Raw genomic sequence first — 57,452 nt, forward strand, 5'->3', positions numbered from 1 at the left:
TTATCTTAATGCGATTTTTACCTTTGTTCAGTCCCATCTCTTTTAATATTTCACGCAGATGTGTTGCTCGGTCATCTTTACCAGCTTTACCACAACGCTCATCATCACACAAAAGAAGCAGCGTTTTGTAGTGCATTATAGGGCGGTTTGGGTCATAATCTTTTGGCTTGCAGGTATATCCCTCAACCACTTCACTTCCCATCTCATTAAGACGTACTTCACCCTTTTTTACAGGGTTGCTGCCATATGTTGCGCTTGCATGTGAATTTGTCAGACTACTTGCCATTATATTTGCCTTGTCCTGTGTCAAAATCTTTTATAAGCTTATAGGCTGCGTGTAAAGAGGCAACTACCATTGTAGAAGCCCCATATCTGCCTTCCAAGATGATGCCCTCAGCCCCAAAATGCTCTAAAAACTTTTTGCCATACTCTTTAGACTCCACAACATTGACAAAGCCGACAGGAAAAAGAAGTAAAACGACATTGTCAAGGTTGATATTCTCTTTTATAAGGGTGTTAATGGCCGCATAGATAAATGTTGGTGCATTTCCACATGCAAGCACCATCGGTTCATCTTTAAACTTTTGTATTGCTAACTCTACTGCTGCATAAGAGCGTGTTGTAGAGTTTTTCTCTGCCATTTCAAATACTTCTGGTTCATTAACATAACAGATGACTTCATTTTCATATTTGTTAAGATAAAACTGACTTAAACCTGAGCGAATCATATTGGTATCAACAATTAACTTTGCCTTGTTTTGAAGTAAGTCTTTTAGCTTAATCATTGCGTTTTTACTAAAGTAAATGTTATTGATTACTTCATTAAAACAGGTTGTCGTGTGAATGAGTCTGTCTATGAGCGCTTGTTCATTTTCATCAAACTCATGATATTTAGGATATGAGACAATCTCAGACTCTATCATCTCAAAAGATTTTTCACTGATATCTGCACCTATATTACATGGGGGTTCTTCTATTTTAAAATTCATATTTTCTCTTATCTTTTTAGTAAGAGATTATAACACAGTATAATTTCGTATGAACTTTACAACAGATGATGCAGAGAAACTCTTAAAAATTATAAAAGCCAGACGTGATGTACGAGGGAATAGATTTATCTCTCAACCCATAGAAGATGAAAAACTTCAAATGATACTTGAAGCAGGTATATCTGCTCCTTCTGTAGGCTACTCACAACCTTGGAAGTTTATAGTTATTACAGATGCAAACACCAAAAATGAACTTGCACAAAATTTTGAACAAGAAAATGACAAAGCAAAAGAGATATTTCAAACAAAAGAACTCTACAAAAATCTCAAACTAGAGGGTATAAAAGAGGCACCCATAAACATCGCTGTACTTTATGAGCCAAAAGATGACGAGGTTCTTGGTATGACAAGCATGAAAAAGATGGGCGAGTACAGCGTGGTGTGTGCGGTGCAAAATATGTGGCTTATGGCAAGAGCATTAAATATCGGCATAGGCTGGGTAAGCATACTTGATGAGAAAAAAGTACTTAAGAGCTTACATGCAAAGAGAGATACACAACTTATCGCGTATCTCTGCGTGGGTTATGTAGATAAATTCTATGAAGAGAGTGAGCTTAAAACTCTTGGATGGGAGAGAGAAAAATTCTTAGAGGAGTGTGTTGTTTATCAAGATTCAAGTACAAAGGGATAAACACGCCACATCGTATGTAAATAGGTAGCAAAGATACCATTTTGTTTATACCCTCCCTCTTTGGCACTCTTTTTTGAAACTTTATAGAGCTTTATATCTGTTTTTGGTGCATCAACTATTTTTGAGTAATGAAAAGCGTGTCCTTTTATAAGCGTACCATCCAACTCACACTTGTAGTAACCAAGTCGCTCACGTTTGTTTGTTAGCTCAAATGTTATAGGTAAAATTCCACTCATCTCTTTTTCATCACATTTTTTTCCAAGGTAGATAAGCCCTGCGCATTCTGCATAGACTTTTTTTGTTTTAGCATGTTTTATAAGAGAGTCTCGAAATTTTTTGGAATTTGCAATTCTTGTATACGATTCTACTGTCTCTACATAGCCACCAGGGAGTATAACAAGCTCTGATTCATCAGGTACTATTTCATCTTTTGTAGCGTCAATAGTGACTACATTTTTATAAATCTCTTTGAGATACTCTAAATTATCATGATAGACAAAAGAGAAGTTTTTATCTTTTACGACTACACACAGCGCATCTTTTTGTACTCTTTTTTCAAAAGGATACTCACTCACACTCACATCGTCAATGCCCATAACGTCCTCTAACATCTCAAGCTCAATATGCTCTAAAACATCTTGACTTACAGCGTCCATAGCATCCCCATCAAGTTCTTTTAAATTGAGTCCCAAATGTGTACTACTTAGACTCTTTAAACCCTTTTGTATCCATCCACAAACACATATACCCGCCACCTCTTGCTCTAAATGTTTTTTTACCAACTCATAGTGCATTTTTGAAGAGACCCTGTTGAGTATCACAGCTTTGATGGTATTGTCATCTCTAAACTCTTTCATCCCCTTAAGCACTGCTGCAACAGTGATATAACTGCCACCTGCATCGAGAATGAGTAGCGACGGTAGTTTGAGTGTGCGTGCGACATCATAAGCACTTGCACCCTTGTCCATCCCATCGTAATAGCCCATGACGCCTTCAACTATTGCAACCTCTTTGTCCATATATCTATGAAATATCCATTGCAACTGCTCTTCATTCATCATATATCCATCAAGATTGACAGAGGGTGTTTGTGCAATTTTCTCATGAAACTGCGGGTCTATAAAATCGGGTCCACACTTAAAAGGGCGTACTTTAGTTTTATAATGGTGTAAAAGTGCCATACTTAGTAGGGTTTTTCCTTGATTTGATGCAATTGCAGAGACAACTAATGCTTTTTTCAACTTCTTATCCTATAATTTGTAAAAAATTAGATTGGTATTACTATGAAACGATATAGACATTATAACAAAGAGACGGCTATTATTCTCTCTTGTTTTGGTTCAGTTATAGAACAAGAAAAGTATTTAGCATTTGAGCAGTTTGTTCAAGAGAGTTTTCCACAAATTCCAGTTTTTACTGCGTTTAGCTCGAAGATGGTCATTAAAGAGCTTGCAAAAAAGGGTGAGGTCTATAAAAATCTCCCTCAAGTTATGGCAGATGTCGATATGGAGGGCTACAAACGCTACATTGTAGTAAGTGTCAATATTTTTCCGACAGATGAACATGAGGTACTTATTCGCATGGTTAAAGGCTTTCGTGAGTTCTCTTTGGCAAACATCAGATACACGGCTCCTCTGCTTTATAAAACAAAAGAGACATCAAACTATCTCAATTTTTTAGATGCAAAGATACGCCAAGAGAATGATGACATTATTAATCTCTACATTATTCATGGTGTACCTGTTTTAAATCTAGGCGGACTTGAAGCGGTAAACTACACTGCAAACTTTTTAAAGATGATAAACGAGAAAAACCTTGCTTGCTCTCTTGAGGGAGAGTTTCCATTTTTTGCCATCAAAGATGCGATTAAAAGAGATATACTCAAACTCACAAGTGGAGATAAAACGAAAAAGGTTCAAATTGTCCCTATGTTACTTGTAAGCGGTAATCATTATGACAAAGATATGAAAGAGATTTGTGAGGAAGTTGGCGAGTATTGTGATGCATCTATTGTCAAATCATTTACACAAGATAAGAAATTTAATCTTATAGAACAAGAGGAAGTAAGAGAGATTTTTAGAGCAAATATTGAAGTAGAGATAAAAAAACTGGGACTTTAAAAGTCCCTAGTTTTATTAAAGAATTTTCTTTATGCAGCGCAGAGTTTCTTGTCAAACAAGAACATACACTCATTTGTTTTACTGTAGGCTTTCACAGCTGCTAAAACTGCTACATCTACAATTGGTTCTAAGATAATTACAGACATATATGCTGCACCAAAAGTAAGTACATTGTGAATATTTTCAGCACCAAAACCTTGTCCATAAAGTGCCCAAAACGCAACCCATGCAACAATAGCGCCTTCCCAAACAACAGAGAGTTTTAAAAGCTGTGTATATGTTATATCTTTATACGCAACACCTTGAGGTATAACTTTTTTTGCTGCCATATTAAGCGCAAACATACTTGCAAGAAGTGTTGTTACATTGATGCCATATTGTGGTAAATCACTATGCTCAAAAAATAGTCCCTGTACTAACAATCCAAGAGCTAAACCAATAGACGCAGGAGCAATACCAAATACTAAAAATATAGTTGTACCTAAAATAAGATGCACTTCGCTCACACCTATTGCATAGTGAGGTAAGACCTCAAAACAGAAAAAGACTATCATCGCTGCGATAACACTTTTAAGTATCAATGATATTACACCATTCTCTTTCATATTATCATAAGCTACTTTTGCAGTAGCACCAAGGACTACAGCTGCAGTTCCATAACTTAGTATCATTTTTGCACCACTAACCACACCTGGTTCAATATGCATATATTTCCTTTTGTAAGTGAGTAATAACCCGTTACTCTACTTAAATTTTTTACTTTAAAAGATCTGGCTTACCATACTTCATAAAAAGATGGCTCACAGTTCCGGGAGAGCTCAGGATTTTCACCATGATTCTATTAAAGTTCTAAGCTAATTATAACATAAACTTTTACTGCTATAATTTTGAAAAACAGCAAAAAGGAAAAGCAGTTGGGATACACTCAATGGGTACAAAATCATGCCGAAAAACATAAAAAAATAGTAGAGAAACTCCTTGCACAAAATTATACAAAAGAGCAGATTATTGACTATTTTGATTTTGAAAATATGAAAGTTAAAGAAGAAGATTTTTGCCCACTTTACGCAAAAGATAAAAAGTGTCACGACATGGAAAAGCTAAACTGCTACCTATGCTCATGTCCCAACTTCCGTTTTAACGATGAAGGTATTAAAAAAATAGATGAGCGTACACAATTTAGCTACTGTAATATCGATTCAAAAGATGGTAGAGAGGGTGTATATGGAGACAAAATCCACCAAGACTGTTCCAGATGCAGCGTACCCCATCATGTAGAATATGTCAAAAAACATTTTGACCTTAAGTGGAGCAATATCATGCATGACTGCGCGCTCTAAATGGGTGTAAAAAGTCTGCTCTCACTTCAAGAAGCACAAGCACTTTTTCCAAATTTCTCTATAACAAACATAGAGGAGACAACACATGGTGTTATAGATACAACCTATATTACAGAGAAATATATTATTAAAAAGTATGAAAGGAGTATTGAAAAACGAGTAGAAGAAGATGCCAAACGTTTAGAACTCTTTTTTCATCATCAGCTTAATGTTCCCCGACTTCTTGCAAAGCGTAAAGATTGGTACCTCTATGAGCGTCTTGCAGGACAACCTCCAAGAAACATAAGTTACTACCATATTCAAGCCCTTGCCCGTTTTATGGCAAAACTCCACACCCTGAGTCAAACGCAGAAGAAACCCCCTAAATTTTTAGCACAGTATGACATTGAGACCTATTTACATTTTTTAAAAAAAGATTTTTTTCTCTACTACAAGATGCTTGCGCCACTTAAAACTCTTACACTCCCTTGTGAGGGCTTTATTCATGGAGATATTTTCAAAGACAATACACTCTTTAATAAAGAGAAAATAGCGGTCTTTGACTTTATTGATGGCGGTTGTGGCGCTTTTTCATTTGATGTAGCCGTTTCATTAATGGCTTTTAACTCTTACAATAAAGCATCTTTTACAAAACTTTTTTTACAAACATATAACCAACATACTCTTAAAAAAATTAAAAAACAAGAGTTACAAAAAGCACTCCATATAGCAACAAAATTCTATATGCTTCTACGCATTACAAACGAGAAAAAAACACGAAATGCACAAATGCTTTTAAAGCCATATATTAAATAATGGTATAATCACTCTATAAAAGTAGGAGTAGATTATGCAAAAAATATCAAGACGCGGATTTTTAAAAGGGGCGGTTGCAGCAGCAACACTGCCACTTGCGCTAAACGCAGCCAACAAGCAAAACGATACACTCAAGTTCATACATGTGACGGATTCACATATGGATTTAAGCAACCCTGATTCTGTAGAAGCAGTGGAGATTATGCGAGATTACATCAACACTAATCATAAAGATTTAGACTTTGTACTCTTTGGCGGTGACAACTTTAACAACAATGTCGCAGGCGATAAAGACGCAGTCAAATTCAAGACAATTGCAGATGGTCTTCATTGTCCCTACTTTAGCGTACGCGGCAACAAAGAATCCTCTCCAAAAGGTGATGATGAGATAAACCTTGCAGAGTTTCAAAAGATGTTCTGCTCAAACGTAGCACTCAAACTTCATGGCAAAGATTGGCTCTTAGAAGCAAAAGGGTACAACATTTTAGGGCTTGACAGTTGTATCGAGCATCAAAACAACGGTCGCTACACAGAGAAAACACTTGCCTTTGCAGAAGATGTGCTTAAATCAAACAAACCGACACTTATTCTCAACCATCACCCATACACAAACTACTGGGGTGGTACAGAAGAGAAAGATATTCACAAGTATGTACTCAACAACACCAAAGAGGCACAAAAACGTCTTTTCAAATATGACAATCTGTTGCTCACGCTCTCAGGACATAAGCACATTGATTCTGTTTCAGAGATTCAAGGCACAAAGGTCATTGTGACACGCGGTTTTATACGTCCAAAAGATCTAGATATGTATCCAATGCGTTATGTAGAAATCTCAAAGAATAACATTACAGAGAAACTTATATATACAGCATGAAAATAACAATCAACGACTACAATATGCAAAACCTCGAAGCCTTTAGTGAGCTGAAAAAAACTGACATCAGCACACTCATCAATGATGCGCTTGAGGAGTATTTTGCAAATGAACAGAAAAAACTGCTTGAGAAGAATCTCGCAGATGAAAATGCCATGACAAATCTCGACTTCAACGAATTTTGGGATGATGTGGAGATAGACGAATGATGCTCCACGGTGCAAACATCTACAAATACGCAAGAGAGCTAGACTGCGAACCAGAGGAGATACTCGACTTCTCCTCAAACATCAACTGCTACCAGCCAGAACAAGAACTCAATGTTCCAAACGCAGCAATAGTCAAATATGCCGACACAAACTACACAGCACTCAAAAACACCATCGCAAAAGAGTACCAAATAGATGTAAAATCCATAGCTCTTTACAACGGTGCAACTGCCGCCATCTATGCTCTGATGGATTCGCTCAAAGCAAAAAGTGTCTATCTCTACGCACCGCTTTATGGAGAGTACCAAAAAGCAGCGCTTAAAAGCAAAAAAGACATCTATAAAATCAACCGTATAGAGAATCTTGACGCAGAGGTAAAGGAGAAATCCATCATTGTTTTTGTCAACCCATCCACTCCAGAGGGAAGTTACTATGACCTTGATGAGCTCTTTTTGGAGTGGAAAAAGAAAAAGTGTACTATCATTTTAGATGAGAGTTTTATAGAGTTTGAAGGGCATAAATCACTGCGAAAACAGATACAAGACTACAAAAAGCTCTACATCATCCAATCTTTTTCAAAGTTCTACGCCTGTGCAGGTGTACGCATCGGTGCTGTTTTTACCAATAAAAAAAACATAGAAAAAATCACACCACCACTTTGGAATATCTCCTCACTAGATGCCGAATTTTTGCAAAAAAGGTTAAGTGATGCTGCGTTTAAACGCAGTGCATTAGAAGTGCACAAAGAGCAAAAACAGCAGCTGCAAAACATCCTCAAAAGCAGCAATATATTTGAGCAAATAGTAGAAAGTGATGCGAATTTCATCCTCGTACACACGCCAAATGCAGCAGAACTCTTTGAGCATCTCTTAGCGCATAAAATCCTTGTACGGACTTGTGGGAGTTTTGATTATTTGAGTGATGAATGGCTGCGTTTTGCTGTAAAAGATGCAGAAGCTCATAAGAAATTACAAGCTGCGTTTGAAAGCTTTACTAAGCTATAATAGTATAATTTAACTTTTTTGGACAATCGTGGAACTAATATATTTATGGGTTGAAAAGTATAAAAACATTAAAACACAAGGGTTTAATTTTTCACCTCGGTTTGAGTGTAGCTATGATGAAGCAACTCAAGAGCTGACTATTGATGAAAAAAAAGATTATGTGAATATTTTTCCTGAAAATATAAATATAACTGCTATTGTTGGGGAGAATGGGAGCGGGAAGAGTAGTATTTTAGAAGTACTAAAAAAAATATTAGATTATATTCCTTATACTGAATTGGGATATGGTTCTTCTGATAAACAAGAATATCCATTTTCTTTTATTATTGTTGTAAAGACTGGTGATAAAATTCAATATATTTCTAGTTTTTCTATTCATGCAAATATAGATAAAGCCAATATTTTAGGACATTATAATTATTATCTGTATTTAGCTGATGATCAAAAACCAATAAGTGAAGAATACAGAACAGATAAATTGACACACCATAGGTTTTCTCTTGATAATAGTGTAATAGCACAAATGCTCACAAGTCAATATGTAGCCAATATTGATTTTAAGCTAACTACATTTATGTATTTACCTACCAAGATTGAGATAAAACCAATAAAGTTGCATGAGCTCTTTGCCGAACTTATAGGGGATTATGAACAAGGGTTTGGTGTTTCAGACATTGACTTATCTCTTGATATGTCAGATAAGGAATTTGAAAGTGCTCGAAAAAATACAAGAAATCAATCATTTGCAAAAGCCGATGATTTAAATGAAATATTTATTCATACACAAGATAATTTTCATAAATATTTAATCATATGGTATATAAAAGAGTATGGGGACGATGATTATTATCAATTTGAAGATAAAGATTTTTTATCAAAAGAATACACTGCGCAAGTAAATTCAATAAATGAAAAAGAGTTTAATGAATACTTTAAAGAAAAAGAAAAAGAAATAAATACATTGACTAAAAGAGAAAAAGAAATATATTTTAATTATTGTAAAGACTTTTTTGAATTTGATTTTATAGATTTAGAAAATAGAAAATTTAATCATCTAAGTCATGGTGAACAAACTATATTTTCTCAGTTTTTAAATATATACTATTTTTCACTCTATGATAAAGAAAAAATCTTTTTATTTTTAATGGACGAACCAGATTTATCATTGCATCCCCAGTGGCAGAAGAAATATTTATTTGAATTATATAATCTATTAAATAGAATTAATTTTACTTTTAATATAATACTCACAACTCATTCTCCATTTATTCTCTCAGATTTGCCAAAAGAAAATATAAAATTTTTAAAGGGTGGCAAACAAACAGAGGTAAATATAGATACTTTTGGAGCGAATATCCATACCCTATTGTCTCATGGCTTTTTTATGCAAGATGGGCTTATGGGAGAGTTTGCGAAAGAGAAAATGAATGAAGTTATTAAAATCTTAAAACGAAAAAGAGTCTCTCAAAAAAATTTAGATTACTGTAAAAAAATTATCTCTATTATTGGAGAACCTATTTTAAAATCAACTCTTGAAAAAATGTTAGACGACAAATTACATACGAATGACACTGAACTTAAAAAACTTGAAAGAGAACAAAAAGAGATTCAAGAAAAAATAAATAAACTCAAAGACAATCAATGAAAAAAGTTGACTTGTCTAGTTTAAATTTAGAAGAGTATTTCACTTCAATCAATATTGAAAATATAAAAAATAAATTAAGTATTCCTAAATATAAAAAAATAACTGATAGATTAGAACTTTTAATAAAAGCAGATTTACCAACAATAAAAAAATATCTTAATATAGCAAATTATTACTCTTTAGAAGAAAAAAAAGAGATAGAAAAGGCTTTTAACTACTCTGCACATAGACAAAAAGAAAAGTTTATGAAGCATTTTAAAAAACTGAATCTAAAAAGTTGTCCATTTTGCAATAACAACTATATCTATTTTTATACAAAAGGCGATGGCAAGGCTAACACCTTAGCTACGCTAGAACACTATTATCCAAAAGCAAAATATCCACATCTCTCACTCTCTTTTTATAACCTCATACCCAGTTGTAGTATATGCAATAGCAAGTTTAAAGGGAACAAAGAGCAGGAAGGCAAAATTGTTCATCCATATTATGATGATTTTAATGAGAATGCAAAGTTTAGTATAAATGTAAACAGTTTAGATGTTAACAAAGATATAGAATTAGAGGTAAATTTAAACTCAATTGATGAGAAATGTAAAACTTCTATAGAGAGATTCCAATTAGAGAAAATTTACAAACAACATAATGATATAGCAAAAGAGATATGGAATAAAGCGCAAGCTTATAATGAAGATAGAATAAATGAACTTTATGAAAGTTTTTATAAAAATTTGGGGTACTCACAAGAGGATGTCAAAAACTTTGTTTTTTGTAGTTATTTGGATAAAAAAGATATACATAGGAAAAATCATACAAAACTGACACAAGATATTTTAAAACAATTTGGACTTATTACAAGGAGCTAGATTTACTATGAAAGAATTTGAACCTAAACTTTTTCCATTTTCACATACTTCTGGCTATGTTAAAAAAATACAAAACTGTTAACACAAGTACAAAAAGCAAAATAAAGAATGAAATCTTTAAGTATCTTCAGAACAAGCAGCGATTCTGGCAAATCAACACTGAGTTTTGCCATAACATACCTACTGCACAAACGCGGCATAAATGTCGCTCCCTTTAAAGCGCAAAATGTCTCGAACAACTCTCAAGTTACCGACCTAAATGCAGGGGAGATCGCCATACCTCAAGCCTTTGCGGCTGAATCAATTGGGCTTCAAACTGTTTGAAAGTTTTAACTAACTCAACACCTCATCGAGCAAACTTTTAATATAGTTCGTCTCTTGCAAAGAGAGGTGTGTGAGCTTTTCAATAAATCTGCTATTGTCAATAGAACGGATTTGTGCTATTAAGACATCAGAATCCTGCTGTAATTTATCTTGTGCTTTTACTCTATAACGCAATGGTTCTGCATCATCTATTAACTGCGTTGAAATGGGTAAAATCACAGAAGTAGGATATGCCCCTGCATTTAGCTCATCACTCTGTAAAACCAAAGCAGGACATACTTTACCTACCTCATTGTTTTTTTTTACAGGGTTGAGATTTACCAACCAAATATCTCCCCTAGAGACCATCACTCAAACCATCCTCTAACTCTTTATAGACTTTATAATCCTCTTTCATTGTTTTGCTCATTGCCTTTTGTAGGCGTGTCTTTTGATTCTTTTGCAAATCTTGGGCATAAAAGCGAATAGCCTCACGAATAACATCACTTTTCTTTTTATGAAAACGCTTAGATATGGAGTTGAGAAGCTCTTCAAGTTCATCATTAAGTCTGACTGTTGCTACCACTGGAGACTCCTTTTGTAGTTTGTATTACAGTATTATAGCATATTATATAAAGTCAGTTATAATACTCTCACATAAACTATAGGAATATTATGAACTCACTAAGTATCTTCGGCACAAGCAGCGATGCAGGGAAATCAACACTGAGTTTTGCCATTACCTACTTACTGCATGAAAGAGGCATAAAAGTTGTTCCTTTTAAGGCGCAAAATGTCTCAAACAACTCTCAAGTCACCGACCTAAACGCAGGAGAGATTGCCATCCCTCAAGCCTTTGCAGCTGAAGCGATAGGGCTGCAAACCTCGCCGCGTATGAACCCTATTTTACTCAAATCAGGCGGCAGATCAAAAGCACATCTTATCATTAATGGTAAAAGTGTTGGAGACAAAGATGTCTGGAGCTATTACCGTGACATTGACACGCTTAAACCTTTTGTAAAAGCTGCGTTTAAGCATTTGCAAAAAGAGTATGATGTTATAGTAGCTGAAGGTGCGGGAAGTCCTGTCGAATTAAACTTGATGAAAAAAGACCTCTCAAATATCTATGTTGCTAAAAAATTCAATACAAAGATAATTCTCGTAGCAGATATAGAGCGTGGTGGTGTTTTTGCCTCTATCTATGGCGTTTATAAACTCCTGCCAAAGAAACTGCGTAAAAATATCATCGGTGTCATTGTCAATAAATTTCAAGGCGATATGTCACTCTTTGATAGCGGTGTAGAAATCATTGAACAGAGGTTTGGAATAAAGGTCTTAGGAGTTGTACCATTCAAGCCCTTTAATCTCGGCTTTGAAGACAGTGCCTCACTGATGGGTTACAAACAGGATACAAAAAATGCCATCATAAAAGTTGGGGTACTAAAACTTCCCCACATTTCAAACTTTACCGACTTTGAGCCTTTGGTAGTCGATAGTGAAATAGAACTCACATTTATATCAAACGCAGTAGAAGCTGCTGCTTGTGAGATGCTTATTATTCCTGGGAGTAAACGGGTTGTAGATGATTTACTATGGCTAAAAGAGAGAGGTTTTGATGCTGTTTTATCCTCAAAAGAGAAAATGATAGTTGGTATTTGTGGTGGCTATGAGATGTTATTTGAGGAGATTTTAGACCCTCTTCACATTGAAAGCGAACAAGGAATGGTAGCCGGTCTTGGTAGATTTAAAGGAAGTGTTACCTTTCAAAAAGAGAAAATTGTCAAAAAAGGGTGCTACAATATATGGGGAACAATGGCAGAGGGGTATGAGATACATAACGCCATTGCAAAGAAAAATGCCAAACACAAACGCAATCTTTATGCTACATTTGTGCATGGTATCTTTGAAAATGACGCACTGCGTTTGAAACTTTTTTCTAAAATCAATGCCAACTACAAAGGCTACAATTTCAAAGAGTTTAAAGCTGGGGCGATTAAAGAGTTTGCAAATCATATAGACAAACACGTAGATATGGGCTTTATTGAAGCGAGTTTGTGTGAGTAATATTATTGTCGCTGTTTTAGCCTATTTGCTAGACAAAAAATTTGGAGAGTTCTCATTTATCAAGCATCCTATCATTGTTATAGGGGAGCTTATTAGCTTTTTTGAGAAATTACTCTACAAAAAAAGCATCTTTCGTGGTTTGTTACTTGTTTTAGCTGTTTTGAGTGTTGTTAGTTTTTTTGCTATCGCTTTAGAGAGATATTTCACCCTCTTTTTACCATCTTTTTTAAACATCATTTTTACTGCGTTTATAGCCTCTATGTTCATCGCTCACAAAATGCTTCGTGACTCAGTGGAGGGTGTGCTAAACGCAGAGAACAAACGAGAAGCTATTTCTATGTTAGTCTCGCGTGATACAAAAGAGCTGAGTGAAAGTGACATCTACAAAGCCGCCATAGAGACCTATGCGGAGAACTTAAGTGACGGAGTTGTCGCACCTCTTTTTTACCTGCTGCTTTTTGGGCTCCCCGGCATCGTCATCTACAAAACCATCAACACAATGGACTCAATGATAGGCTATAAAAATGAAAGGTATGAAAAGTTCGGCAAAGTAGCTGCACGGCTTGATGACATCGCAAATTACATCCCCTCACGGCTCACTGCCCTGCTCATCATGAGTGTTGCAAAACAAAAAAATCTCTTTGCCTTTTATAAAGATGGCAAAAAACATGACTCTCCAAACGCAGGACATCCCATAACTGCTATGGCCTTAGCTATTGGTGTGAAACTCGGAGGCGATACATCATACTTTGGAATGATTAAGAAAAAAGCAACTTTTGGTAAAGGGAAAAAGCAGATAAGTAGTGAAGATGTACAAAAAGCACTTAAGCTATTGTAGTTTCATAATTATCTGCTAGAATATCAACTAAAAAAAGAGCAAATATGAACACATACAATATTCTTACAAACGAACACACACAACTTCCAGAAGGAAAAGCTGACTTCCTCCTTGCAGCTAGTGTGACAAGAACCTGTGAAATCGAAGGTATCACTCAAGCGGGCATTCCGGGGATGATTCCTCTTACACCGACTCTCGATGCAGAGTACATTACAAACGAAAAAGTTTTCTCTCTTGGTGAACTTGCAGAAACTCCTACAGGAGTTCCTACTCCTGCACTTATTACCCGTGCTACGCATAATCTTGCAGCATTTTCAAGTATAGAGATTTTAGACTTAGGTCTGCAAACCCAACCGCAAAACTGTAAAATCTATAACTTTGACATCACACCTTCAAACTCTATTGACAAAGGTGCAAATATTAACGCACAGGAGATATTTGCCAAAGGGATGGAGTTTGGTAAAAAGTATGAGCTTAAAGGAAATTACCTTATTTTAGGTGAAAGCACACCTGCTGGGACAACTACAGCAGCTGCTTCTGCTCTAGCTTTAGGCTATGATGTTGCAAACGACTTCTCTTCAAGCTTTTTAAATGTACCAAATGACATCAAAACAAAGACCATAAACGCAGCTCTTTCTTTAGTCAATGAAGATATGTCAAACTTTGAAAAACTCGGCATCGTCAGTGACAATATGCTTCTCTTTTGTGCAGGATTTTTAGTAGAAGCTTCCAAAAGATTTCAAATAGTCTTAGCAGGCGGCACACAAATGGCAGCTTGCTTACTCATAGCAGACAAGCTGCGTGAAGATATTTTAATGCGCATCAAACATGACAATGTTATGCTCGCAACTACAAAATGGGTAGCAAAAGATGAAAACTCTAACATCGCTCATATCTTAGAACAACTCAGCTACACATCAAACGCAGCCTACACAACCTTTAGCTTTGCAAACGCAGAGATTGAAATACTCAAAAAGTATGATGAGGGCGAAGCGAAAGAGGGTGTAGGCGCAGGTGCCGCACTTGCCTATGCAAAGCAAAACAATATAACCAATGAAGCACTTCTCAAGCAAATTGAAATGCAAATATATATGCTATAGCTTTCTTTTATGCTATAATTATCTCTATTTATAATTTTTTAAGGATACCAATATGTTTTCAACAGTCAAGTCAAAGGTTATTGTTTCGCTACTCACTATTAGTATTTTTGGGCTTATTGGTATGTCATACTACCTCTCTTCTACCCTGCATCAACTCTCAAACTCAAGTGAAAAACACTCGCTAAATATGCTTAGCCAATCAATTTTCCAGACAATGACAACAAGTATGATGATGGGTGATCCAGCTGTTGTGCAAAAAGCCTTTAGTGATGCGCGCAAGATAGAAGGCATAAAAAAACTCAACATTGCAAAATCAAAAGCTGTCATCAAAGTCTATGACCCAGATGAAAAATTTACAACCGATGCGCTCATACTTAACGTTCTTAAAACACAAAAGACACAGATCATTGAAAAAAATATAAATGGGCACCATACCATCCGTCTGATAAAGCCAATGATTGCAGAAAAAAGATGTCTGCAGTGCCATTACAATGTAGATGTCGGTTACACACTAGGAGCTATGGATCTACTTGTTTCACTTGATAAAAATGATGCCATGATCTCTAAAACAAATACAATACTTGTCATCTCCCTTATTGTCTTGGCACTTCTCTTTACTGTTTTGGCATATATATTTTTCACAAGAGAGATTTTCAATCCTCTTACAGCACTTAAAGATAAAATTGCTGCACTTGTAAGTGGAGATAAAGATCTTACAAAACGACTTGAACATAAAAGAGGCAATGAGTTTGGAGATACGGCTGTAGAGGTAAACAACTTCATTGAGATGATACAATCAACCGTCAATGCAGTCAAATCACTAGGAGAGCAAAATAAAGATATTGCTTCTGAGATTGAAAGTGCTTCGCATGTTATTCGTGAAGGAACTCAGCAAGAACAAAAGCTTGTTGAAAAAACAAGCCAAAAAAGTGATGACATTCAAGATATTCTTAATGAAACTATACAGACCGCTGCAACAACACAGGAGACAATTACCCAAGCAGATAAGGCACTCTGCGTAGCACAGAATGCTCTTACAACACTCCATAGTGAAGTTGAGAGTTTCGTTACTTCTGAAAATGAACTCGTAAATGAACTCTCCTCACTCAAATCTAATGCCGATCAGGTAAAAGAGGTACTAAGTATCATCAAAGATATAGCAGAACAGACAAATCTTCTTGCCCTAAACGCAGCTATAGAAGCTGCACGGGCAGGAGAACATGGACGCGGTTTTGCTGTAGTTGCTGATGAAGTAAGAAAGCTTGCAGAACGCACACAAAAGAGTCTTAGTGAAATAGACATCAGCGTTAGTACAATTGTACAATCCATTAATGATGTTAGTGAAAAAATGACACAAAATGCACAAAATGTCGAAGCACTCTCAGACATTGCAACTAATGTAGATAATGAAATATCAACTACATCAGAAGCGATGCAGGCTTCAACAAAAGCGTCATATAAAGCGAAAGAAGACAGTGAGGAGATGTCAAAATCTCTTGGAGAGATTATCTCTTATATTAACTCTATAGAAGCGCTCTCAACAGCAAACAGAACAAGTGTTCTCTCTATTGAGAATGATTTAGTCCGCCTTGTTGCAGTCGCTTCATCTTTACAAAAAACCATTGATGAGTTTAAGAGTTAAAACGCCCTCTTTTTCTCACATAGTTTTTCTTAAAACAGCGCTGACAAATATTATAATTTGAATTTATAGGCAGTACAGCAGAGCACATTTTACATCTTTGTGCTAAGTGTGTCTGCTGCAAAGACTCTTCTATATATTTGTTTAAAACACCACGATACTGTCTCGCCTTTTGCTCATCCACAAAATAATCACCAAATCTATAAGTTAGCCATAAATAGAGTGAAATCTCTTTTACCATATCTTCTGCACGAAGTAAATCTTCTGAAGTTCTTGCACAACTACCCCCTAATTTTGGTGGGTAGTAATGCACCTGCTCTTTTTGCTCCAAAGCAAGCAGATAGCTCTCGTAAGCATTAATGATGTAAGGCGACTTCAGCGTAAGCGGAGCACATGAGAGATGGTACTTTGTTGCAATGTCAAGGTCATACGCATCTACTATTTTTGCAGCTTCAAGCATATCATCTAAAGATGAGGCATAAAAAGGACCATCAAACACCATATTTTTAATGAAAAATCGTAAAATTTCCTCTAATGAGTTCTCTTCCAAAATTTTTGCCACAAGTTTAATATGCTCAAGATTTGCCATTACTTTAAAAGGAATGGCTATTTCATGCGCCTCTTTAGGAAAGTTTTTCTTGACAATTTTTAGAGCATCTTCATTTAAAGCTCCAACATAACCATTTTCATGAAGTCCATATCGCCCTGCTCGTCCTGCTATTTGATGGATTTCTGAGGGTTGTAGTTTTCTTTGACTTATACCGTCAAACTTCTCAGCTTTTGAAAAAAGTACCGTTTTTATAGGTAAATTCATTCCCATAGCGATGGCATCGGTTGCTACAAGTATCTGCGTTTCACCCTCACGAAAACGGCGTGCTTCCTCTCGTCTAACCTCTGGAGAGAGGTTTCCATAAACAACACTTACCTCAAAATCTTTTGAGAAGTTCTGCTTCAAACGCAGTACATCTTTTCGGCTAAAGGCAATGATGGCAGTTCCTGCTTCAACATCTTTTGGCGCAGTAGCAGAGGCGAGTAGTTCAAGTGGATTTTTACGCTCAAATTCAATGATTTCAAGCTCTTCACCGAGATACTCAGCAAGGGCGACTATTGCCTCTCTTACATTAGCACTTCCAGTCATAATGACCTCTTTAGCAGGCGCGCCAATGATGGCATTTGCCCATGCCCAGCCACGATCTCTATCATCTATCATTTGAACTTCATCAATGACACAAACATCTACATCCACATCATAGTTCATCATCTCAATGGTAGAACTAATGTGCGTTGCTTCATCATCAAGAATCTGCTCTTCACCCGTTATAAGCGAACTCTCAATACCCTCAGCTTTAAGCGTTTCATACCCCTCTAACGCCAACAAACGCAGTGGTGCAAGATAGTAACCTGTATCTGCCTCTTTAAGTGTTTGCATCGCTTTGTAGGTCTTTCCACTATTGGTAGGTCCAATGTGCAACACGAGTTTTCGACGCATTGTTCGTGCAATGGGAAAGAGGTTTTTAAAGTCACGAATGGTTCTAGCTAAGAGTTCCTGACGCTGTTTTTTAATCAACTCATCATGAATGGAACGAACAAATCGTCTTATGATTTTTTTTGCTATCTTGGGTGTAATAACAAGGCTCTTTGGCATCAACTCAAATAAAAATTCATACACTTTTTGATGTAGCTCTTCATCACTTAAATGCAGTAGCATCGAGTATTTCGCACACTCTTGCACCAAATCTGCTAAAGAGGCATAAAATTCCTCTTCATGCTCCTTTTTTGCCTCAGCAAGAACCGCATCAAAATTAAAACGCTTCGAGTTCCATATCTCTTCAAGTAATCCCTCAAGCTCAATGTGCAGCTCTAGGTTATAATCCATTTTCAAATCAGAGTATGGCAGCGTTGCATACTCTGTCAAACGCAGCAGTACCTCTTCATCATGCAACTCTATTGCATCTACATCAATTTTTGCCTCTATTATCTCTTTAAGTACTTTTTGTGTGATAAGTGGATAATTCACTTTAGTTTTTGGCGGTGAAGCACGCAAAGAGTCTAAAATCTGCTTTGTTGTAAGATAGGAGTGTGGATACTTCAAAGAGGAGAGAAATTTATCAATGCTCTTTTGTTTATGTTGTACAGTTTCTACTTTATCGTGTGCAATTTTTTCTACTATTGCTTCAAAAGGCTCTTCTTGTAGATACTCATAAGTGTATGGTTTAGTATTTAGTGTCAAAATCTTATGAAAATGCTGTTCGTAGAGTTCATATTTCAAAGAGGCATTAAACTCAAAAGAGTCATCTATGTCAAAACTTCCCTCAAGTTCGCGTTCGAGCTTCTCTTTTTTTATCTCAAAACGGATGTGACGCAAAGAGCTTTCCATCTTCTCAATGGTAATTTTTTTACTTCTTACATGAGAGTATGCTTCTCGTAAACGCAGCGCTTCCATAGGTGTAGCCGCAAGCTCTTCTATGAGTGCCTCAATCTTCACTTCTCTGTCAAATCCCACTTCAGGTTTTGGTTTAAGAGATTTATAAACACGCCCATCACTCTCAAAAAAGGTCAATATATCACGACGCATCGCACTCTCAGCCTCACTCCATATCATACGAAGCGTTTTTACCATAAGCGTTTTGTTGTGGTCAATGTCATAGATGCCAAGCGTTGCAAAAAGCTCACTCAGCGTCTTCCCATCAACGCGTTCAATCCCCACATCAAAAGGGTCATCATCAAAATACTTTCTAATTCTTTGGTTAATTTTACTATTTTTCTTATTTTTTCTTGCCATAATGTAATTGTAGCCTATTATTTGCTTATTATTAAAAATCCACCTCTATAAGTGGTTCAGCAAAATAATAACCTTGAGCATAATCAATACCTAACTCTTTTACAACATTAAAGACCTCTTCATTATGAACAAACTCTGCAATAATCTTCATATCTAATTTTCTTGCAATAAATACAAGTGACTCAACAATATGAAAATGTTTTTTGTTTGTGTCAATATCTTTGATAAAGCTACCATCTATCTTAATAAAAGAGGCACATAACTCAGTTAATTTTGACATGTTTGAACTCTCAACACCAAAATCATCAATAGCAATAACAAAACCTAAATCACTTAATTGATTGATTTGCTGAATAATAGCATCTTCATCATCGATGGCGACATCTTCTAAAATCTCTAATGTTACATTTGAAGGCTTAATATTATGTCTTTTTGCTTTTGCTTGTAAAAAATCGCTTAAATAGTTTTCTAATAAATCTTGCTTTGTAATATTTATACTAAACTGCACAGAACTTGATTCAAAATACAAAAATGTTTTTTGAATCATCTGTTTTGTTATAGAACTATGTAAACCTGCAACTTCTGCTGCTTCCATAAATAGATATGGTGAAATTATTTTATCACCATCTTTAATACGAGCAAGAGCCTCATACTTAAAAGTTTTTTCTGTTTTTACATCCACTATAGCCTGATAAAAAGGAGTAAGTGCCTCATTCTCTAAATCTTTTTGTAAAATTGCAATGTTTTTTGAAAGTTGTGTATAAGAACCTACTTTACTCATATTCGGACTATAGATCACAATAAATGACCTTCCTCGATGCTTCGCTTCAAGAAGAGCAATATTTGCCTGAGAGAAGAGATCATTATTGTTTTCTTCATCATTCTCCTCACCTGATATACCCACAGAAAAACTAAGATGAATATGCACATCATCCACAATGGCTGGAGTTACTTCAAAATATGATTTTATTTGAGAAGATAACAAAATATCTTGTTTAGGTGTTGGTTCATTTAATACAATTGTAAATTCATCAAAATCCATATGGTATAAAGAGGCATTTCTTGGAAGATTTTCTATTAAATATTGAGAAGTTACTTTTAAAACAGATTTAACAAGTTCTCCTCCATAAGTCGTCTTTAAGATGTCAATATTATCAATTTTTAGTATAAAAATGACATAGCGATTAAGACTCTGCACTTTATCTTGAAAAACTTTCAAGTTTGGAAGTGCTGTTATACTATTATGTCGCGATTGAAAAGAGAGTGTATCAACTTTTGTTTGTATTTCATTTTCTCTTTTATAAATTATACCTATAAAATAATTCACCACAAAATTGATTATAAAAATAGCCATAAGTGCTAAAACAGTCCCAACAAATAAAAGCATATATAGTAAATTTTTTCTATCATTTAAGTTTGGGGTAGCATTATAAAATGAGAGCAACATTATTTTATTTTTACTATTTTCCACTCTACTATAAAGACTATACTCTTTACCTTCTATCATAACAATATTAGGAAAAGACTCCCCTTTATCATACTGTTCTATAAAATTTTTAATTATTGGTGATGAGGCATATAACAAATTTATTTTTTGATTTTTAAAAAAAATTAAAGCAATGTTTTTATGATAATAAGCATAAAGGTTTGTCATTATCCTTTTAGCATCATATGAAAACTCCACTACACCCAAAAAACTATTTTTTACATAAACAGGTCTAACAATTTCATAATGGCAAATCCCTTTTTCAAGTTCAAAACCACTCTGTATCTGTCTTGTTTCTAAGGCATTTTTTTCAAAATAATGCATTTTTGAGAAACTACTCTTTTGAATAAACTCTATTTTTTTTAAAGATGGAACAAATGCTTTATAAGTTAAAAATTGCTTGTTTAGAACTATATTCCTCTCTTTTTTATTTTTTAAACTATCTAAAATATCTTGATTTTTAATAAACAAAGCTTTTGTAATATTCATATTTATTTCAGTAAAATGTTTTAAATAACCATCTATTGTACGCATAGAGAAATCATGTTCTAATATTATACGTTTATTAATTTTAGTTGCAGTCATGGTAGATATAAAAAATATTACGCCAAGAAGTGTTACTAAAAATAGTGTTATTAAAACTATTTTTGCACGAAGAGAAGCTTTTTTATTTGTCAGCATTTTCCCACTTTTTTTCCACTATTATAGTGAGTTATAAATATAAATGCAATAATTCAAATAATTTCGTCACTTAAAACAGTAAAATACAAACTATGCTCTAGGCTCTAGCACTAATAAGCAGAAAAACGCTGAAGTAGTGAAAAACACTTCCTCCAAGAACGAAGAGATGCCATACTGCGTGATTAAGTTTCATGCTATCTTTGACATAGAAAAAGATGCCTACAGTATAGGTCACACCTCCTGCTAAAAGTAAAGAGAAGAAAAGCCAGCCTGCATGCTCAATAAGGGGTTGATAAGCGATGATGATGAGCCACCCCATCACAGCATAAAGTACCAATGAAAAAACCTCAAACCTAGCCGGAAAAGCAAACTTTAGGTAGACCCCAAGCAGAGCAAAAAACCAGATAATACCAAGCAATAGCCAACCAAAAACACCCTGCACACCAAGGACAACCACTGGCGTATATGTTGCTGCTATAAGTATGTATATGGCAGCATGGTCAAAAAGTTGCAGTAATGATTTTGCTTTGTAGTATGGCACGGCGTGGTAAAGGGTAGAAGCACCATACATACTTAAAAGACCCAAACCAAAGACAATACTCGTCCATATTTTTTGCCCATCACCACTCTCAATAGAGAGAGCAAAAAGTACTCCAAATCCAAAAGTGCTTAAAAAAAGCCCAAATCCATGTGTAATTGCATGCCAAATCTCTTCAAAAATCGAAAAATCATTTATTTCTCTTTGCATAGTTAGCTTCCTTTTACATCTAATTGCTATAATTATAGTATGAATTATCCAAATGAATGGACTCAAAAAGAGTTTTTAGAAAATAAAAAACAATTACAAAAAGAGGGAGTGGATGTTGTGCTTGTCGATACCATCCTCTCTCCCATCGAAAAAGCCGATACTATAACCTATAATCCTTATGAGATGAAAAACTATGCTGATGGTACTGTTTTTGTCTTCTACTGCGATACAGGCAAGGCGACACTTAATCGTCTCAAAGAGTACAGAGAAAAGTTTCCACAACATCACTGCGTTTCACTCAAAGGTGGACGGGGATATTGGCGTAAAAATATGATGCTTTTGGATGAAAATGATAAATAAAAAAACGCAAGAATATATACTTTGTCTCAAAGAAGAGCGCTACTATGATGCCCATGAAGCCCTTGAGAGTGTATGGTTTCCCCGTCGATTTGAAGAGAGTGGCGAAGTTAAACTCCTCAAAGGTCTTATAAACGCAGCAGTTAGTTTTGAACTTCATAAACGCGGTCGTACTCCACAAAGTAAGAAAGTGTGGGCAAATTATTTGAAATACAGACAGGAACTATTTAAAACCGATTCCAAATACCTCAACGACTATTACAAACTTACACGATTTGTTGAAGAGATTCACAAAAATTCATTAAAAGCTTTGTAATATAATTATTTTTTGTTAATATGCCTGCTATCATAACATAAGGCATTCCAATGGAAAATATTGACATCCAAAAATACATAGATATGGCTCTGCTGTACGCAAGCGAATATGGTTTCAAAATCATAGCTGCGCTCATTATCTTCCTTCTTGGTAAATGGGTAGCTAAAAAGCTTACTGCCTTTATCAAAAAAATGATGCATAAAGCGAAAATTGACAAAACACTTGTCGAGTTTAGTGAAAGCATCATCTATTTTACACTGCTGTTGATGGTTGTCATCGCGGCACTAAACCAACTCGGTGTAAATACCACCTCATTTGTAGCAGTATTTGGTGCGGCTACTTTAGCTATCGGTTTGGCACTACAAGGCTCATTTTCAAACATCGGTGCGGCGGTACTTATCATCCTCTTTCGTCCCTTTAAAGTTGGCGATGTTATAGAGACAGGCGGAGTAACGGGAGAAGTAACAGACATCAACCTCTTCTCTACCATTCTTACACCTGTTGACAAGCGTGTGGTTATTGTGCCAAACTCTTCTATCATCGGCGCTAATATCACAAACTTCTCAAACAGAGAACAGCGTAGAGTTGACCACGTATTTGGAATCGGGTACGATGATGATCTTAAGCTTGCAAAAGAGACACTTATGGAAATAGTAAAAGCTGACAAACGCATCCTCAGCGAGCCTGAACCATTCATAGCAGTCAGTGAACTTGCAGACAGCAGTGTAAACTTCGTTGTGCGTGCATGGACGCTTACAGATGACTACTGGGGCGTATATTTTGATATGCTTGAGAGTGTAAAACTAACATTTGATGAAAAAGGTATCTCTATTCCTTATCCTCAAATGGATGTACATACAGACAAACAATAGAGAACTCAATTTTAAAAACCAAGGAGAAAAAATATGAAAAAAATTATATTGAGTGCATTCGCACTCTCAGCACTTACTATAAGCGCACAAGCAGCAGATAAAAACCCTGATGCACTTGTTACACATACGGAAATGGGTTACATCCAAACAGATGGTAATACAAAAACAAAAACTTTCAATCTTGATGCAAATGTTAAAAAAGCTTGGGGAAAACACCAAACAAGTCTAAAACTTGATGGACAGTATGGAAGTGCTGATGATGTAGAGGTTAAAAACAAGTATTTAATTGAAGTGAATTATGACTATAGTTTTACTCAAATATTAGCTTTTAACTACCTTGCAGGGTATAAATCAGATAGATATGCAGGATTTGCATATCAAGCATATACTGGTCCTGGTCTAAAATACCAAGCTATTAAAAATGATGCACATGATTTATCTCTAAATGGAAATATTCTCTATTCATCAGATAAGAGTTATACACAACCTAGAGATACAAATAATTACTCTGGATACAGAGCAGCACTTGTATATGGATGGGATATTCTTAAAAACCTGAAATTTACACAAGAGGCAAGCTTCCGAGGTTCTTTTGAAGACTCTAGCAACTATTTTGCTCACTCAAAAACAGCATTTGCATCAAAACTTTCAGATATGTTTTCAGCAGGTATAAGCTATAAACTTGATTATGTAAATAAACCACTTGCAGCAAAAACAACAGATTCTACTTTTACATTTAACTTGATTATGGACTACTAGTCCATAATCATCTCCCCTTTCTTTACCTTTTTACTCCACAAACCTATAAAAATATACGCACCAAACGCAATAAAACTAGAACTCAAAAATAGATACGAGGGGTAATACTCATAGATGTATCCTGAGAGCATCGCTCCACTTAAACCACCTAAACCATAGCCCATACCCGAAAAAAGTTGCTGCGCGAGTGATTTGTTTTTGTAAAGGTGAAAAAGGTAACTAATGGCTGCTGAGTGAAAGAGTGCAAAACTCAAAGCATGTAGCGATTGTGCAAAAAAGAGTACGGGTAAATTTGTAGCAAATGCAAAAACTAAAAACCAACGAAGTGTAGTGGCAAGCATAGTAAAGCGTATAATATTAAGCAAATTTCCATAGAGCAGTTTTGCTTGAAAGAAAAACATAATTATCTCAATAAATACGCCAAAGCTCCATAAATAGACCGTCATATTCAGGCTAATACCGTGGTCAGTTTCATAGATAGTAAAAAAATTATAAAAAGAGCCAAAACTCATCTGCACAAGTACCAAACCAAGCCACAATTGCCAATCTTTTATGATACTAATGTTCTCATTTTCACTCTTTTTTATAACTCCTATCTGCTCTTTAGAAGAGAGCTTCTCTACTCTAAACGCAACGAGTGCAGTAAGAAATGTAAGTGCTAATAAAAAATCAAGAGCAATGTATGCAGAACTTAATAATTTCACCAAAACAAGAGCGACAACAATAAATCCGACAGAACCAAAAAGTCTTGACTTTCCATATCGCTCTTTACCTATGGAGCGTAGAGCAATGGTCTCCACAAATGGCAAAATAAGACTCATACCTATGCCCATCGCTATATTTGAGCAAAGAAGTGCATAAAAATGATGCAAGGAGAAGAAAAAAGAGAGAACACTCAATACAACTAAGAGAAGTGAAGCTTTAAAAATGGTTGTACTCAGAGTAAGCCCACGCATAAATAAAAATGGAAGCACAAAACGCACAAGAGGAGCAGCAGCAAAGATGATGCCTATTTCACTCGCTCCATAGCCTACACTACTTAAAACTTTTGGTAAAAAAATAATATAAATCCCGACAATAGAGAAGTAAAAATAGTAAAAAAGTGATAATAGTTGAAACATAAATGCAAATATAGCATTATTTATAATAATTTATGTTAATATCTTTACATTATTTTTTTGAAAGGAAGAATCTGATGTTATTAGAGATGAAAGAGAATGACTTCATTGTATCTAAAACAGATACAAAAGGTCGACTGACTTATGTCAATGAGATATTTATGACTATGGCAGAGTACACAGAGAAAGAACTACTGGGTAAACCTCACAATATAGTTCGCCACCCTGATATGCCAAAAACTGTTTTCAAACTGCTTTGGGATCGTATTCAAAACAAAGATGAAATTTTTGCCTATGTTATCAATAAAACAAAAAATGGTAACGGATACTGGGTCATTGCCAATGTTACGGCTTCAACAAATGACAGAGGCGATATTATTGGTTACTATTCAGTAAGAAGAAAGCCAAAAGAGAGTGCTCTTGAACTCATTAAACCTCTCTATGACAAAATGCTTCAAGCTGAACGCAGCGGTGGAATTGCTGCTGGAGAGAAAGTGTTAAACGATTTACTATTTGAAAAAGGAGTCTCATATGATGAATTTATCATCTCTATTCAAAAATAAACAGGCACTTCTGCTTTTTGTAACACTACTAGGTGCTTCAATATATGCTCTCGTAGTTGCAAGTTATATTTTTGCTATCATTTTATTTGTGCTTTTGCTTATCTCTTTGTTTATGCCTTCAGATGCAGGAGCAGTAAAATCAACAGGCCTAATACATACAATGAAAAAAGTTGTAGATGCTGCGGCACAAGGTAACCTTGAGGGACGTATTACACACATCCCAGAAGATAATTCTGAAATATCAGCCTTTGCATGGTCTATTAACAATATGTTAGACCAGACAGAAGCCTTTATGCGTGATGCAACAACTACTATTGAAGCTGCTTCAAATGGCAAAACATATAGAGTCTCCTTTCCACAGGGTCTTCATGGAATCTATAACTATGCATCTTCAAAAGTGAATGCTGCAATCACTTCCATTGCAAGCGGATATGAGACAAAAATGCTCGGCGAACTCTCTGCACAATTTACAAAACTTGGTGGTGGTGTAGCACGAGGACTTGGAATTTTACAAACAGACCTACTACAGTCCTCTGATAATGCAAAGGCAATTGTAGATGTATCGGCACAAACAGCAGACCAAGCTGCTGAAAACCTCTCTAATGTTGTAGATATTACACAAAGACTCTCTACTCTCGTTGAGCTTATTGCCTCTTCACATGAGGGAATTATTAGCCTTGAGGGACGCTCTCGTGAAATTTCTGAAGTTGTAGGGCTCATTAAAGATATTGCAGACCAAACAAATCTTCTTGCATTAAACGCAGCCATAGAAGCTGCTCGTGCAGGTGAACATGGTCGTGGTTTTGCCGTAGTTGCTGATGAAGTTCGTAAACTTGCAGAGCGTACACAAAAGGCAACAAATGAGATAGAAATCACCATCTCAACACTACAACAAGAGGCAAACGATATGCGTGGAAACTCTGATGAAATAAGTAACATCGCACAAGAGTCAAACTCTGCCATCAATGAGTTTGAAAATGCCTTTACAGAGCTTAACTCACTAGCTAAAGGCTCAAATACTGTTGCAATCAGACTCCAAAACCGTCTCTTTACAACACTTGTCAAAGTTGATCATATTCTCTTTAAATCAAAAGCTTACTCTTCAGTACTTTCACAAGACAAAAATGCAGAGTTCCCTGACCACCTTAACTGTCGTCTTGGAAAATGGTATCAAGGTGCTGGTGCAGAGCGCTTTGGTAAAACACCATCATTTAAAGCCATGGATGCAGCTCATTCAGTTGTACATAATAGCGTCTTTAAGAATATGGTTTTCGTACATGATGGTACGGTTCTTAAGTATGACCATCCTCAACAAATTACACAAAACTTTACAATAATGGAGGACTCATCCCTTAAACTATTTAGTGAACTTGATGCAATGTTGGATGAATATGAGGAATTACGAAAAGAATAAGTAGTATTTACCAAACATTAACTTATAATTATTATAATTTCAGCATCTCAATTATGTTTTCCCCCTTTCATAAGAAGAGATAAATACTCCTATAAATTTTTAAAACAGCTGGGTTTTCCCCCTTTTTACTCTCAGCTGTTTTTCTTCCTAACTTTTTCATTCAAACTTATGCTAAACTTCTTTTATGAAAATTATTCTCTCTACACTTAACTCAAGATTTACTCATAGTGCCATTGGACTTCGTTATATCTATGCAAATATGCAAGAACTTCAAAGTGATACAACAATTTTAGAATTTAGCATTAATGATGCTATACAGACTATTGCCGAAAAGCTTTTACATAATGCTCCAGATGTCATAGGGCTGGGGGTTTATATTTGGAATGCTTCTCATATTCGTGAGCTTATTCACATACTTAAAAAAGTATCTCCCCAGACTATTGTCGTTCTTGGTGGTCCAGAAGTAACCTACCTGCCGTTTCGTGTCAATTATGATGATGCAGATTACATCATTCAAGGTGAGGGAGATTTAGCCTTTTACAACTTATGCAAAAACATCATCTCAAAAACGCCACAAGAGCGCATAAGCAGAATGAGCCTGCCAAATTTAAAAGAGATAAAACTTCCTTACAAATACTACACAGATGATGACATCAAAAACCGTTATATATATGTGGAAATTTCTCGTGGTTGTCCTTTTGAGTGTGAGTTTTGTCTCTCCTCTATGGATGAAAAAGTACGTGCTTTTAATCTTGATGAAGTATTAAATGAGTTTGAAATACTTTGGCAGAGAGGGGCTAGAAACTTTAAATTTGTAGATAGAACTTTTAACTTAAATATGAAATCAGCTAACAAAATTTTAGACTTCTTTTTAGCAAAAGAGCCACCATATTTTGCTCACTTTGAAGTTATACCCGACCACTTTCCAGCTTCACTTAGAGAAAAAATTCAACGCTTCCCTCATGGAGCCTTGCAACTTGAAATAGGCATACAAACACTCAATCTTGAAATAGCAAACAACATCTCAAGACAACTCAAACTTGATAAAATAAAAGAGAATATTAAATTTTTAGAGAATGAAACGACGGCACATATTCATCTTGATTTAATTGTAGGTCTTCCAGGAGAAAGCCTAGAGAGTTTTGGAGCAAATCTTGATGAGTTAATGCAGATGAGTAGTTGTGAGATACAAATAGGCATACTCAAAAAACTCTCAGGAACACACATCACACGCCATGACATTACTCATGGTATGGTCTATAGCGATATTCCTCCTTATGATATTTTAAAAAATTCCAATCTTAGTTTTGAAGATATTCAGATTATGAAACGATTTTCACGATTTTGGGATTTGTTTTACAATAGCGGCAACTTTAAAAGCTCTCTACATCTCCTTTGGGATGAAGAGAGTGAAAAGCCACAAGTCTTTAAAAATTTTTACGCTTTTGGTTTGTGGATATATGAGAAGACAGATTCTACTTGGAAAATCTCACTCCAAAGACAAGGTGAACTTCTTTTTGACTATCTCAGCGGAGTTAAAAAACTCGAAGCAGAAATCATCGCAGATAAAATGCTTAGTGATATGATGAAACTAAAGGGTCGTGCAATTCCAAGCTACCTTAAACCCTATGCAGTAAATTTTCAGCTAAATGCAAAGCTAGGAACTTCTGGTTTTAATAAAAGGCAAAATATTTAAGTTTTATATGTTAAAATGTTTGAAGTTAATATAATAGAAAAATTAAAGGGGAGCAGTAATGTTTGGATGCAGTGCAAAGATAGAAAAGCTTGAAAAAGCCTACAAAGAGAGAATAACAGGTCTTGAAGAGGAAAACACTTCACTAAGAAATCAAATTCATCAACTTCAATCAACTCAAAATGTCATAAAATCAGAAGATACACAAGATAATCGTCTTGAAAATATTGTTATCAACAGTTATAGTAGTGGTACACATTTCCTACAAGGAACTATAGAAGAGAACCTTGAGAAACTTGAAGAGATAAACGAGCTTAATGCAAAAACAAACAATAGAATGATAAATATCAATAGCCAAACGCAGGAGATCTCTTCTACTATTGAAAACATTCAAGAACATGCAAATACTCTTGGAGATGATTCAAATTCACTTAACGATAGTGTAATGTCAATTGCAGAGATTATTAACCTCATTAAAGACATTTCAGATCAAACAAACCTTCTTGCACTAAACGCAGCTATAGAAGCAGCACGTGCAGGTGAGCATGGTCGTGGATTTGCCGTGGTTGCTGATGAAGTAAGAAAACTTGCAGAGCGTACACAAAAAGCAACTCAAGAGGTAGAGATAAACATTAATGGTCTTAAACAAAACTCTAACTCTATGATGGAAATCAGCAACACATTTGCCGATGAGACAGGTAAAGTGATGGAAATTCTTGATATCTTTGGTGAAAATATCTCTATGGTTGTACAAAACAGTAATGAGATAAAAGCAAAAACAGAAAACCTTACAAATGAGTTTAATGTAAGTAATGGAAAAATCGACCATATCGCACTCAAAATCATCGCTTACAAAGCTATTATGGCAAAAGAAGAAGTAAGCATAGCAGATGAAAATAGCTGTCGCTTTGGCAGATGGTTCGCTCAAGTCTCATCAACGCTCATGAAAGGAAACTCACATATAGCAAGCATATCAAAACATCATGCAACGGTCCATCAAGGTCTTAAATCAGCAATGAAAGAGGCAAAACAGGGTGACTTAAACGCAGCACTTGACTTGCTCGAAAAAGTAGAACATTCAAGCGAGGTAGGCTTTGAAGAGTTACTCACTGCAGTACAAGAAGCAACTGCAAAAAACAAATAGTTTACAAAAGCTAAACTCTTAAACTCCTCTGGAGTTTAACCCCTTTGTGAGTGCATCATTTATCTCTTTAATGTACTCAGGATTCTTCTTCTCTAACTCTTTATCGAAGTCAATTATGAGGTCTTTATTTGTATTTGGATGCCTACATAAACGCAGTAAAACTTCTGAGTATTTATCAAATTCTGGATTGACTCTAATTCCTAATTTATTTGGAATGGTTCCATGATATTTTAAAATAAGCGCAAGTGTCTCTTGCAGTTCTTGAGTAGTTGCTTGTTTATTTCGCACACTTTTTATAAGAGTATTCCAGTCATATTTTGGTTTTGGAGGTGTTGGCGAAGTATAACTCTTTTTCTTCTTTTGTTTTTTACTTTTGTTTTTGGATGTATAAATAAAAAACAAAAGTAATACAACAAGTATTGCGCTAAGCCCTGCTATTGATTTTACTAAAAGGAGTATATCCATTATTTACTGCTCCATGATTTTCTTGAGTATCTATTAAAAAATAAATGGTAAAAAACGCTTTGTTTTTTTCATATATTCAATATAAGCAGGACTATGACATTTCCAAAGGCTCTCTTCATAAAACATTTTTATAAACATAGTCACAAAAAGTAAAATATAAAGAGCTAGTTCATAATATGTGAAGTAGATAACAACAATACCAAACATACCTATAAGAACCGATAAATACATAGGATGACGAATATAAGCGTAAATACCAGTTGTTACAAGTTCGCAATTTTCTTTAATGGCAGGACGGATGTTAAAATTATCACTTTTATGCTCATAAATTCCTAAAAGACCTATAACTAACCCTACAAGAGTAATAAAAATTCCAACATAAGGATGCTGTGTTTGTGTGTCTAATGGTAAAACCATCAAAAATATGAAAAAGAACTGTAACCCTACTAAAATCCTACTTATCATATGCTATCCTGCTTTTTTATTGTTATTATACTTGAAAACACAACAAAAGTAAGTGAAGTCAGCACTGTTACAAAAATAATAGCATAACCAGTAGGTAGATCAAAGTAATATGAGCCGACAAGTGCAAGTAAAACGCCCAAAGAGCCAAAGAGCGTTGCAAAGCCAAACGCTGGCATCTTTTTCTGCATAAGTCCTGCATAAGAGGGAGCTATAAGAAGTGAAAAAACCACTAAAACACCTGCTGATTGTACAGATGATGTTACAGTCACAGCAAGCATTGTAAAAAATGTAAACTCTTTTAGTGCTGCGTTTAAACGAGGATAGATAACAAACATAACAAACGCAACAGCTCCATAAATGACTAAACTTTTGTACAACTCATCACTTGAAGTAAAAAGAATATCTGCCGCACTTAGTTTTGAGAAAAGTTCCGTTCCCTCTGCACTTTGCGCTAAAATAAGCATAATGGAAGAGATACCAAGTGCATACAAAAGCCCTATAAATGCCTCTATTTTTTGCACCTTTTTTGTTGCCCAAGTAATGACAAGTGCTGCAAAAAAAGCAAATAAGAAGGTCATGGCACTTTGGTAATGAGAATGCATAAACGCAACACTTATTGCCATTCCTATGGCAGCGATCTGCCCAATGGCAAGGTCAGTAAAAATCACACCCCTCTTAATAATTTCAAGCCCAAAAACGGTGTGAATAAAAACCAAAGCAATGGCAAGCACAAAGGCTGGCCATAAAAGTTCTACTATTTGCATATTCTGTTTGCTATTTTATTGTAGAACTCTTGGAGAGTTTTTGAACCATCAGCTCCTAAATCATGAGGAATAATGGCAACTCTTGCACCTGTTTTAGCTGCTATAAATTTCGCTGTTTTTCTTTCATGATAAACATCTTGTAAAATTGTTTTTACCCCATTCTCACGCATAGTTTGAATGAGTGCTAAAGTATGTCTTGAACTTGGTGCGATTCCTGGAAGTGGCTCAATAGTACCATAACTTTTGATGTTGTACTCTCTTAAAAAGTAGTTAAAGAGTTCATGATACTGCACCACTTTTTTTGTTTTACACATCTGCATATTTGCATCATATTTTGTAAGATATGCTTGCCACTCTTTTGTAAAGTTTGCAAGATTTGTTTTGTATGCTGTTTCATGAGAAGGGTCAATCTGCGCGAGTTTTTTCTCTATAGCTTTTGCCATAATAAGTACAACATGAGGGTCAGTAGAGTAGTGAGGATTTCCTTGAGCATGAACATCTCCAAATGCACGAGAAACAGAAGTTGGAACATCTATCATATGCACAAAATGAGACATATCTAAAAAGCCTTTTGCTCCATTTCTAATCTTAGGATTGTTTGCATTTCTTAAAAGTGGTGGCAGCCAACCAAGCTCTAGCCCTCCACCATTCATAATGAGCAAATCAGCACGACGAAGTTTAGAAAGAAGTGAGGGTTTTGGAACAATAAAGTGTGGGTCATATTTTGGACTTCCAAGCACAACAACTTTTACATTATCGCCACCTATTTTTTTCGCTACTGCTCCAAGTGTAGAGTAAGTTGTATCGACATTTACTCGAGCAAATGCAAGCGTTGTGAGTAACACTGTTAGTAAAGCTATCTTTTTCATATTTTCTTCCTAATAATCATGTGCGCCATGTGCGCCTGCTGCAATGTTAAGGCTTAACATTACTGTATTTATATCTTTTCGCTCACCTGCAATCACTTTTGTTCTGTCATAACTATAACTCAAACGCAGTCGTGACATTGGAAAAGGTTTGTACTCAAGCATTGCCGTATATTTATCCAAATTACTCGTATTTACACCATTATATGCCGATAAATCAACATCATTTTTCGTAATGGCATCGTAACGCACACCACCAGAGTAGTTGTTGTTATACTGATAGAGGAGTTCACTGTAAAGCCCTGCCTGTTTGTTTGTTGTTGTACCTATATCTTTATTACGCTGCAAGTATTCACTCTGCCAAATAAGAGAGCTATACGCACCAAGCTGATCACGCATTGTTAAATCAGCACCGTAAACATTCGTTGCGTTTGTCGTTGTGTTTTTTCCATGTGCGAGACTCACCCCACCTAAAATAGAGAGGTCATCTCCTACATCTATACTTGATTTCACATACCCAACATAGAGGTTATTTTCCTCGGTATCTCCAAAACTTCTCTCATTTGTTCCCTGCATCGCCTCAATACCTGCCATAATGTAAGTATCTGTTGGTGCGACCCATTGAAGTTGTATTCCTGCATCACTAATGCCATCTGGTCCAAAAAGTGCCTTGTAGATTATAGGCTGATCATCAAAATGCCAAGCGTGTTGGTGCTTTGAGTTGATACGCCCAAAATCACTTTTAAATTTTCCTGCTTTTATTCGTAGGGCATAAGGTAAAGATGTTGTTTGTATATACGCTTCACCTATTTCAAATGCATTTGGATGCAGATGAAACATAGCAAAGGCATCAAAATAGGGATCAACTGATGAATGCATTGCCACTTCTGCATAGTTTAGATTAAAACCTCTGTTTTTATTAAAAGGAAGTTCGGCATCACCTTTGTCAATAAATCCTGGAATTGCCATCTTACTATACGCAGTATTGTTCACATCACGACCAACTGCCGACATGTTTAAAATAAGTGCAATGTCAGGCAGATAGGCATTTTGTGAAAAAGATGCACTTGTATTGAGTGTACCTTGACTCTTTTGTGAAAGCATATCAAGCTGCGTTTGCAATTTTTCTATTGCCACTTTTTGTTTTTGTAGTTGTACTTGTGTTGCATTTGTATCTGCATTAGCAAAGAGAGATGCACAAGCAAATAACGACAAACATACTGTTTTTTTCATTATTGTCTCCAAATTATTCTAATATTTTTATTGTTGTGAAAATTAGGAGAGGTGTGGAGGCGCTCTTGCGTTTAGAGGATTGAAGAATTTTTTAGCTGTAAGATTCTCTAGCTCTGCGACAATAGCTTCATGAAAAATTTCAAGTTCAGAGAGATAAACAACATCCACAGGCGTATCGGCATTTGCCATACCCGCCTTAATGGTACATATTTTACAATCATTATGTTGCTTAAGGTCATTATGATGGTGCATACTCCCAAGCAGGGTTGCCACAAGGAAGATAATGCTGAAATATTTTCTTAAAAAGCTATGTTTCATAGAGAAATTTTATCATAATTGCTATAAATTTCAGATGATTTTATTATGGTCGTAACTCTTTTATAGGCTCTTTGCCTTCCATTGGAATTGTCACTATTTTTTTAGCATTTAAGTTCATCTTATTTAAGTCCACCATTCTGATTTGAGAATTATTATAAGTACGGAAGTAAAACTTTTTCGCTTTTAAATCACTAGCACTTGTCCATGTTGTAAAGTCTGCAATGATATTTCCATGTTTATCTTTATGTGGTTCTCTTGCAGAACCCTTTGGAATGTCAAAGTTGTTAAGAATATGAAATGCCTCAATCACGGTCTCTTTTCCATTAGATGTCGGAAGAATTGATGTTGTAAATGCAACAGCTCTTACAAAACGAGACGGTGGCGTGAAATCACCAGGAAGTCCGACCATACCAGCACCCATACCAAAAGGTTTGAGCTCAATACCGCCAACTTTTCTTGTCTTAGGCTGTGTAGCACCCAGATTTGGATAATTTCTAAGATTTGTCATATGCCAATCAAATGAAGGAGAGTTTGTCAAAACACCAAGTGGATTGTCAAACACATGCAATTTTCCTTTTAAGTATTCGATGACGATACTTTTACCCTTTGCATCTGTTACTATAAAATGTACAGGTGGTACAAATCCCCACTCTTTAAATACAACTGCTGGAACAACAATATTTTTAATGTTCTTTTTTACCTCTTGAGTCGTTGCAAAATTTTCAAGTATGTATGAACCTAACTCCCATACTGCAATAGTATTTTTTGCATCACTCTTTTTATAAGGCATATAGACAGCTGTCGTTGGATGATAAAATAGTCCCATAGAGAGACCTTTTTCATTGAAGCCATCAAAAATCCAAGGCACTCCTGAACCATTTGCACCAATAGACGCATACTTAGATGTCCACTTCTTCCCATTTTTGCCATCTGGCGTAGTTCCCTGACGTTTGTATCCACGAGGAACAACTAAAACATTTGAACCTAAATCCACTGCAAACTCCAAAGTACGTGCATGAATAACACTTCCGTCTTTGGCTGTTAGAGTAATCCCTGTACACGCATCACTCGCTGTTGTAAACATAGTTGCTGCTAGAGCAAAACTCGCTATATATCTTTTGAACATTTTTTATCCTTTTTTTTGTTTTAATAAGCTATTGTTGCTTCTTTCCATGATAAATCACACCTAAAACCTTAATATCTTTTATGTGCATTGGTTTCACTTTCAAAGGATTCTCCTCTAAAAGTGTAAAATTAGCTACTTTTCCTACTTTAATAGAACCCATATCTTTCTCAAGACTCAATGTTCTTGCTGCGTTTATAGTGATACCTTTAAGTGCTGTATAGGCATCAATTCTTTGGTCTTGTGAAACAAAATGACCACCACTGGTCATTCGATTCACGGCTGTCCATACAAGAGTTAATGGCTCTAATGGTGCCATCCCAAAGTCAGAGTGCAGGGAAAAAGATATATTTCTATCAGCAAGCAGTTTCATAGGCACCATATTTTCTGCTCTCTTTTTACCAAGTCCATACTTTGAATATTTATCTGTCAATGCCCAAAGATAGTAAGGATTTACTGAGCCTTCTATGCCAAGTTCTTTCATCTCATCAGCTTGGCTTTTTGTAAAATAACCAAGATGATGCAGAGTAAGTTGATGGTTTTTACGAGGGTGGCGTTTCATCATCTCTCTAGTAATGTCTATACATCTTTGAATACCTAAATCTCCGTTGGCATGGATATGAATCTTATACCCCTTGTCCCAGTAAAAGTTCATCTGCTCTTTAAAAAGTTTCAAAGGTGTCATCCACTGCCCTTTAAAACCATCACTATAACCACCTTTCATCTGCATAGCAAGTGAATAAATAGCACCATCGGCATAGAGTTTTACCTCTTTAGGCAGCATTTTAATGTTTTGCGTATCGTACTTGGAAGCTTTTTGCATCCACTCATACGCTTTTTCATTTGACTTGACATTGGCATTATAGAGTTGTGTACCATTAAGAACATTATAAACATCATAAGGAGGATTTTTATCCATCTCCCCTTTGAGCATACTGTATTCCATTTTAAAGTTAGACTCTGGAAACCCCTGTTCTGCTACTGTTGTAATACCATTTTGTGTAATAAGTATGCTCATATCATGTAAACCTTTTTTATAACGCGAAGGGTTTATCAAAAATGGAGCAATACGAGGTACAAGCGCCAACCAGCCACCTTCAAAGAAATGACCCCGTTCAAATTCCACTTGTTCATTCCCTTTGTAATCTTCCTCTTTGACTTTCATCAGTTTCATTGCAGCATCATTAAGAAAAGCTTCATGGAATGAGCGGTGAATAACCACTACAGGTGTATTGGGAGCGAGTTTATTGAGCATATTTCTGTTTAAGTCGCCATGCCACAGTTGGTGATACCCCCAAACAAAAAGAACATGATCTTTACTGCCATATTTTTCTATACTTTTTTTGAGCCTTTTTAAGTAAGCTTCATGCCCACTAACACCTTTTTTAAGTCCTTGGGGTACTTTCCAATCGTGAGGAGCAATAATATCTCCTCCTAAAATTATCGCAGCAATGGAAGGATGCACATGAGGTTCAATAAAACCAGGCATCATCGTTTTTCCCTTAAGATCAATACCTATAGTTTTCCCTGGGAAATTTTTAAATGCAGCTGCCTCATCTCCAGCATAGATAATTTTACCATCTCTTACAACCACGGCTTCAACATAGTTAGGTTTAGCACCCTCCATTGTTAAAATATTGCCACCATAGTAAATGGTTTGAGTGCTTTTTGTTATATCAGCCCCAAAAAGAGTAAATCCCAAAAGGGCTATTACAACGACTAAAAAAAACTTTTTCATCCTATAACTTTCCAAATGGATTTTTAATGATAAAGTTTGCTTGAATCATAATGGTATCTTCAGATGTTATATAATCAGGCTTTATTATTGCTTTTTGGTACTCTGCCATAAGCTGCACCGGCATTGGTCCTATTTTTACCATTTTTCCAACTCCAAATGCTAGAGGCAGAGTGAGCTTGTTGCCACCTGAAGCTTTCCAGTTAACTGTAATATGCGGACTTGCACGAAGTTGCCATGCATGAGGAAGATTGTAGATAACAAAATACTGAATATCGGTATGATTTGCCATTTTAATACCATCCGTTCCATCATCGGCTATACCCCACCAGTGCTGTATGTGAGTTCCAATTGTAAAATCTTCATTTGCATAGAGTGCCAGTACTGTCGGTCCTGCCTGATACTGATGCGAAGCGATTGTCTTATGCTGTGATGTTGGGAAAATAAAAGTTGCCCCAATACCATAAGACCACCCTTTCATCTTCACTACACCGACACCCATAGGTAAGATTAAGTCACCTAATTTTGCTTCTCTATTTTTTCCAAACGCAGTGGCTTCCATAGGGTTATCAACATGAATACCATAACCCGTTGGTGCATCTATGTAAGTAAATACAGGTCGAGCAAACGCAGTCATACCATTTTTCAAAGGTATAGGTAACACAGGCTGAAAGAGTGTTGTATTTACATGGTCAGTACCTGATACATTAGTACCGAGTACATTCTTATCTACTTTAACTGTTGTGTAATTATTTTGAAACGATAAGTTCCAAATCTGTGCAAGAGGATTTGACATCTCTTTAGAGAGCTCCTCCATCGTTTTTTCTTTTGCACTCAGGGCTGTTGTGAGTAGTGAAACTGCCACAAATCCGCCTACAAGTAATTTTTTCATTTTTTTCCTTTTTTTTAATTTAATATGAATAACCTATGGCAAGCATAGTTTTAAAATCATTTTTTCCAGGCCTTGTACCATCATCAAATGTTGTCGGTGCTTCCACTCTGTCCCAAAAAAGTGAAAGATCAACACTCAAATCGCTAATGAGTTCTGTTTCCAAAGAGACTTCCATATGGTGTACATAACTTCCTGATGCTGTATTAACAATATACATATTGTAATTTAGTAAAAAGTCTACATCAGTTGTAATACTTTGTTTATATCTTGTATCTAAAAAAATAAGTGGTGTATCTGCTGTAGCATCTTCTCCTGACACTACCGTGTCAAAAGTTGTATGCTGATAACCAGAACCCATCGTAACGGACCAATCAATTGTATTTGTATAGAGTATATCATCACCAACTCCTACGCCTACAGTGTACTTACTTCGAATATTTTTAAAAGGATCTCTAATCGCTTCTAGCGAAGCTAAACGCCAATAAAAATGGTTTGTCTGATAGAGATCAAAAGTTCCTGTAAGTCTATTGTTATCTGTAGTTGTAGTATCGTTATCAATCTTTGTATATGTTGAGAGATAATCAGTTCTAAAACGAGTTAACGAAGTACGACGCTCAGCACTTGCTTTTCCTGTAATTGTTACCTGTTGTGTATTTCCACTTAAGATATCTACACCTACAAAAACATTTGCACTCCAATAGTTACTCTCCTTGGCTTCTCCTGCAAAAACAGATGAAATACTATTACTTGGAATTGACTTCGTACGTCCATCATTAAGAGTAATAGTAAATCTACCATTTTCAAAACTTAGCTTTCCAGTCACTTCCTTGTCTTGTTTTAAACTACTTACACTTTTCAGATTTTTCAGTTGTCTCAAATTTGGCATCTTTTTGTTAAGACTTACAGTAGATTTTCCCTGAGTGATGAGCTGTTTGACATCACTTACATCAAACTTAACAAGACCAAACTCTTCACTGTCAAACTCCATTTTTCCGGAATACATTCCTTTAAAACTCCCTCGAATCCACTCGCCGGATTGAAGCTCCATCCAGTCTGATTTTGCCTCTTTTGGCACCTGCGCATTTTCTAGGTACTCTGCTTGTCCATAAGTAAACAGAAGCATTAAAAGTAATACTATTTGTTTCATTTATCTCCCTTATATAATTTGATCATCTATATTATCATTTACCTTTACAAGAACAGTGGAATCATTTGTATTCGTATAGCTTGTATACGTTCCATCACTGCTTCCTTTCTCCCAACCATCAGAGCTTGAAAAACTCACTTTATCATTTATGTCATTACCTTCTATAGTTAAGGTATTATTCGTATCAGTAGAATTAAGGACATCACTTAAACTTAAAGTTCCCAAATCATGATCACCTTTAACACTCAAGTCTATCGTCTCAATGTTACTGAGTTTCGCAAAATCAACACTTACACTATCAAAGATAATGATTCTGTCATTTCCAGCACCACCATCAATGGCATTAGTATCGTTGTAGCCAAGTACATCATCATCTGCAGTTGCACTTATGCCACTCTCATCAATTGTTCCATCACCTTTAAAAGTTAAAGTAGCACCGTTGACATCTTCATATACATTTGTAGCACCCTCTTGTGCCCAGACATTATCTCCTTTATTTTGAATGTTGATTGTATCACCTGTATCACTCTCGATTGTAAGAGCATCTCTAGCGTCTGTCATCGCCTCGACATCTGTAGAGTTAAGTGTTATAGTATGGTCACCATGCTCTGTTAAATCAAGTCTCTCTACATTTTTAGTGAGCGTATCATCTAAGGCAGTAAAGTCTATGCCTGTGTTGTTCCAATCTGTTCTAAAGAGAAGAGTATCATCTCCTGAACCTCCCTCTGTTCCTTTAAGGTCAAAGAGTAAAATATCATCCTCAGCACTGTGTGGTTGCTGCGTTATTGTCATTGTGAAAGTATCTGATGTTACAGCCGATGTATCTGCATTACTCTTTTCAACTGTACTGAGCCCAACTGTTACATCTCCACTAAAGTCATTTTGCATAACACTTAGTTGTTTGATGCTGTTGTAATCTACAGCAAGAGAATCTATGGTATAAATATCATTTCCAGCATCATAACTCACAACACTCGAATCAAGCTCAACACCGGACAATTTAAAGACAGCATAGTTTCCAAGCCCTTGAAGCGTTACTTTTAGCGATTCTGAGCCATCTGTATCTTTAACCAAAGCGTTAAAAATAAAATCGATATCTTCGCCTTCAACACCCTTAATATCTTCTGCGTTTACACTTTGAAGATCATCAGCAACAGCATTGATCTGAAGTTGTACATCCTGAGTTGAGAATATAATAGTTCCCATATCATCAACACCAGTTACAAGTTTGATTGAATCAAGTAAATCCCAACCAGCTGTCGGTGTTGATGTAACCCCACCAACATCTTCAGGAGCTTTAAGCCAAATCTGAGGGATACTACCTGAAGCATCTATAGCCCAAGAGTTATTTCCACTTGCATCTACACCTAAGTTGTCTGCTAAAACTTGAGAACCATCTGCCCCAACATAAACCAAATAACCTACAGGTACACCAGAGAGCATCAAACTTGTAACTTCTTCAGTTGGATCATCAGAGCTAAGGGTATTAAACGAATTTCCTGAACTATCAGTTAATTCTATAAAGGTATCTTCATCACCTACTATTTTTACATCGCCACTGCTTGCTAATCCATCTGCGACAGGATTGACATCAAACGCAACATCACCGCTTACTGTTTTTGCTGCTCCTGTATCACCATTTTCTAAAACATCAACACTGTAAGTAAGTTTTACATGTCCAGCTATATTGTCATTAAGTTTAAAAACGACATTATTAATATCTGCTTTTGGCACACTGACGGAATCTCCAACATTGAGATCATGCCATGTAGCACCATTGTCCCAAGAGATTTGACCATTGAGTTGCTCATCACTTCCATCTGCAACAATGACACCAATGTTATCTGGAGAGTTATTGGTAATAGTATAGTCAGATTGAACACTTAAGTAAGGATTATCCACAGAGTCTATAGCAATGTCAATATTAAATGTTCCATCTTCATTGGCGATGGTTGAGGAGTGTGTCGTCCCATCTTCATCTATAAAGTCAAAAGTCGTATCGAGTGTAATGTCATCAGTTACAGGTTGTACATTCCCTACATAATCCAAACTCACATCATCAGAGAATCCACTTTGTGTATACGTTGTTAATGTTGCTGTGAACTTGAGTGGTCCCTCATCAAACACATTCTCTGTATCACCTTGTGCTCTATCATGGTTTTTATTGTAATCAAGATCAGGAGTGATTATGAGCTTATCTAAAGCGGCTTGTATATCTGTCTCCCCGACTGCCCCCTGATAAGTCCAAAATGTTGTACCGCTCGATGAGTCTTCCTGCCATCCGCTTACCGTCGCATTTTCAAAACCTTCAACCGTAATAGAGAAGCGTTTATAAGTTACATCTTCTCCATCATCAATTCCTGAGACACCATTATATGTTGCATTTGGATTGTTACCAACCTTACTATCATCAATGGCAAAGTTTATCAAATCTCCTAATTTTGTAGGGGTATCTTCAACTATAACATCACCCTTATCAGTGCTATTCCATTCTAAAATATCTATTGGTACTTCAGTAGGTGTCGATGGATTATAAGCAGTATCATCTATATGAATATTTACCGCATCATTTACAGCACTTGCCGTGCCATCAACATTGATAAAACTCACTTTAATATCGCCACCAACTTCATGTCCAGTATACTTAGCATCTCCATAAGCAAATGGGGAGAGAATATTCAACACTAAGTTATAGTCAGTTCCATCAGCATCTATAGTCATAGCATTACCATCTGAATCTTTTGGATTATCAATATACCAGATACCTGTATATACTCCAGGATGATCTGGGTCTTCAATATCTCCAGCATATCGTCCACCCTCTATACCTACTCCTTTAGGAACACCATCGATTCTAATACTTTGTATCTGCTCTGAAGCATCAGCGTCAATACCATTTGGTTTGTTGCCTGTTGCAGGGTCAACCTCATCAGGCATATTGACACCATTTATCTGTATATCAATGCTGAGTTGTGTATCACTCAGTACTTTTACGCTCATATCATCCTGCGTACCATCACCATTGAGATCAAGATTTACATTTGATATATCTGTAGTGCCATCATCGTCGCTGTCTGTGATGCTTGTTCCCTGAGCATCTATATCATCAGTGATTGGCGAGAGATTCATTGTGTAAATCGTTGTCTCTTGAGGAGAGATATTTTCAAGAGTTTTGCCATCTGCATCGATATAATCCATAAATGTGTATTTCGTCTCAAAACTAGTGTCTGTACTTGTACCTAAGTCAGGGTTGTATTGCACATAAAGGTTATTAAACGCTCCATTTTCAAGTTTATAGTAGTCATCTCCATCAATCGTCTCTTTCGAGATGTTAGCATTTGAGCTCACAGCATTTTCTAAAGTAGTATAGTCTGTTCCATCAAAAAGAGTAAACTCTTTACTCTCAACATCACTAACTTTAATCCACACCTCATAAAGTGTTTCAGGGTTTCCGTTATCATCGACTGCTGGATTTGTTAGATTAAAGGCTATTGGAGTAAGTGTATCTTCATTAACATCAAGTGTATCAATTGCGATTGCCGATGTATCTTCCGCTTTTGGAGTCACTAAAATCTTCACATCATCAAACAGAGATGTTTTGGAATCTCCATCATTTTCAGTTGTGACATACTGTACTTTAAAATCCACCTCTCCACTATAGTGTTCAGGCACTACTACTTTTATATTACCACTTTGCAACTCAGCAAGCGTAAATGTATAGACTCTATCACTCCCTGTTCCATTGACAAGCACAGCACCCTGCAGATCAAACTGCTCATCCAATCCAGTCACAGTAAGGTTTACTGTTTCTGTTGCAACAGAGGTATCAGCTACGGGTGAGACATCTACTGCGTTTGAGTCTAAGTTATCATAAGAGTTCAGCTGTGATGGATCTTTATAAATATCTTGAAGGTCTATAAGTACACCCTTTCCTGAAGCATCAGAATCTTCTGCCACAACGGCATTGTAGGCACCACCACCATCGTAACGCTCTGTTACATCAAATTTATCTCCATTTGCTTGTTGTGTATCTACTGCTACATCATAAGTTTTAAATTCATTATTTACAACACTGTCTGCCACACCTTTTATTACGACAGTAATAGCCACAGGGTCTGAAACATCTCCCGGTACTGTAATTACCGTACCATCTTCTAAAGTTGTTGTATCAACTATCTGTCCACTTACTTGCAGTGTTATATCTTCATTGGAGTTATGTGGTGGTATTAAAAATGGAGGAGTTACCGGATCAATATCTTGAATATCAACTTTAAAAGTACCATCTCCATTGTCTGTAGATATTATGCCATCAGATGAAAAATCACTACTGGAATTTGCATAGACAATATGCCCTTTAACATAAATAGCGGCATCTTCTGGTATTTTATCAAGTGTGATAGTAAAAGTTTCAGAGCTGTCACTGTCTGAAGTTTTTAAAACACCATTAAGCGGAATGCCCTTTATAGCTGAGAGTGCATCTATAGTTCCATCAGCATATCTTCCTGCATCCTCAAGTCCGCTGAGGTTGTTTATGCTTACACTTGGATTCACTTCAGGTACAGGGTTTACATTTATAACAAGTGTTGAGACTGTAGAGTTTTCGATACTTCCAGGACTATCAGAAGGATCTTCACCCAAATCCTGATTTTGTACATAGGTATCTACTTTAAAAGTTCCGGAAAAGTCTTGCGCAGCTTTGATCTCAACCGTATCTAAAAATTCTAAAGGAACCCTCACTTCACCCGTTCCAGAAAACTTCATAGTTACATCAGAGCTACCATTGTTATATTTTAAAAAAGTATCACCACTAACAGCAATCTCATTGGCTCCATCAAAATATTTTGCATTGGTAAAAACTACAAAAGTCTCTTCACTTCCATAAGGATTCGTAGTTCCATCTTCATTGACAAGAGCATCTTCATTAGCTACTTCAAGCTTATAGTCTGCATCTGCATTGTTAAGATCAAAGTAAGTATCTTCTTCAGCAAGAGTTGTATAAATATGTGCACTCACAGGTGTTATATCATCACCTTTTGGTGCTGCTGTATCACTTGTATCAGTTTCACTTACAGGATTTACTTTTACTACAACATCAATAGGTGTTGTTGTAGATGTATCTGTATGAAGATCACCATCATTATCATCTTCATCTTTTGTTGTCATACTCACGTGAAGTGTAATGTCTTTCGAGGAGTGTGCAGGAGGTTGCATGGTGTATTGCTCTATTTTAGAAGTATCTCCACCCACAATATCTACTGTAACACTTCCATTGCTTACAGCTACTTCTTGTCCATTTTCATCAAATAGTTTTGCATCAGAAGGAATGCCTGTTATAGTAACAGAGGTGACTTTTTCGAGTCCTGCAGGTGTTGAGAGCGGTCCATCTTCATTTGTGAAACTAAGATTAAGAGGTATTTTTGTGTCTTCATCACCTACAGATCCCGTCGTAGTAACTGTAATATCATTTGCAATAGGCAAGACTGTTGCATCCACAAAGTCACTTGCCGATTTTACAACATCTGTAGCAGGAGTAGAGTCACTGTCTGTATCATGCACATTTACAGTCACCTTAAGATCTTTAATGTCTGTAGAATCATTAACAGGTGTCATAATATACATTTCAGGAAGATTGTCTATATCTGTAATAGATATACTAAATCCACCACTCGCATCAGTCCCTATACTTCTGTCACTCATATCTACCGGTGTACTTCCTGTATAGTAGAGTGTTCCATCAGGTAAGTTTGCACCATCAAAAACAAGTTCATATACTTCTGAGCCATCCGTATCGGCTGTTTTTGTAATGGTAATATGGTCATCTATACGCATCCACTCATCTTCATTGCCATTAATATTTGCTACACTAATGCCAACACCATCATCGGTTTTTGCATGTACATCTACAGTAACACTCTGTGTAGATTCTGCACCTGCTACACCTGAGATAATAGCTCCGCTATCGTCTACTTCATAAGACGTTACCTTCATCGTAACATCAAAATTCTCTCCACTGTTAAGTGGCGGCAGTACTTTCATAGACTCAAACTCTGCCTTTGTAAGGGTGTAATCAGTTGTAAGTCCAGCCAGATGATCATTAACTCCATCATCATTGTTATCGAGATCTGAAATTTGTAATGTTACATCCGAACCGTCTAAATCTACTACCGTAGAACCAAAACCAAGTTTCGCCCCATTTGGAAGTCCACTTAAAGTGATAGCTCCGAGTCTCTCCGGATTATCTCCGCTCGTCGAGTTTGGTGCAGTATCCAAACTGTTTTGATCAAAATCATCTGTGACAAGAGGAACATTAAAACCTAAAGCGACAACCGTATCTTCATCTGTATTGACGGTTGTTGCATCTTCACTAAGCGTAGGTTTATCACTTACAGGATTAATCGTCGCATCAACATTGACACTGTGATTTACACCATTGACTACATAGTCTAAAACTATGCCATTATCTACACCGCTGTAATCGGCATCAGGAGTATATGTAAAGAGGTTTGTTGCATCATCAAAACTGATACGACCATGCTCTGTAATATAATCTGCTTGAGGTTCAATTGCATCGGCAGTCACACTAAAAGTGATACTTCCATCTTCATTCAGAGTCAGTTGTTTATCTGTCGATCCAATATCATCTGTTACTACTACATTAAATGAGCTGCTTGTTGTATCTTTATCAAAATCACTTACGCTAAAAGGAATATTTATGTTTTGTGTACCACCAGAAGTAGACTCATAAATTGCGTTTACAAGATGAAACTCATAAGAGGCTGTTGCATCTGTCGGATTTTTAATATCTACACTAAAGTATGTCACATCACCTTGTGTAGCGGTGAGCGTATGCCCTGCGTTTGAAATAGTATAGCTGAGTGGATTTCCAACTGTTGCTTGTAAGTTTTGAGATTCAAGAGCTGTTATGGTAGCTGCATTAAAAACCGTGTCTATCGCATCTGCTTCCTGTCCAACGGCCAAGGTTCCAGTTGTAATGGTCAAACTCTCATCTGGAGTGGCACCATAAGGCAAACCAGATTCATCAACTGCACCATCTACAGGAGTGGCTATACTTGGAATATCATCAGTTATTATTATGGTTAAGTTTCCAGTAGCTGCATCACCATCTATGTCAAGTGCTTTAAACTCAAGAGGAAGATCAAGCGTATTTTCTCCAGAAGCATCAGGATGATCAATAGCACCTTTTAGCTCAAATGAGTAGCTTGGATTGTTCACAGTTGCATCGCCCGTCACCTGTGCTATAAAAATAACATCCGAACCTGCTATACCTGTAAGCGTATGTCCATCATCACTAAACGTATAAGTGATAGCGACACCATTTGCAGTAAGTGTTCCTGAGCCAGTTGTCGTAAAACCAACATCTATAGGATCACTTCCTCCTGTAACATCCAAGGTACCAGTTACTGTAGCACTCTGCGTTTGATCGCTTCCACTTCCAACAATATCATCTTCATCTACTGCGTTTGTTACATCGCTAGAACTTGGATTCGCCCCATCGGTTACATGAATAATCTGCGTGACATAGTTAGAGTTGTCGGTATCGTAATCCTGCAGTCTATACTCAAAGCTTCCTTTTGTTGAGTCGTTATCACTTCCATCGTGACTAAATGGAGCATCTCCTTGAATAACATCATCATGGTCAACATAAGTATGTGCAGCAAAAGACCAAGAACCATCTTGATTTACGGTAAGAGAACCTGTTGGAGTATCAACTGTATAGGTACTCACTGTATCTGAGAAGTATTTATCTTGAAGTGAACCACTTATGTCTGTATACTTAAAGTCGTGTAGCAGCGCACCATCTGCACCTTGAATATCATTTGTAAGGACATTGCCCGTTATTGGAGTAGTGTCACCTTCTTCTACTGTTGCTACATCATCTACTACTGCCGTTGGGGTATCATCTATAACATTTACAGTTAAATTGCCTTTTACAGTATCTTCTGTTGCCCCTATCTCTTTGTACTCAAACGGAATTTTTATATCCAAGCTATCAAGTTTACCGCCTGAGCTATTGAGATGATCTAGCGCTGCTTTGAGTTCAAAGTCATAACTTGCATCTGCTCCACCATTTTTATTAATTGTGACAACAAATACTTCTGTGTCGTCTGCTTTGGCACTCAAGATGTTGTTATCTGTACCGCTGAGTGTATAAGTAAGGGCTACTCCGTGTGATTGTAAATCAAGAGCTGCTTGCACCTCACCCAAATCAAATCCGACACTTGCAACACCATCTGTACTCGGCTGAATACCCAAATCATTATTTGTGATAATGAGTGACTCTTTTGTTGTGTCAGATCCAGAAGGCAAATCGTTCTCATCCACGCTCGAAGCCGAACCATCAATGACACCTCCTATGGTATCACCCACATTTACTGTTAGTGTTGAGCTATCACTATCTCCATTGTCATCTACTACAGTGTAGTTAATAATATCAGGTAATATTGCCGTATCTGTATTACCATCACTTGGATGATTTTCAGGTGTAGTGTCTGAGTAATAGACATACGAACCATTAGCTTGTACAGTAATACGCCCATATTGAGTATCTGCCTCTTCACCTATGGTACCATTTTGCTCTTTTCCGGATTCATCAAAATATTTAAAACTTGTAACTTTACCGTTAACGCCTACCTCATCATTTATTAAAAGGTTACCTATAACCTGATTACCGCCCTCTTTAAGAGCATTTGTGTCTGGATTTGCATCGACATCATCGATGATGGTGTTTGTCACGCTATCGGCAGTGGAATCTACGCTAATCGCTTCAAAGTTTGTGTCGGTGATAGTTCCAATTGTTATGGTAAAATCTTCACTCCCTTCAATAACTTTATCTTGAATCGTAGTAATATCAAAAGTAGTACTGTTCGATCCAGCAGGAATGGTTACCTCTGATACACCTTTATAGTCTGTACCATCTATAGCCGTACCGCTATATGTAAGAGCTACCGTAATATCAGATGTTACTTCAGATGCAGGTCTATCAACTGCCACGATGAACTCACCAGAGTTGTCTCCCTCTCGTATAGTTTGATCACTATGAATACTTACAAATACTTCATCAGGTGGGGTTTCATCGTTAATTGTACCTGTAACTTTCCCAAAACCAATTGGTAACAGAGCTTCAAAATAACTATCATCATCACTTGCACTGGCAATTTGAAGTGTGTACGATTCGCTTCCCTCTTTTAAGAAATCATCAGCTACGATATTGGAAAAAGTATATGATGATGTACCATCTCCTGTAATAATCACTTGAGTCGTTTTTGTTTGAAAATCCGCCGCATCGGTTGCATCATTTGAGTAAGTCAAGTTGACTGTTACTTGTTTTCCATCTGCCAAATCTATTGGTGTTCCATCAGCTTTTTTAAATGTAAGAGTATGGGTAAGCGCCGCACCATCTGCTTCACTTACAACTGCATCTTGTGACATATAAATATACACTATATCTTTAGTTGAAGTATCATCATTTATGGTAGAAGTTACTGTTGCTGTATCATAGACTACTGTTTCATAGTCAGCTGCTTTACTATAATTACCATTTAGTACTACATCAAATTTTTCATCATCATCACTGATGCTATCTTTTAATGTGGCAACAGAAAAGACTTCATTTACATTCACTGTGGTGAGAGTATTAATATAGTCATCCCCTCCAGTTGCTGTATCATCTGTATATGAAATATCAACTGTTCCACTTGCAAGATTACCATCACTATCAAGTACATCATGACCATCTTTATCGACAAGTTTTACTTTGTAAAATAGAGCAGCTCCCTCATTTGCGCTATTATCTTGACCAAGTTCTGCTCCTGTATTATCTACAGCAACAAGTTTCAGTGTTACAGGATCTTCATTATTTTCAACAGTTGTTGCACCTGTATTGTCATCAATGGTAACGACTGAAACATTCTTGTCAAAAACTATAGTACTATCTGCTGCAGAGAGAGAAACATTGTACGTTTCTAAATTATCTGCAAAATAGTCATCTATAGGTGTATCAAGGGCAATCTTTCCAGTTGTCTCACCTGCTGCAATGATTACACTCCCTGTTTTAGGTATAAAATCTACACCAGAAGTAGCTGTACCAGCAGATAAAGTATACTCAAAAACCATATCTTCTTTTGCTGTTATATCAGATGTAACAGTAATAGTAGCTGTTCCATCTTCAAGAATCGTTACATCATCAACTGTTATATGGGGAACATCATTATCTGTGATGGTAGTTGTTACTTCTGAGCTTCCAAGTTGAAGATTCTCAAGCCCGCCACCGCTTGTGCCTGTAATGGCAATTTTATAATTTTCATTACATTCATAAACACTATCATCTACTGTATCAATCTGAAAAGTCGATGAGGTTGTTCCAGCAGCTATGACAACCGTTTGTGTCTTTGCATCTGTAGTAAAATCAAAATCTCCATCTTCTGTATCAACATTTGTTAGGGCTACTGTCACACTAAGATCACTTTGTGGTGCATGATCGACACTGAGTGTGTAACTTGCACTCTCTCCTTCTGTAACAATTGGATCTCCACTAAGCTCAAGTGTTGTCACATCACTGTCATCATTGATGGTTGTCGTTACTGCTGTTGTATCCTGCGTTACATTTTCAAAATCTTTTGCATTGGAGTAAGATTGATCATCTGCAACACTCACTTTAAATGTCTCACCATCATCACTTATCCAGTCATCAATGGTATCGACACTAAAAACCTGATTGACATTGACTGTTTTCACTGAGCTATTGTCATAATCAACCCCACCAGTTGCAGTATCATCAGCATAGGCAATATTAACCGTTCCACTTGCCAGTTTACCATCTGCATCTACAGCATCGTTGCCATCAGCATCTTGTAGCACTACTTTGTAGTATGCTTTTTCTCCCTCTACTGTACTGTTTGCAGATGGGTCATCCAATATTTTTCCACTTTCATCCGTTGCAACAAGCTTAAGAGTAACACCCTCTTGTGAATACTCTATGGTATCAGTATGGTTGTAAGGTGTATCTGTCAATGAATCATCTGTGATGGTTGCAGTACCCGTAGCATCTAAAATAGCTCCTGCACTATTGACATTGGTAATTTTTAGATCAAAAGTTTTGCCACTATCGGCTACATAATCATCTGCTCCAAGAGTAACCGTAACAGCTGTCGATGTACTTCCAGCTGTAATAGTCGCAGTTCCTCCAAGCGCTGAGTACTCCTTACCCGCAACACCGGAACCATCAAGCGTGCTATAGTCAAAAGTTACATCTCTTGGGCTTGTTGTATCCATATTAATTGTAAAAACAACCTGCATATCACCAGATGTTCCATCTTCAACAACTGTAACATCATCCACACTAAGATTTGGATCAGTAAATCCATTAATAGTAATATCCAAATTAGCAGTAGTACTATCACCATCCCCATCAGTAATGGTGTATTCCAAAGTATCTGTAAGTGTTTCACCATTTTTTAATGCATTCACAGAAGGATTATCATTATCTAAAGTGTAAGTATAATTTCCATCTGTGCCTAAAACAAACTCTCCATACTTCCCTGCTACATCTTGTGCAGTAATTGGATTAGTATTGGTATCTGCACCATCCACATCATTCGTTAAAACATTTCCTGTTGCTTGCACTATATCATTACTGTCTTCTGTTACTGAGTTAGCATCGTCTGTTGCAAGAGGTTTGTCATCATTTATTGTGATGGTTAAATTTTTTGTAGTTGTATCTCCATTGACATCAGAAAGTTCAATCTTAAGGATGTCATCAAAACTATCTGAAAGAGTAGCATTTGAGACAGGTGTCGTAAGCTCATAAGAGTATGCAATTTGTCCAACTTTAGCTCCAGAACCTGGAAAAGCTGGCGTTTCACTATAGGAAACTAGAGTCAGGGTTCCATATGGTGTGTTAATGGTTTGACTTCCATCAATACTACTTAAATCATCAATCGTTAATGTATTATCATCACTTGTTGTAAATTTCAGATCTTGAAAACCATCGTTTGCAGTACCGGTAATCGTTCCCTTTACTACTTCATTATCACTTAATGGATTAGTCCCATCACTGTTAAGAGCGGCCTCATCTACTACTCCATCTGCAACTACCAAAACAGGATCTTCAGAATTACCATCAATGGTTATATTAAGCTCGGCACTTGCCTTATCCCCATCTGCATCCACAATCGTATACGAGAAAACATCATTAAGTGTTTCTCCATCAACAAGGGCTTTTACCTCGGGATTTGTATTGTCTAAAATATATTTATAACTTCCATCTGCTTTTAAAATAAGTTCTCCATACTTACCATCAAACCCTGATCCAACACTGCCATTAACATCCGCAGTGATACTACTTACATCAATAACAGGAACAGATTCATTTTCATTATCAGCACCTATATGATCAGCCACACCACCCTGCGTATCTCCTAAAAAAACATTCCCTTTAATCTGATTGAGAACTAAACCTTCCGTAATTTTATTTGTATCATCATTAATAATTGGCGCATCATCTGTTACATTTATATTTAAATCAATTTGTGCATCTCTTCCCGCACCATCAGTAACTACGACTGCAATTTTATCTATAAAATTATCGCTATTGACATCATGAAGATAGTTATCTGAAGTTGCATAATTGTAGCCTATGGTATAATTATCGCCCGAATGCGTATAACTATTGAGTGTTAATTCTCCTGCATTCATCGTAATTTTTACAGGTGTTGTATTGAGTGCTTCTAAATCACTTAAAGTGAATTGAGCATCCCCTATCTTAACACTTTGTATATCTCCACCTAAAGAGATATTTATAGTATCATTAACCTCATTCGTTCCAGAAGCCTGATAGCTATCGTAAAAATTGTCCTCTACTGTGCCATCTTCGATACTAACAGTAGGGCTGGATGTTCCATCAATGGTTATAGTAAGCTTATTTGTAGATTTATCATGATCGCCATCTTCAATAGTATAAGTAAATGTCTCTTCAAGTGTAGCGTCTTTGGGTAATGAAACGACTGCAGGGTTTGTCTCATCTAGCGTATATGCATACGTTCCATCTGCGTTTAGTACAAGTGAACCATACTCTCCGCTAAGAACTTTACCTATATTCTCGCTTCCATCTTCATCTGATCCGATTGAATTCACAACGCTTACTACAGGTTCTGATTTAGTCTCATCATCCGCACCAATATGATCATTACTAAAAACGTTTCCATTTACATCATCAACAAGTTTACCCACTTCCATTTCATTACCATCAGCCTGCGTAATTGGAGTATCATCAATCACATCAATACGTAAAACACTTGTAGCACTCTGATCACCAACATCTTTGACAACAATATCCAAAGAATCTATAAACAGATCACTATCTGCAGCATGTAAATAGTTGTGGCTTGTTTTATATGTATAAGAGATTGTCACATCATCATTTACTTTTGAGTAGCCGTTAAGGGTAAGCTCACCTGCTGCCATTTTCAGTGTTACAGGAGAAGAACCAAAAGCTTCTACTTCACTTTGGGTAAAAGTGCGTGTTCCTATAGTCAATGTTTTAAATCCCGAAAGAGCCTGATATGTAAAACTATTATTTACTGTATTTGTTCCTGAAGGAAGATATGTATCATAGAAGTTATCTTCTACTTCAGAGATATTTGTTGTAAGACTTGGAGGAGGATTAAAGGGTAAATCGCTATCCACTACTGTATCTATATTAGTATCTGAAGAGCTGGTATCTAAAAGAGACGCAATAACATTAACAACATTGCCATCTCTTACTGAAAAGACTTCTTGAAATCCTACAGCATTATCTGTTGCTGCCTGATAAGAGCTGAGTTGCGAGATTGAATGGGAATGGGCAATTGTTTTATGAGTCTCTTGTGCCCCTCTATCTATCTGATCCACTTTTACATCTTGAGTAGTATGCTCTGTTTGAGATAATTTTGGAGCATAACCAAACTCTTGTGCTACATATTCATTCAAACCATGTAGCATAATTTTTTCATTTGATTGCGGAGATTCTATGACGAGGGCATCACTCTTTCCTCCACCATAAATCACCTCACCTTCATAGATCTTATCACCAACTTTTAGTTGCCTAATATGACCTTGCTCATCTTTAGCAAAATAGTTACCATTTAAGTTTATAACAATTCCAACTACTCTCATTCTAACTCCTAGTGCTCACTAAAACTATACTGCTTGGTTTTGAGTATAGGTTTTAATATATAATCTAAAACAGTTCTTTTTCCCGTAATAATGTCAACATTTACCGTCATTCCAGGAATTATTTTTAATCTTTTTTTATTTCTTTGCAAGTAACTTTTATTTGTTTTAATCCTAATTTTAAAATAGGTAACACCTTTATCATCTTGTATACTGTCTGGACTGATACTCTCTACTTTTCCATCCAAAGCACCATAAATTGAAAAATTATAGGCAGAAAACTTCACTTTTGCTTTTTGCCCTTTATATATAAATGCAATATCGGAAGGTTTTACTTTTACTTCAACAAGCAGTGAATCATTACTTGGAACTATCTCAACCAAATCAGCTCCAGGTCTTACAACTCCGCCAACAGTGTGTACATATAATTTTTGTACAACTCCATTTATAGGTGACCTTACTATAGTTCGCTTTACCTGATCGGAGAGTGCTTCATCATTTGCAAGAAGTGATTTATATTTTGCAAGCGTATCGTTAAGTTGCTCTTTAGCTTTTATTTGATTTTCATAAATTGTTTCATCTACTTTTGTTTTTGCTTCCAAAATAGCAGAACGTAGGCGAGGCAATGAAAGTTTCACCCCTTCTAACTCTTTTACTATTCCATTTTTTTCTCGTTGCAATTTTAAGAAATCATACTCTGACTTAATTCCTTTCTCTACAAGTGGTTTCATAATAGCTATCTCTTTATTGATAAGTCTTTTATCTTCTTGTAAGATCTCTAAGCGTTTGCGATTTTCTTCATATTCTCGCTCTTTTTGGTATTGTTGCTGCTTTACTATTTTTATAGCAGCATCCAAACGCTGGATATCTGACTTATACAAACTCATCTCATTTTTTATTAGTAATGGCATTTTTTTCTTAATCTTTTTAGTAATAACAAACTGTTTATTTTCAGACTCTGCACGCAGTCTTAATATTTTTGCTTCAAGTGCAAGTGATGATCCTTTATTACTTTCGTATGAACTTAGAGATTTTTGGTTATCTATTTTGAGAAGAATATCCCCTTTTTTTACCTTTGCCCCTTCATATGTCAGTATCTCTTGGACGATTCCACCCTCTAAGTTTTGAACAACTTTATTATCTCCACGGGGTATCACTTCACCACTTCCACGCACAATTTCATCAATATTTGCAAATGCCATCCAGCCAATAAGTACACTCAAACTAATCACCCAAAATATTATACTGATGCGTATTTTTTTCGGGCTACTTTGCAGCATTGCAGAAGCTAAAGAGTTCATAAATTCGTAATCATTTGGAGTAAGTTTTGAAGATTTATTTTTCAACTTTACCTCCTCCTAATTTTTCAATAACCTCATGCCTTGGTCCATCAAGTTCAATGCAACCATTGTGAATAACTATAACACGATCAACTAAACTTAAAAGATTCATCTTTTGTGTTACAAGAATCATTGTCTCATCACTAATATGCTTTTGAAGTTTATCTATAAAACGTTGTTCACTTAAAGTATCCATAGAATTTGTAGGTTCGTCAAGTAAAAGTATTTTGCTTTCATTTAAAAAAGCTCTTGCTATTCCCACACTTTGACGCTGTCCTCCTGAAAGACCCATACCACGATCATTAACTACCATCTCATAACCATGAGGATGCTGCAATACAAACTCTTCTACACCAGAGAGTCTTGCAGCTTTTATCATCGCTTCATCTGTAGCGTGAGGAAATTTTGCTTTTATATTACTCTTAATGGTTCCCTTAAAAAGATGAATATCTTGTGGTACATAAGAGATATGAGAACGCAAATCTGCTGGATCTATTTGAGAAATATCTATGTCATCAATAAGAATAGAACCTTTTGTAGGAGTATATAAAGAAAGAATCAGCTTTTCGATGGTACTTTTTCCACTTCCTATTCTTCCTATAATTGCCACTTTTTCACCACTATTTATAGTGAAACTTACGTCATTTAATGCCAAAACACCCTCTTGCTCATAAGCAAAACTCACATTGCGAAATTCTATCTTTCCATCATATGTTAAGCGTTGAATAAATTCTTTGGCTATAGGTCTTTCCCGTGGTTGAGAGATAATATTTTCAATAACCTCATAAGAGGCTTTGGCATCTGAATAGTTTGTAATCAATGCAGCAGCTTGCCCTACAGGAGCAATTGTTCTTGAAGTTAAAATTACAACAGCGATTAAAGCACCCATTGTGAGTTCAAAATCATTTATAAGATATACTCCATAAAAGACTATAAGCACGGTATTTAATTGTATAAGAAAACTTGTAATGGTGGGAACAGATGCACTCATTAAACGTGATTTAAGACTCTTATGTGCCATTTCACCTGTAGCTTCTTCGTAATCATGCTGAATGGTAGAACTAAGATTATGCGTCTTGATAGTCTCAATATTTTGCAGTGCTTCGATAATTACATTACTCTTTTTAGCACTCACCTCATGCGTATCTTCAATACTTTTTGCCAAGGGTTTTTGGATAATAAAAGCATAGAGTAAAATAAGTGCTATTGTAATGATAGGAATAATTACAATTGAGCCGCCAATATAATAAATAACAAACAAAAATAGAATTGTAAAAGGCAGATCTACAAGTGCTGTTGTAGTAGAATTTGTCAAAAATGATCGTATAGAGTCAAAATCTTTCAGATTTGAAGCAAAAGAGCCGACTGATTTTGGATGTGATGCCATCTTTAAATCAAGTACTCGCTCAAAGATCATGGAACTCATAATAATATCGCTCTTTTTTGCAGCAATCTCAAGTAAATAGGTACGACTGTATTTTAAAGATATATCTATTATATAAGCCAAAACTACACCCGTTGTAAAGACAAAAAGCGTCTCTTTGGCATTGTTTGGAATAACACGGTCATATACATTCATCGTAAAAAGGGGTGTTGCCAAAACAAACAGGTTAACTAACACAGATGCCAGCAGGACATCTTTATAGATGGGTGCAGAAAGTTTGAGTGTATCAAAAAACCAATGTTTATTGTGAGTGTCAACTTTATGAATATCTTTTTTATACTGATACTCTTTTTTAATTAAAAAGAGATAACCAAGGTAAATTTCCTGAAGCTTATCAACATCTATCCACTCTTCTAATGGTTCATCTTCAGCAAAAATAATTTTTGCTTTTTTTCTATCATCTGAAAATGATTCTAAGATACATGAATTATTTTCAGATAATAACAAAATACACGGGAGGTGTAAATCTATAATTTCATTCAGTGATTTTTTTGACAGTGTTGATTTAAGTCCGGCTCGAGAAGCTGCTCGAGAGAAGAGTGATTTTGAACTCTTTGAAGAAAAAAGTTTAAAATCATCCTCTACTTGCGATTTCGGGAGTCCAGCACTTAAAGACTCTACACTATAAGGTTTAGCGTATAACTTCGTGTAGAGTGAAAGTGAGTTCAGGAGAGACATCTTTAACCTTTTCTCCTCGCAACTCTATGTTCTATTTTCTTTTGTTTTATTTTCTCTTTGGGGAGGGTAAGTTCCACTTCTGTACGTCTATTTACATGGCGATTAAAAGGATTTATATTTTCTACTAACGGTTCACTTTCTCCTTTACCTTCAAAACTTAAGCGGCTTGAATCAATCCCTGCCTCTTGCATAATTTTAACAACAAATTTCGCACGTCGCAGAGAAAGTTTTAGATTATATTTTGCTGCACCTGTACTATCTGTATTTCCTACTATATGTGCATGATAAGAAGGGTATTTCTTCATAAATTTGATAAGTTTGTTAATAGCATCAAGAGATTTTTTATCTGAAATAGTCGCTTTATCAAAATCAAATTTTAAATCAAGACTCATCAGCTGAGGAC

General features: G+C 36.1%; 46 protein-coding genes and 1 pseudogene. 23 read left to right on the forward strand and 24 right to left on the reverse strand.

Going from position 1 to position 57,452, the window contains the following annotated elements:
• A partial coding sequence (locus MV589_RS05985; RefSeq protein ID WP_297433020.1) for a hypothetical protein occupies window positions 1–286 on the reverse strand: 286 nt, incomplete at its 3' end.
• The gene (locus tag MV589_RS05990; protein ID WP_297433022.1) at window positions 276–989 is read right to left on the reverse strand and encodes a precorrin-8X methylmutase; all 714 of its coding nucleotides are present in this window, start codon (window positions 987–989) and stop codon (window positions 276–278) included. The genes MV589_RS05985 and MV589_RS05990, both read right to left, overlap by 11 nt.
• A gap of 49 nt (window positions 990–1,038) precedes the next feature.
• Here MV589_RS05990 and bluB point away from each other — a divergent pair, with 49 nt between their 5' ends.
• A complete protein-coding gene (gene bluB / locus MV589_RS05995) occupies window positions 1,039–1,680 on the forward strand; it encodes a 5,6-dimethylbenzimidazole synthase (protein WP_297433024.1) in 642 nt (213 codons plus the stop codon).
• On the opposite strand, the gene MV589_RS06000 is transcribed toward bluB, so the two are convergent.
• The gene (locus MV589_RS06000) at window positions 1,656–2,921 is read right to left on the reverse strand and encodes a cobyrinic acid a,c-diamide synthase CobB (protein ID WP_297433026.1); all 1,266 of its coding nucleotides are present in this window, start codon (window positions 2,919–2,921) and stop codon (window positions 1,656–1,658) included. The two genes, bluB and MV589_RS06000, sit on opposite strands and share 25 nt — an antisense overlap.
• 42 nt (window positions 2,922–2,963) lie before the next feature.
• Here MV589_RS06000 and MV589_RS06005 point away from each other — a divergent pair, with 42 nt between their 5' ends.
• The gene (locus tag MV589_RS06005; protein WP_297433028.1) at window positions 2,964–3,800 is read left to right on the forward strand and encodes a sirohydrochlorin cobaltochelatase; all 837 of its coding nucleotides are present in this window, start codon (window positions 2,964–2,966) and stop codon (window positions 3,798–3,800) included.
• 29 nt (window positions 3,801–3,829) lie between these two features.
• Here MV589_RS06005 and MV589_RS06010 read toward each other — a convergent pair whose 3' ends face one another.
• The gene (locus MV589_RS06010) at window positions 3,830–4,507 is read right to left on the reverse strand and encodes an energy-coupling factor ABC transporter permease (protein ID WP_297433030.1); all 678 of its coding nucleotides are present in this window, start codon (window positions 4,505–4,507) and stop codon (window positions 3,830–3,832) included.
• A gap of 207 nt (window positions 4,508–4,714) precedes the next feature.
• Between MV589_RS06010 and MV589_RS06015 the strand changes: the two genes are divergently transcribed.
• From MV589_RS06015 to MV589_RS06050, 8 genes are all read left to right on the forward strand, one after another.
• Window positions 4,715–5,140, forward strand: coding sequence for a hypothetical protein (locus MV589_RS06015; RefSeq protein ID WP_297433031.1), 426 nt, complete (start codon window positions 4,715–4,717; stop codon window positions 5,138–5,140).
• Entirely contained in the window at window positions 5,141–5,935 is a 795-nt protein-coding gene (locus MV589_RS06020) for a phosphotransferase (protein WP_297433032.1), read from the forward strand. It begins immediately after the preceding gene.
• A gap of 34 nt (window positions 5,936–5,969) precedes the next feature.
• Window positions 5,970–6,812: a metallophosphoesterase family protein gene (locus MV589_RS06025; protein WP_297433034.1), complete on the forward strand. Its 843-nt coding sequence runs from the start codon at window positions 5,970–5,972 to the stop codon at window positions 6,810–6,812.
• Window positions 6,809–7,021, forward strand: a complete 213-nt coding sequence (locus MV589_RS06030; protein ID WP_297433036.1) for a hypothetical protein — start codon at window positions 6,809–6,811, stop codon at window positions 7,019–7,021. The genes MV589_RS06025 and MV589_RS06030 overlap by 4 nt, the downstream gene beginning before the upstream one ends.
• Window positions 7,018–8,025, forward strand: coding sequence for a pyridoxal phosphate-dependent aminotransferase (locus tag MV589_RS06035; protein ID WP_297433038.1), 1,008 nt, complete (start codon window positions 7,018–7,020; stop codon window positions 8,023–8,025). The genes MV589_RS06030 and MV589_RS06035 overlap by 4 nt, the downstream gene beginning before the upstream one ends.
• Before the next feature lie 28 nt (window positions 8,026–8,053).
• The gene (locus MV589_RS06040) at window positions 8,054–9,670 is read left to right on the forward strand and encodes an AAA family ATPase (RefSeq protein ID WP_297433040.1); all 1,617 of its coding nucleotides are present in this window, start codon (window positions 8,054–8,056) and stop codon (window positions 9,668–9,670) included.
• On the forward strand, window positions 9,667–10,533 hold the full coding sequence (locus MV589_RS06045; RefSeq protein ID WP_297433042.1) for a hypothetical protein: 867 nt from the start codon (window positions 9,667–9,669) through the stop codon (window positions 10,531–10,533). Before MV589_RS06040 ends, MV589_RS06045 begins: the two co-directional genes overlap by 4 nt.
• 108 nt (window positions 10,534–10,641) lie before the next feature.
• Complete coding sequence (locus MV589_RS06050) at window positions 10,642–10,857, forward strand: nucleotide-binding protein (RefSeq protein WP_297433044.1); 216 nt, start codon at window positions 10,642–10,644, stop codon at window positions 10,855–10,857.
• Window positions 10,858–10,866: 9 nt separating this feature from the next.
• Here the strand turns inward: MV589_RS06050 and MV589_RS06055 are convergent, their stop codons facing one another.
• Window positions 10,867–11,205, reverse strand: coding sequence for a type II toxin-antitoxin system PemK/MazF family toxin (locus MV589_RS06055; protein ID WP_297433046.1), 339 nt, complete (start codon window positions 11,203–11,205; stop codon window positions 10,867–10,869).
• On the reverse strand, window positions 11,195–11,422 hold the full coding sequence (locus tag MV589_RS06060) for a ribbon-helix-helix domain-containing protein (protein WP_297433048.1): 228 nt from the start codon (window positions 11,420–11,422) through the stop codon (window positions 11,195–11,197). The genes MV589_RS06055 and MV589_RS06060 overlap by 11 nt, the downstream gene beginning before the upstream one ends.
• Before the next feature lie 89 nt (window positions 11,423–11,511).
• Here MV589_RS06060 and MV589_RS06065 point away from each other — a divergent pair, with 89 nt between their 5' ends.
• From MV589_RS06065 to MV589_RS06080, 4 genes are read left to right on the forward strand one after another with little or no spacing between them, the layout of a single operon-like run.
• Window positions 11,512–12,900, forward strand: a complete 1,389-nt coding sequence (locus MV589_RS06065; protein ID WP_297433050.1) for a cobyric acid synthase — start codon at window positions 11,512–11,514, stop codon at window positions 12,898–12,900.
• Window positions 12,893–13,738 (forward strand): adenosylcobinamide-phosphate synthase CbiB, encoded by an 846-nt coding sequence (cbiB, locus tag MV589_RS06070; RefSeq protein ID WP_297433052.1) that lies wholly within the window; start codon window positions 12,893–12,895, stop codon window positions 13,736–13,738. Before MV589_RS06065 ends, cbiB begins: the two co-directional genes overlap by 8 nt.
• A gap of 44 nt (window positions 13,739–13,782) precedes the next feature.
• On the forward strand, window positions 13,783–14,838 hold the full coding sequence (locus MV589_RS06075) for a nicotinate-nucleotide--dimethylbenzimidazole phosphoribosyltransferase (protein ID WP_297433054.1): 1,056 nt from the start codon (window positions 13,783–13,785) through the stop codon (window positions 14,836–14,838).
• A gap of 52 nt (window positions 14,839–14,890) precedes the next feature.
• On the forward strand, window positions 14,891–16,480 hold the full coding sequence (locus MV589_RS06080; protein ID WP_297433056.1) for a methyl-accepting chemotaxis protein: 1,590 nt from the start codon (window positions 14,891–14,893) through the stop codon (window positions 16,478–16,480).
• Here MV589_RS06080 and MV589_RS06085 read toward each other — a convergent pair.
• The 3 genes from MV589_RS06085 to trhA form a co-directional block, all read right to left on the reverse strand.
• Window positions 16,470–19,259 carry a helicase-related protein gene (locus tag MV589_RS06085; protein WP_297433058.1) on the reverse strand — a complete coding sequence of 930 codons (2,790 nt, stop codon included), beginning with the start codon at window positions 19,257–19,259 and terminating at the stop codon, window positions 16,470–16,472. The two genes, MV589_RS06080 and MV589_RS06085, sit on opposite strands and share 11 nt — an antisense overlap.
• A gap of 31 nt (window positions 19,260–19,290) precedes the next feature.
• On the reverse strand, window positions 19,291–21,426 hold the full coding sequence (locus MV589_RS06090; RefSeq protein WP_297433060.1) for an EAL domain-containing protein: 2,136 nt from the start codon (window positions 21,424–21,426) through the stop codon (window positions 19,291–19,293).
• A 97-nt stretch (window positions 21,427–21,523) separates the two neighbouring features.
• Window positions 21,524–22,174: a PAQR family membrane homeostasis protein TrhA gene (gene trhA / locus MV589_RS06095; protein ID WP_297433062.1), complete on the reverse strand. Its 651-nt coding sequence runs from the start codon at window positions 22,172–22,174 to the stop codon at window positions 21,524–21,526.
• A 39-nt stretch (window positions 22,175–22,213) separates the two neighbouring features.
• Here trhA and MV589_RS06100 point away from each other — a divergent pair, with 39 nt between their 5' ends.
• From MV589_RS06100 to MV589_RS06115, 4 genes are read left to right on the forward strand one after another with little or no spacing between them, the layout of a single operon-like run.
• Complete coding sequence (locus MV589_RS06100; protein ID WP_297433064.1) at window positions 22,214–22,534, forward strand: hypothetical protein; 321 nt, start codon at window positions 22,214–22,216, stop codon at window positions 22,532–22,534.
• Complete coding sequence (locus tag MV589_RS06105; protein ID WP_297433065.1) at window positions 22,524–22,847, forward strand: DUF309 domain-containing protein; 324 nt, start codon at window positions 22,524–22,526, stop codon at window positions 22,845–22,847. The genes MV589_RS06100 and MV589_RS06105 overlap by 11 nt, the downstream gene beginning before the upstream one ends.
• Window positions 22,848–22,897: 50 nt before the next feature.
• Window positions 22,898–23,719: a mechanosensitive ion channel family protein gene (locus MV589_RS06110; RefSeq protein ID WP_297433067.1), complete on the forward strand. Its 822-nt coding sequence runs from the start codon at window positions 22,898–22,900 to the stop codon at window positions 23,717–23,719.
• A gap of 33 nt (window positions 23,720–23,752) precedes the next feature.
• Entirely contained in the window at window positions 23,753–24,478 is a 726-nt protein-coding gene (locus tag MV589_RS06115) for a DUF481 domain-containing protein (protein ID WP_297433069.1), read from the forward strand.
• On the opposite strand, the gene MV589_RS06120 is transcribed toward MV589_RS06115, so the two are convergent.
• A complete protein-coding gene (locus MV589_RS06120; RefSeq protein WP_297433071.1) occupies window positions 24,475–25,599 on the reverse strand; it encodes an MFS transporter in 1,125 nt (374 codons plus the stop codon). The genes MV589_RS06115 and MV589_RS06120 overlap by 4 nt on opposite strands.
• 74 nt (window positions 25,600–25,673) lie before the next feature.
• On the opposite strand from MV589_RS06120, the gene MV589_RS06125 reads away from it, so the two are divergent.
• The 5 genes and pseudogenes from MV589_RS06125 (at window position 25,674) to MV589_RS10990 (ending at window position 30,410) form a co-directional block, all read left to right on the forward strand.
• Window positions 25,674–26,159: a PAS domain-containing protein gene (locus tag MV589_RS06125; protein ID WP_297433072.1), complete on the forward strand. Its 486-nt coding sequence runs from the start codon at window positions 25,674–25,676 to the stop codon at window positions 26,157–26,159.
• A 715-nt stretch (window positions 26,160–26,874) separates the two neighbouring features.
• A pseudogene (locus tag MV589_RS10985) lies at window positions 26,875–27,138 on the forward strand (methyl-accepting chemotaxis protein); the annotation flags it as partial.
• Between the two features lie 96 nt (window positions 27,139–27,234).
• The gene (locus MV589_RS06135) at window positions 27,235–27,573 is read left to right on the forward strand and encodes a CZB domain-containing protein (RefSeq protein ID WP_297433088.1); all 339 of its coding nucleotides are present in this window, start codon (window positions 27,235–27,237) and stop codon (window positions 27,571–27,573) included.
• A gap of 184 nt (window positions 27,574–27,757) precedes the next feature.
• A complete protein-coding gene (locus MV589_RS06140) occupies window positions 27,758–29,269 on the forward strand; it encodes a B12-binding domain-containing radical SAM protein (RefSeq protein WP_297433073.1) in 1,512 nt (503 codons plus the stop codon).
• Window positions 29,270–29,327: 58 nt separating this feature from the next.
• Window positions 29,328–30,410, forward strand: coding sequence for a methyl-accepting chemotaxis protein (locus MV589_RS10990; protein WP_521966171.1), 1,083 nt, complete (start codon window positions 29,328–29,330; stop codon window positions 30,408–30,410).
• An 18-nt stretch (window positions 30,411–30,428) separates the two neighbouring features.
• Here MV589_RS10990 and MV589_RS06150 read toward each other — a convergent pair whose 3' ends face one another.
• The 14 genes from MV589_RS06150 to MV589_RS06215 form a co-directional block, all read right to left on the reverse strand.
• A complete protein-coding gene (locus tag MV589_RS06150) occupies window positions 30,429–30,875 on the reverse strand; it encodes a hypothetical protein (protein WP_297433074.1) in 447 nt (148 codons plus the stop codon).
• A gap of 33 nt (window positions 30,876–30,908) precedes the next feature.
• Entirely contained in the window at window positions 30,909–31,340 is a 432-nt protein-coding gene (locus MV589_RS06155; protein ID WP_297433075.1) for a methyltransferase family protein, read from the reverse strand.
• Complete coding sequence (locus MV589_RS06160; protein ID WP_297433076.1) at window positions 31,337–32,104, reverse strand: metal ABC transporter permease; 768 nt, start codon at window positions 32,102–32,104, stop codon at window positions 31,337–31,339. Before MV589_RS06160 ends, MV589_RS06155 begins: the two co-directional genes overlap by 4 nt.
• Window positions 32,095–32,973 carry a metal ABC transporter substrate-binding protein gene (locus MV589_RS06165; protein WP_297433077.1) on the reverse strand — a complete coding sequence of 293 codons (879 nt, stop codon included), beginning with the start codon at window positions 32,971–32,973 and terminating at the stop codon, window positions 32,095–32,097. Before MV589_RS06165 ends, MV589_RS06160 begins: the two co-directional genes overlap by 10 nt.
• 9 nt (window positions 32,974–32,982) lie before the next feature.
• Window positions 32,983–34,203, reverse strand: coding sequence for a TonB-dependent receptor (locus tag MV589_RS06170; RefSeq protein WP_297433078.1), 1,221 nt, complete (start codon window positions 34,201–34,203; stop codon window positions 32,983–32,985).
• A 42-nt stretch (window positions 34,204–34,245) separates the two neighbouring features.
• Window positions 34,246–34,476 (reverse strand): hypothetical protein, encoded by a 231-nt coding sequence (locus tag MV589_RS06175; protein ID WP_297433079.1) that lies wholly within the window; start codon window positions 34,474–34,476, stop codon window positions 34,246–34,248.
• A gap of 88 nt (window positions 34,477–34,564) precedes the next feature.
• Window positions 34,565–35,647 (reverse strand): linear amide C-N hydrolase, encoded by a 1,083-nt coding sequence (locus MV589_RS06180; protein ID WP_297433080.1) that lies wholly within the window; start codon window positions 35,645–35,647, stop codon window positions 34,565–34,567.
• A gap of 28 nt (window positions 35,648–35,675) precedes the next feature.
• A complete protein-coding gene (locus MV589_RS06185) occupies window positions 35,676–37,382 on the reverse strand; it encodes an amidohydrolase (protein WP_297433081.1) in 1,707 nt (568 codons plus the stop codon).
• A gap of 1 nt (window position 37,383) precedes the next feature.
• A complete protein-coding gene (locus MV589_RS06190) occupies window positions 37,384–38,271 on the reverse strand; it encodes a hypothetical protein (RefSeq protein WP_297433082.1) in 888 nt (295 codons plus the stop codon).
• A gap of 19 nt (window positions 38,272–38,290) precedes the next feature.
• Window positions 38,291–39,418, reverse strand: a complete 1,128-nt coding sequence (locus MV589_RS06195; RefSeq protein WP_297433083.1) for a DUF481 domain-containing protein — start codon at window positions 39,416–39,418, stop codon at window positions 38,291–38,293.
• Between the two features lie 9 nt (window positions 39,419–39,427).
• The gene (locus MV589_RS06200; RefSeq protein WP_297433084.1) at window positions 39,428–53,590 is read right to left on the reverse strand and encodes a cadherin-like domain-containing protein; all 14,163 of its coding nucleotides are present in this window, start codon (window positions 53,588–53,590) and stop codon (window positions 39,428–39,430) included.
• Between the two features lie 8 nt (window positions 53,591–53,598).
• A complete protein-coding gene (locus MV589_RS06205) occupies window positions 53,599–54,933 on the reverse strand; it encodes an HlyD family type I secretion periplasmic adaptor subunit (RefSeq protein ID WP_297433085.1) in 1,335 nt (444 codons plus the stop codon).
• Window positions 54,923–57,049 carry a type I secretion system permease/ATPase gene (locus MV589_RS06210; RefSeq protein WP_297433086.1) on the reverse strand — a complete coding sequence of 709 codons (2,127 nt, stop codon included), beginning with the start codon at window positions 57,047–57,049 and terminating at the stop codon, window positions 54,923–54,925. The genes MV589_RS06205 and MV589_RS06210 overlap by 11 nt, the downstream gene beginning before the upstream one ends.
• A 2-nt stretch (window positions 57,050–57,051) precedes the next feature.
• A partial coding sequence (locus MV589_RS06215) for an OmpA family protein (RefSeq protein ID WP_297433087.1) occupies window positions 57,052–57,452 on the reverse strand: 401 nt, incomplete at its 5' end.

It is taken from the genome of Sulfurimonas sp. (assembly GCF_026991475.1).
In the GTDB taxonomy this organism is placed as follows: Bacteria; Campylobacterota; Campylobacteria; order Campylobacterales; family Sulfurimonadaceae; genus Sulfurimonas.

What these genes read in the sequence shown, in the direction of transcription:
- MV589_RS05990 (WP_297433022.1), bottom strand. Translation starts at nt 989, where the DNA reads ATGAATTTTAAAATAGAAGAACCCCCATGTAATATAGGTGCAGATATC.
- bluB (WP_297433024.1), top strand. Translation starts at nt 1,039, where the DNA reads ATGAACTTTACAACAGATGATGCAGAGAAACTCTTAAAAATTATAAAA.
- MV589_RS06005 (WP_297433028.1), top strand. Translation starts at nt 2,964, where the DNA reads ATGAAACGATATAGACATTATAACAAAGAGACGGCTATTATTCTCTCT.
- MV589_RS06010 (WP_297433030.1), bottom strand. Translation starts at nt 4,507, where the DNA reads ATGCATATTGAACCAGGTGTGGTTAGTGGTGCAAAAATGATACTAAGT.
- MV589_RS06020 (WP_297433032.1), top strand. Translation starts at nt 5,141, where the DNA reads ATGGGTGTAAAAAGTCTGCTCTCACTTCAAGAAGCACAAGCACTTTTT.
- MV589_RS06025 (WP_297433034.1), top strand. Translation starts at nt 5,970, where the DNA reads ATGCAAAAAATATCAAGACGCGGATTTTTAAAAGGGGCGGTTGCAGCA.
- MV589_RS06030 (WP_297433036.1), top strand. Translation starts at nt 6,809, where the DNA reads ATGAAAATAACAATCAACGACTACAATATGCAAAACCTCGAAGCCTTT.
- MV589_RS06035 (WP_297433038.1), top strand. Translation starts at nt 7,018, where the DNA reads ATGATGCTCCACGGTGCAAACATCTACAAATACGCAAGAGAGCTAGAC.
- MV589_RS06045 (WP_297433042.1), top strand. Translation starts at nt 9,667, where the DNA reads ATGAAAAAAGTTGACTTGTCTAGTTTAAATTTAGAAGAGTATTTCACT.
- MV589_RS06050 (WP_297433044.1), top strand. Translation starts at nt 10,642, where the DNA reads ATGAAATCTTTAAGTATCTTCAGAACAAGCAGCGATTCTGGCAAATCA.
- MV589_RS06055 (WP_297433046.1), bottom strand. Translation starts at nt 11,205, where the DNA reads ATGGTCTCTAGGGGAGATATTTGGTTGGTAAATCTCAACCCTGTAAAA.
- MV589_RS06065 (WP_297433050.1), top strand. Translation starts at nt 11,512, where the DNA reads ATGAACTCACTAAGTATCTTCGGCACAAGCAGCGATGCAGGGAAATCA.
- MV589_RS06075 (WP_297433054.1), top strand. Translation starts at nt 13,783, where the DNA reads ATGAACACATACAATATTCTTACAAACGAACACACACAACTTCCAGAA.
- MV589_RS06080 (WP_297433056.1), top strand. Translation starts at nt 14,891, where the DNA reads ATGTTTTCAACAGTCAAGTCAAAGGTTATTGTTTCGCTACTCACTATT.
- MV589_RS06085 (WP_297433058.1), bottom strand. Translation starts at nt 19,259, where the DNA reads ATGGCAAGAAAAAATAAGAAAAATAGTAAAATTAACCAAAGAATTAGA.
- MV589_RS06090 (WP_297433060.1), bottom strand. Translation starts at nt 21,426, where the DNA reads ATGCTGACAAATAAAAAAGCTTCTCTTCGTGCAAAAATAGTTTTAATA.
- trhA (WP_297433062.1), bottom strand. Translation starts at nt 22,174, where the DNA reads ATGCAAAGAGAAATAAATGATTTTTCGATTTTTGAAGAGATTTGGCAT.
- MV589_RS06100 (WP_297433064.1), top strand. Translation starts at nt 22,214, where the DNA reads ATGAATTATCCAAATGAATGGACTCAAAAAGAGTTTTTAGAAAATAAA.
- MV589_RS06105 (WP_297433065.1), top strand. Translation starts at nt 22,524, where the DNA reads ATGATAAATAAAAAAACGCAAGAATATATACTTTGTCTCAAAGAAGAG.
- MV589_RS06110 (WP_297433067.1), top strand. Translation starts at nt 22,898, where the DNA reads ATGGAAAATATTGACATCCAAAAATACATAGATATGGCTCTGCTGTAC.
- MV589_RS06115 (WP_297433069.1), top strand. Translation starts at nt 23,753, where the DNA reads ATGAAAAAAATTATATTGAGTGCATTCGCACTCTCAGCACTTACTATA.
- MV589_RS06120 (WP_297433071.1), bottom strand. Translation starts at nt 25,599, where the DNA reads ATGTTTCAACTATTATCACTTTTTTACTATTTTTACTTCTCTATTGTC.
- MV589_RS06125 (WP_297433072.1), top strand. Translation starts at nt 25,674, where the DNA reads ATGTTATTAGAGATGAAAGAGAATGACTTCATTGTATCTAAAACAGAT.
- MV589_RS06140 (WP_297433073.1), top strand. Translation starts at nt 27,758, where the DNA reads ATGAAAATTATTCTCTCTACACTTAACTCAAGATTTACTCATAGTGCC.
- MV589_RS10990 (WP_521966171.1), top strand. Translation starts at nt 29,328, where the DNA reads ATGTTTGGATGCAGTGCAAAGATAGAAAAGCTTGAAAAAGCCTACAAA.
- MV589_RS06150 (WP_297433074.1), bottom strand. Translation starts at nt 30,875, where the DNA reads ATGGATATACTCCTTTTAGTAAAATCAATAGCAGGGCTTAGCGCAATA.
- MV589_RS06155 (WP_297433075.1), bottom strand. Translation starts at nt 31,340, where the DNA reads ATGATAAGTAGGATTTTAGTAGGGTTACAGTTCTTTTTCATATTTTTG.
- MV589_RS06160 (WP_297433076.1), bottom strand. Translation starts at nt 32,104, where the DNA reads ATGCAAATAGTAGAACTTTTATGGCCAGCCTTTGTGCTTGCCATTGCT.
- MV589_RS06165 (WP_297433077.1), bottom strand. Translation starts at nt 32,973, where the DNA reads ATGAAAAAGATAGCTTTACTAACAGTGTTACTCACAACGCTTGCATTT.
- MV589_RS06170 (WP_297433078.1), bottom strand. Translation starts at nt 34,203, where the DNA reads ATGAAAAAAACAGTATGTTTGTCGTTATTTGCTTGTGCATCTCTCTTT.
- MV589_RS06180 (WP_297433080.1), bottom strand. Translation starts at nt 35,647, where the DNA reads ATGTTCAAAAGATATATAGCGAGTTTTGCTCTAGCAGCAACTATGTTT.
- MV589_RS06185 (WP_297433081.1), bottom strand. Translation starts at nt 37,382, where the DNA reads ATGAAAAAGTTTTTTTTAGTCGTTGTAATAGCCCTTTTGGGATTTACT.
- MV589_RS06190 (WP_297433082.1), bottom strand. Translation starts at nt 38,271, where the DNA reads ATGAAAAAATTACTTGTAGGCGGATTTGTGGCAGTTTCACTACTCACA.
- MV589_RS06195 (WP_297433083.1), bottom strand. Translation starts at nt 39,418, where the DNA reads ATGAAACAAATAGTATTACTTTTAATGCTTCTGTTTACTTATGGACAA.
- MV589_RS06200 (WP_297433084.1), bottom strand. Translation starts at nt 53,590, where the DNA reads ATGAGAGTAGTTGGAATTGTTATAAACTTAAATGGTAACTATTTTGCT.
- MV589_RS06210 (WP_297433086.1), bottom strand. Translation starts at nt 57,049, where the DNA reads ATGTCTCTCCTGAACTCACTTTCACTCTACACGAAGTTATACGCTAAA.